Genomic DNA, 57,671 nt, shown 5'->3' with positions numbered 1-57,671 from the left:
TTGATGCAGTCAGCATCGAGCGGTGTTGGCCGACGCGGCCTGTGCCAGCAGCCCGCTCGGCCATCCCGGAGGGACGAGCAGGACCGCGCAGGCCTGGCGCGTACCGACATCGGCAAACGTGGAACGGCGGGCAACTTCGATAGTCCAGCCCTTGTGCCCCACGCCGGCCACCAGAAGACGGCTCCGCCGCATCGCCCGCTGCACCGTGTAGGCGATGTCGTTCTCATTGATGAGTAGTCGCTCAACCTCGACGTCAGGCCACCGTGTACCGCCCACGGCGAGTACGTCAGCGAGTCGACGTTCGGCCGCGCCTCGGCCGCTGTCACGCGCTTGACCGGGGTGGCCAGCGGTCCACACGTGCACGGCCACCAAAGGGGACGTCGTTCGGGCGGCGAAGTCGTAGGCCAGTTCCATAGTCGCGGTATGACGGCCGGATGCCGCCAGTACGACCGGCCCCCGCGACGTGGCTCGGCCTTGATGGACGAGCAGCGGGCAGGAACTGTGATGCGCCAGGTATGTCGCGGTCGGGCCCCATCCAAGCCGGCGTCCGGCAGTGTCCCGGTGACCGATCACGAGCAGCGAAGCCTGCCCCGAGCGCTCGAGCAACGCTTTGGCGCCGCTGTCGTCGGTCAGTTCTGCCCGGACCGGCAGGCCGGGATGGGCATGCTCGGCGCGCTGGACAGCGAGGTCGAGTAGATGCCGTCCATCCTTGCGGTCCGCAGCTACCGCCCGATAGCGGGTACCGCGGTGCCATCCGGGCCAGGCATGCACGATCACCAGGGGCACACCCCGGCGTACCGCCTCATCGGCGGCAATATCCACACTGTGCAGGGCGGTCGGCAGGTCATCCACGCCGACCACCACGGACAGCTTCTCTGTGACCGACGCGATCGTCTGCATACTCGCACGCTAAGCCGCTCATCCATGAGACCGGCACGGCCGGTTGGCATCGGAGGACGGAGCCGAAAGGCCTGCTACGCCCCGTTCGCTCAGACAATCCGTGGGCTCTGTCGGCGAGTCGACGACGGGGCCGAGTCTGAACGCAGAGGCGCATACCTGCCGGGGGCCCAAGCCTCCCGTTGGAGACAGGGCCGCCGGCGGGTACGCCGCCCGCGGCGGATGCTGGCCGGCTGGTGATTCCACGCCGCGCACAGGACTACCGACTCTGTTGCCAGCGCCCTGCCGAGGCCCACGCTGGATGGGACGGCGCCCCGCCGGAAGGGCTGCGGTGACGATGAGCCACATCGAGACATCCCAAACCACGGTCGGTGGACTGTCGAGCGCGGAGGCGGCCGCACGTCTTGCCGCCCACGGCGCGAACACGACCGCCGTGCCACCGCCGCGGAGCATCGCCAGACGGGCCAGACGGCAACTGGCGGACCCCCTGGTGGCATTACTCCTTGCAGCCGGGGCGGTGACCGCGGTCCTTCGTGACCTTCCCGACACGCTGATCATCGTCCTCGTGGTCGCCGTGAACACGACGATCGGAGTGATCCAGGAGGTCCGCGCGGACGCGGCGGTCGCCGCCCTGAACCAGCTTGCTGCACCCGTCGCCCGGGTCGTCCGAGACGGCCGCGACCAGATCGTGCCGGCCGCTGACCTCGTACCTGGTGATCACGTGCGTCTCGAAGCCGGGGACATCGTGCCCGCAGACCTGGAGCTCACCGAGGCGCAGCGGACCGCGTTCGACGAGTCGTCGCTGACCGGCGAGTCCGTCCCGATGCACCGGCAGGTGGCGGACATCGCAAGCGGGGGCACCGTCCTGATCAGCGGGCGTGCTGCCGGCACGGCCTTACGCACCGGAGCGGACAGCGCGCTAGGGCGCATCGCCGACCTCGTCGCCAACACCAGATCCGGGCCGACCCCGTTGCAGCGTCGCCTGGTCGCCCTCGGCCGGATGCTCGGTGTAACCGCAGTCGCGGTGTCCGCGCTGGTGTTCTTCCTCGGCATGCTTGCCGGTCGGCCGGTGGCGCAGATGGCGATCACCGCCGTCAGTCTGGTCGTCGCGGCAGTCCCCGAGAGCCTGCCTGCTGTCGTCACCCTCGCCTTGGCGCTCGGCGCGCGGCGGATGGCCCGCATCCGGGCGATCCCCCGCCGGTTGCACGCGGTGGAAACGCTCGGGTCGGTCACTGTGATCGCCTCCGACAAGACCGGAACGCTCACCGAAAACCGAATGATGGTGCAGCAGGCGGTCACCGCGAACGGTGCCCGGTACACGATCTCCGGAACCGGGTACGTGCCGGACGGCACGGTCACCGGCCCCGACGGAGCCACAGCGATCCCGGCGGACCTGGTGGAGTTGGCGCGTAGCGCGGCGCTCTGCAACGACGCAAGCCTGCTGGCACCGGACGATGAACGTGCGCAGTGGGCGGCAGCCGGTGATCCGATGGAGGCCGCGCTGCTCACGTTCGCCGCCCGCTGCGACCTGGACCCGAATGCTGAACGGGCCACCACGCCGCGGGTAGCCGAGCAGCCGTTCGAGCAGGCCCGCCGCCAGATGACAACAGCACACGAGCTGCCTGACGGAGGCTATCTGCTGGTGCGCAAGGGTGCCCCGGAATACATCCTCGAGACCGACAACGACGCCGTGCTGCTGGCGGCCGCGGCACAACTGGCCGCGGACGGGCTGCGGGTGCTGGCCGTGGCCACCGCCACCACCCGCGGCCGGCCCGACCCGGCCAGTCCGCCGCCGATGCGTCCGGCCGGGCTGGTCGGGATCGGTGACCCCCTACGGGCCACCGCCCAGCAGACCGCAACGGCGTTCGAACGTGCCGGCGTACGGCTGCTGCTGATCACCGGTGACCACCCGGGAACCGCGGCCGCGATCGGCGCCCGGCTCGGCATCCTCGCCGCGGGCGACGCTGTCGTCAGCGGTGACCGCGGCCCGCTGACCGACGCGGACATCACCAGGGTGCGCGTGTTCGCGCGCACGCAGCCAGAGCAGAAGCTCGACATCATCGCCGCCCTGCAGCGCCGGGGCGAGGTGGTCGCGATGACCGGTGACGGCGTGAACGACGCGCCCGCGCTGCGCCACGCTGACATCGGCGTCGCCATGGGCGACGGTACCGAGGTCGCACGGCAAGCCGCCGACCTCGTCCTGGTCGACGACAACCTCGGCACGGTGGTGGCTGCGATCGGCGAAGGCCGCCGAATCTACGACAACATCCGCCGGTTCCTGCGTTACGCCCTTGCTGGCGGAGTGGCCGAGTTGCTGGTCATGCTCGCCGGACCGTTCCTGGGAATGCCACTGGCATTGCTGCCCGCCCAGCTGCTGTGGATCAACCTGCTCACCCACGGCGTGCCCGGGGTCGCGCTCGGTGCCGAGCCCACCGAAGCCGACGTGCTGCAGCGACCGCCCCGCTCACCGCAGGAGTCGGTCCTCGGCGCCGGCCTGTTACGCGGCGTCCTAACCGGTGCAGGTCTGCTAGCGGGCGTGACTCTCACGGCCGGTATGCTCGCTGGCCAGCTCTGCCTGCCGTGGCAGTCGGTGATGTTCCTCGTGCTCGGGCTCGCCCAACTCGGCGTCGCCCTTGCCGTGCGGGCCACGGCCGTCTCCGGCACCGCCCGGAACTGGTCGCTGATCGCCGCCGTAGCCGTATGCGCGCTCCTGCAGGTCGCCGGAGTCGCCGCCGCACCGTTGCGGGGCCTGCTCGGCACCGAACCACTCACCGCCGCCACGATCCTCGCCTGCACCGCCGTTGCTGCTGTCCCCGGTCTGCTGTTGCGGGTCGCGGGACAGCGGCGGGTCGCCCGGCCATCGCAATGACGTGCCTACCGGACACCACTCGGATCACCAGGCTCCTGCAGCTTCCGAACGCGTGCAACAATCCCGACGGCGACCTTGTGAATCAAGCAGGCCCACGGGCGCACCGTCAGCGGATCCGGCTGCTCGCCGACGCCTCCTATACTCGCGAGGCCGTTGCGGTCATCAGTGTGTTCAGGGGGCGCGGAGCTGCATGGCCGACGAGATCAAGTACGACTACGAGACCAAACAGGCAATCCGGGGCACCGAAGGCCGGGCCATCGCCAGGATGCAGAACGACGGCTGGGAACTCGTGGAACAGAGCCAGGGCACCCTGCGTTCGACCCTCAAGTTCCGCCGGCCGAAGAAGCCGGTGCCGTGGCTGCTGATCGGGGCGGGAGCGGCCGTCCTCGCGGTCCTGGCCGTCGTCGGCGGCATCACCTCTGCCTTGAGCAGCCCAGGCAAGCAGAAGCCCGTACGACAGCCGGTACGACCTCCTCCTCGGACCTGGCAACAAGGGCCCGAAAACGACAGAAGGTCCGGCTTTCAAGTACGAGGACGTCAACGTCGGTGACCTGAACCTGGCCGGCGACACGATCCCCTCCGCCGTAGGCGAAGGCGACAAGTTCCGTTTCGTCGCCAAGGTGGTCGAGTTCAACCCCGTCCAGTGCCTCTTCTACCTGCAGCCGGTCTCAACCGTAGTCCGGTAGCCGAGACGCCCCGGGACTAGGTCGCTGCCGGCTGGCTGCCCGCACCTCTCCGCAGACCAACCTTGCCGGTTGGGTGCCCGCGACGAGCACGACGACGACCAGCACGACAGCAGCCGGGCGGATCAACGGGCCACCAACCGAGCTACCTGAGTCGCGCCGCGTCCGCCATGGCGGCCCGATATTCCTCCTGCCCGATGTCGCCGGATAACAACCGGTCAAGCAGAACCCGTTCCAAGTCAAGCGCGGTTGCCGGAGAGCGCACGAGACCGGCCGATGAACACGGATCGCCGGAACTGGCCGGTGGTCCTGCTGGTCCCGGCTGCCGTAATGCGAGGAACTGTGCGACTAAATCGGCGCTGCGGATGAACAGCAGGAGGAGGACCACCACCAGCAGGGCTTCCATGATTCCTCCTGCTCTTCACCGCACGCAGCGTCAACCCACCAGGAACACCGGGCACAGCGCCTTCTGGGGCAGCACGCGAGCCGCCATCTCCAGCAGCGGTGCGGACAGCCCGTGCTGAGCAATCACCATCGCCGCTGCGGCGTCGGACGCCTCCACCAACGCGTTCACGGGATCCCCGCCTAGGATCCGGTGACGGACGGTCACGCCACCCAAAATCTCGTGACGGCGGGCCAGGTCCGTTCCGGAACCGATCAGGTGCAGGAGGGTGACGTCGCAGCCGCGGACCCGTGCTTCGTCGAGCGCGAACTGGACACTCTTGCGCGACGCCGGGGACCCGTCGACAGCCACCATCAGCGGCCGGGCCCCGAACTCGGCCGGCCAGCCCGGCATCCGGACGATCAGGAGCGGACGGGTGTGGTTGCGGGCGACACGGCCGGCGACGCTGAGCCCGACAACGCTCGCCGCAGCACCCTGGTGATGGCCAACGACCACGAGGTCGGCGTCGCCCGCCTCCGCGAGCAGTGCCTCGGAGGTGTCCGAGCCGACGGCGATCCGGGCGACGGCGGCGACTTCCGGTGCGCTGGCCTGGACTCGGGCCAGAAGCCGCCGCAGCAGCGCCACCCCGGCCTCGTCGCTGGCGCTACGCCGAACGTTCACCAGGCGCAACGCCCAGCTGTGCAGCGCGGCCTCGATAGCCGCGTGGTCCACCGCGATGCAGCTGATCGCGCTGTCATCCACGCCCACCACGACCAGGCCGCTGGTTTGCTGACCGGTATCGGCCGGTGCCGTGCCGGCATGTTGCCCGACGGTGGCGTACGGGTCGGGGTAGCCGGTGGCGGCGAGGTACTGGTTGATCGCCTCCCCGAAACGGGTGGGTTGAAGAACCTGGCCGGCATGCCGGCGCGCCTCGGTCTCCCCCTGGAAGCCGTTGAGGTTGTTCATGGCGGCACCTCCGACAATCACACGCTGCCGTTCCCTATATCTCTATGGCACTCCTAGCCGGATCCCGACGGCAGAGTCTTTGGTCCCGGCTGGACCAGGCAGCATGGTCAGGACTGGTGGCGTGTCCTTCACCACCGGGGAACACCTCATACCGGGGCACTGATCGGAGTCGGGCGTGCCTGATGTCGATTGGGTGTCCGCATTCGACTGGCCCGCACGTCGATGCCGCACTGACCAGGCGCCGGCTCTCCAGGCCGGGGCGATCGTGCTGCTTTGCCGGAGGATTCCGAGCTGCTCGGACAGGGCGTCACCGAGAATCCTGTTCTCTTGGCCGCCGGGCGTGACCTCGACGGTAGGACATCGGCGTTCGCCTGTGGTTGTGTCGGCCGGTGACGCACGCCTCGGCCCATTCAGACGGGACTTCGTGCCCTACAGGACAGGTCCCGCGCGGGTTAACAACGAAGAGAGAGTGCCCGCAAAGCCGAGCGGAAGGCGGGAGAGATGTCCGGATACGTGTACGACTTTGCTGACGGCAACAAGGACCTCAAGGATCTGCTCGGCGGTAAGGGCGCCAATCTCGCCGAGATGACTCGGATGGGCCTTCCCGTACCGCCCGGATTCACCATCACCACCGAAGCGTGCCGTGCTTACTTGCACACCGGATCCATGCCCGACGGGCTGCTCGCTGAGATCCACGACCACTTGCGATTGGTCGAAGCGCGGATGAACAAAGCCTTCGGCGACCCGCGCGACCCGCTGTTGCTGTCGGTGCGTTCCGGGGCGAAGTTCTCCATGCCCGGCATGATGGAGACGATTCTCGACATCGGTTTGAACGACACCACCGTGATCGGTCTCGCGCAGCGCAGCGCCGACGATCACTTCGCCTGGGACTCCTACCGGCGTCTGATCCAGATGTTCGGCAAGACCGTCTTCGACATGCCGGCCGACGCGTTCGAGAACGAGCTCGCCGCCGCCCGCACCACAGCGGGGGTACGCACCGACGCGGAACTGAGCCCGACGCAGCTGAAGCAGCTCGTCTCCGCGTACCAGAAGGTCTTCAACGCGCACACCGGCCGCGACTTTCCGCAGGCGCCGCACGAGCAGCTGTTTCTCGCCGTCGGCGCGGTGTTCCGGTCGTGGAACGCCGACCGGGCGGTGCTCTACCGCCGGCAGGAACACATCCCGGCCGATCTGGGCACCGCGGTGAACGTGATGGCCATGGTCTTCGGCAACCGCGGTGACGACTCCGGCACCGGGGTGGCGTTCACCCGCGACCCGGCCACCGGCCGCCGCGGCGTCTACGGCGACTACCTGCGCAACGCCCAGGGCGAAGACGTCGTCGCCGGCATCCGCAACACCATGAGCCTGCACGAACTCGCCGACATCGACCCGGTCAGCTACCGCAAGCTGCTGCAGATCATGCAACGCCTCGAGCAGCGCTATCGGGACCTGTGCGACATCGAGTTCACCATCGAGAACGGCAAGCTGTGGATGCTGCAGACCCGGGTCGGCAAACGCACCCCGGCCGCCGCGTTCGTCATTGCCGCCCAACTCGTCGACGAGGGCACCATCGACCTCGACGAGGCGCTGCGGCGGGTGACCGGTGAGCAACTCGCCCGGCTGATGTTCCCCAGCTTCGACCTCGACGCCGCGCCGGAACCACTGACCACCGCCGTGGCGGCGTCGCCGGGTGCAGCGGTCGGTGCCGTCGTGTTCGACTCCGCGTCCGCTGCCGCCGCGACCGGCCCGGTCGTCCTGGTCCGCCGGGAGACTAACCCGGACGATCTGCCCGGCATGATCGCCGCCCAGGGCATCCTGACCGCGCGCGGCGGCAAGACCTCGCACGCCGCCGTGGTGGCCCGCGGCATGGGCAAGACCTGCGTCTGCGGCGCCGACGACATCCAGATCGGCGCGGATTCGTTCACCGTCGGCGGCCGTACCATCCGCGCGGGCGAGATCATCTCGATCGACGGCACCACCGGCCGCGTCTACGCCGGCGCGGTACCGGTCCGTCCCTCCCGCGTCGTGCGCTACTTCGAGGGTGAGTTGACCGCCCACGGCGACCCGCTGCTCGCCGCCGTGGAACGTCTGATCATCCACGCCGACCACCGCGCCCGGCTCGCCGTGCACGCCAACGCCGACACCACTGCCGACGTTGCCCGTGCCCGCCGGTTCGGTGCCGTCGGTGTCGGGCTGTGCCGCACCGAGCACATGTTCCTCGGCGAGCGGCGGATCCTGGTGGAACAGCTGATCCTCGCCGCCACTGACACCGAACGGACGGCCGCGCTCGCCGCACTGCTGCCGCTGCAACGCGCCGACTTCGAGCAGCTGTTCGCGGCGATGGATGGGCTGCCGGTCACGGTGCGCCTGATCGACCCGCCGCTGCACGAGTTCCTGCCGCCGCTGGAGGACCTGACCGCCCGTGTCGCCCGCGCTCAGGCGCTCGGCGAGGACTCGGGCCGCGATGGGATCCTGCTGGCGGCCGTACGTCGCATCCATGAGCAGAACCCGATGCTCGGTCTGCGCGGCGTACGTCTCGGTCTGGTCGTCCCGGGTTTGTTCGCGATGCAGGTCCGCGCGGTCGCCGAGGCTGCGGCGGCGCGGGTCGCCGTCGGCGGTGACCCGCGGCCGGAGATCATGGTTCCGCTGGTGGGCGCGGTGCAAGAGCTTGAAACGGTCCGCGCGGAGGCGCAGACGGTACTGGCCGGTGTGCCCGGCGCGCCGCCGATCCGGATCGGCACGATGATCGAGGTGCCGCGGGCCGCGCTCACCGCCGACCGGATCGCCACCGCCGCGGACTTCTTCTCCTTCGGTACCAACGATCTGACCCAGATGACGTGGGGATTCTCCCGCGACGACGTCGAGGGCGCGTTCTTCGGCCGCTACCTCGAGTTGGGGGTGTTCGCCGTGTCGCCGTTCGAGACGATCGACGTCGGCGGCGTCGGTGAGCTCGTGCGTGTCGCTGTCGAACGCGGCCGTGCCGCCCGCCCGCAGCTCATTGCCGGTGTCTGCGGCGAGCACGGCGGTGACCCCGCCTCCGTGCGGTTCTTCCACGAAGTGGGTCTCGACTACGTGTCCTGCTCACCGTTCCGCATTCCCATCGCCCGGCTCGAGGCCGGACGTGCCGCGGCCGGAGGCATCACCGCCGCGGAAAGCCGTTAGGAGGCGGCCATGCGCACCACCATTGATGATCACCGTCAGCCGACTCGGCCGCCGGAGGTCGTGCCTGTCCGCTGCGGTAACCGTGAGATCGGCGCCTACGTGACCGCGCCGGCGGGCACGCGGTTCGTGTCCGCCGTCGACGTAACCACCGTCACCGTGGCCGTTCTCGCCACCGTCGCGGTGGCCGCTGTCAGCGCGTCGATCGGCCTGGCTACCCGGCGCCGTCCCGCGATCGGCACGGTGACCATGGGACCCGGCGGATGGGTCAGCCTGAAACGCACCACCCGGCCGCCGCTGCGTCAGGCACGCCCCGGCCGGCCGTGGTGGGCTCATCTGCTTCGCGCCCAGCGGCTCGTCGTCGAACGCTGACACATGAACGGCAGCTTCCGAAGGTTGGTGTCGGCATACCAGCGTCGCCGCTATGCGCTGAACCGGCCGCGACGCGGTCGACGCCGAGCCGGGGACCACGCCGAAGTCCTGACCGCGTCAGCCGTTGAAGTCAGTCATCAGCCAGATCCGGTCGAAGGCGCGCTCGGCCAGATCCGCATGCTTGATCATGAAGTTGACCACAATCAGCGTCTCGCCGAACGCGTCACCCACCTGCCCCTCGTCCAGCCAGACGGTGGCTAGCACGATGTGCTCGTTTGCGTTGAGGATGGGGTTGTCCGCGCCGCCGGTGCTGGCGGCGCCGTAACCGCCGAGGGAGAACTCGTAATCGTTGTCCTCTAGGTACCACATAACCTCTTCGATCGCCTCCTCGACCTCGTCGTCCAAGCGAAGGTCGAACGGCACCTCGTGCTCGTGCTCCGGAAGGCTCCAGCCGGCACGAGCGTGCAGCAGAATCGGATCGAAGACCGGCACACCGGGGTGCGGATGCTCGGTTACCGGAGTGCCGGCCGGCACATGAACGATCCGGCAGTCGTTGGGCGTGAAGTCCGGCTCGACAAAGAACAGCAGCGACCCGTCGGCCGGCAGGTCAAGGTCGTGCCCGTGCGAGGGGATCGCGGCGAGGTCGAGCGTCAACACGAGACACTGCCCGGCAGGCCACGGTTCGCCCGCCGGCAACGCCGCGAGACCGCCGAACCGACCGGCCACAGGCAGGCGGTCGCCCTCCGGAACCAGCTCGGTCTGTGGTCGGGCGAGCCGCACCCAACGCTCGATCTGCTCCACCGGCACACCCACTTCTCGGGCCGCGCCGCGGAACTGCTGTCGTACATCCATGGCCGGGCATTGTGCCTGAAGGGTCCGACAAACATCAGAAGGCCGGTTCGCAGCAGGCTCCGAGGCGCAGGCACCAGGCGCAACGGTGCAGGTGAGACCGGTCAAGCTGCCGTCGGGGACGTTGCGCAGCTGGTCGACAAGCTGGAACCACGCGACAAGTCGACGCACTACGAAACACGGCCTAGTCGGGCAGGCAGGATGGTTCCTGGCCGGCATCGCCGAGTCGGCCTCGAAGTCAGCGCCTGACTCGGTCGAAACTGATCAACACCGTCGTGAACCTTTTGCCAGCACCCGGTCTTTCCCAGACCCGACAAAACGATCCAGCGAGGACCTACAGCGGCTTGGCTCCGTGGCCGTTCAAGACATCTTCCAGCGCGTTGATCTCCGACTGCTGGCCGGCCTTCATCGCTCCAGCGAGCCAGCGCACGTCCTCGTCGTCGCAGCGCTGTAGTGCCGCCTCGGCCATCTCGATACCGCCGAGATGATGCCGCAACATCAGTTGCGCCCACAGCACTTCGAAGTCACGGCCGGAGGCGGCCCGCAGCCGGTCGAGTTCCTCCCGGCTGGCCATGCCGGGCATCAGGCCGCTCGACGAATGCGGGGTGTGACTCATCCACGCCATCGCGGGCTGCTCACCGGTGGGCTGCAGCCCCCACTCGCGCAACCACGCCTGCATGGTCCCGATCTGCCCATGCTGCGTCAGGGCGATGTCCCCACCCAGCACGCCCAGCTTCGTCTGCGGCGACCGGGCATGCGCCAGCATCCCCAACTCCACCGCCTGCGAATGATGCGTCGACATGTCGCGGGCGAATCCCGCCTCCACCGACGCATCGCCATACCGCTGATCCCGGGAGAACCACCATCCCGCCACCGCGCCGACCCCGCTGAACAGGACCGTTGCTGTCACCACGATCGCCAGCGCGGTACGCACCAGCACTACCCGCCCACCCATACCGGACACATCCTCGAATCCGCGGCTCACACAATGCAGCCATTCCCGACATCGGCAAGACTCGACGAGACGGTCGAACAAGGCCGCACCTTACCGCCCAATATTCACCTGTTTCCGCCAGATCGCGGCAGGGCCGAAGGTCCCGTCAAAGCGAACCGCTGGCCCCACCCGCGAAGGCGAGGCAGCCTCCGATGACTGCCGACGACGACGCCGCTGCCGCTTGCGCTCGATCCTGACGGACCGGGCCACGGACAGACAGCGCGTCACCGCGGAGACAAGCCTTGACGGTGCCCGCCTACGGATCTCGAGCCAGCAAGGATCTGCGCGTCGATCAGCTTGGTAACGGTGTCGTTATTGACGGCTTGACCTGCGATATGCATCCTGTCCGGTTCAGAACTCCTTCGCGGCGGACGCCGCTATCCGGCGACGGCTCCCATGCGTGGGTGCAGCTGGTTGCGGTCGTCGTACTGGTAGTCGAGCTTGTTGACGACCTCGACGACCCCGGGGATGAGCCGGGTGAGCCGGTCCGCGATGTCCGCGGTCGACCAGCGGTCGACCTGCCCGGTAAATGTGACGACGCCGGCGTCAACTACCGTCCGTACGGCGATGCCGCCGTCAAGGATGATCGGCTTCAGCACGGACGCCTGCACGTCGGCGTGGATGTCTTCGTCCGAGCGCAGATGCACCTTTAACAGGTCACTGCGGGACACGATGCCGATCAGACGGCCGAGATCATCGACCACCGGCAGCCTCTTGACCTTCTCCTGATCCATTCGGCGCGCCGCAGCCGCGATCGTCGTGCCCCGCATCGCCTCGACGACCGGAGCGGTCATCAGGTCCGCAGCGGTCTGGGCGGACGCTTTGATCCGCTCACCGCGGCGCCGCCGGCCTTCGAACGGGCGCGGCTCGTCCGCACCCGCATACTCGATTTTGCGGAGCAGGTCCGCCTCGGAGACCATGCCGATCACGCGGCCGAAGTAGTCGACGACCGGGACTGCGCTGCACCGGTGCCGGGTCAGCAGATCCACGATCTCCCGGTAAGGCGCGCTCTCGGCAACCGAGATCACCTCAGTAGTCATCACATCGTCCACACGCCAGGTCTTCATTGCCGGCCTCCTTCCACGCCGAGAGTAGGCAGCGGTTCGGTCGGCGGGTCAGGGCCGAAATACCTCCTCAGCCGGGACGGTCGGAACGCGTGCCCGACCCCGTAGGAGCTGGTAGCGCCGTTTCCGGGCCTCGTTTGCGGCCCTTCCTCGAGAGCGGTGCCGTAGGGCCGGGGACCTGAACGGCCGGGACGTTCTACCCTGCCACGAAGGCATCGACCGGCATGACGATGAGAGGAGACAACGAAGTCGAGGGAGGAGCCATGAGCGAGCGTCCGATCATCGTCGGCGTCGACGGCACCGACACGAGTACCGCGGCGCTGCGGTGGGCAGCCCGGGAGGCTGAACATCGGGGTGTGCCGCTGCGCATCGTCCACGTCCTGGACTGGGACTGGAACAGCAACCGTTACGACTTCGGCGGCACGCGGTTCGAGACCGCTCGCCGGCTCGCCGAACGTGTGCCAGCGTCCGCTGCGCGCACGGCCCTCGACGTCGCGCCGGGCATCGGGATCGAAACGGATGTGTTGATCGGCAACCCGGCGGCCCGGCTGATCGACATCGAGGACGCGGACCTGCTGGTGGTCGGCCATCGGGGACGCGGCGGATTCGCCGGGCTGCTGCTGGGCTCCGTCAGCCAACGGGCAGCCACCCACGCCTCCTGCCCGGTCGTCGTAGTCCGCGGCCGCGCTGACGTGGCCGAGGGACCGATCGTGGCCGGTGTCGACGACTCGGACTCCGCCGATGCAGTCCTGGAGACCGCCTTCGACGCGGCGGCCACGGCCGGATGCGGCCTGACCGTGATCCGAACCTACCTGCCGGCGGCCGCGCTGTACCTCGCGCCCATCGCGGCGACGCAGGTGCACAGCCCAGAACAGGATGCCGAGGAACGGGACCGGCTACTGGCTCAGGTGGCGCCGTGGCGCGACAAGTACCCCGGCGTGCCGGTCGAAACGCTGCTGTCGCACGACAGCGCTGCCGCAGTCCTGACCGGGGTGTCGCACAGCGCCCGGTTGGTCATCGTCGGCAGCCATGGGCATGGCGCGCTTGCCGGCACGCTGCTCGGCTCCACCGGTCTGCAACTGCTGCACCACGCCGACTGCCCGGTCCACATCGTTCGTCGCCGACGCCAACGGTAACGACAGAGCGGGTTCGATCGGGGCTCGGCCGTGCTACCGGTCCTACCAGAGGCCGCCCTCACAGAGAGCCGAGGCCGGCCTCACCGCGGAACTCGCCGGCCCCAGCAGAGCAGTTGCGATCGGCGGTCCGCCGTGTTCCGGCGCTCGAGTCGGAACCGGCACTGCATCGGCTTGACGGGTTGACGGCATCGCAGAGGAGTACGCCATGAACGCCAAGAAGATCGTTGTTGGTTATGACCACTCGGACGACGCCCGCGCCGCCACCGTGTGGGCGTTCGACGAGGCCGCCCGTACCGGCGTACCGGTCGAGATCGTGTACGCCCACGAACTGCCCGGCTGGCTCCCGTCGGACTACGTGAAGACGGCACCGGACGTATGGCCCGGCGGGGACTGGGAGCGAACGGTCGCCACCGCGCTCGACACGTTGCTGACGCAGGCCAAGCAGACCCATCCGACGGTGCCTGCCGAGGTCGTCACCCTGCACGCCCATCCGGCGCAGGCACTGCTCGACCGATCCTCCGACGCCGGGCTGGTCGTGGTCGGCAGTCGCGGACACAGTGCAGTGGCTGGGTTGCTCGGCTCGGTCAGCGTCGCGATCAGCGCCCACGCCCGCTGCCCTGTCGTCGTGGTCCGCGGCTCCACCACCGCAACCGCACCGGTAGTCGCCGGCGCAGACGACTCAGCAGACGCGTGGCCGGTGGTGCGTTTCGCCGCGCAGCAAGCCGCGTCCCGTGAGGCGCCGCTGCGGATAATCCGGGCCTGGCGCCCCGTGACCGGCCTGTGGGAGGACACGCCCCTGGTGACCCGTGCCGTCACCGACGAGGAACGGCGCCCGTTCGACGAACTCGTCGACCAGTGCCGCACCGAGTTCACCGCGCTGCATATTCAGTCGGAGGCCGTCGTCGCGCACCCCGCGGCCGTCCTGACAACGGCCAGCACCACCGCGCAGCTGCTGGTCGTCGGCAGCCGCGGACGCGGCGCCCTGCGCAGCCTGCTGCTCGGCTCGGTCAGCCAGCACCTGCTGCGCCACAGCGCCTGCACCGTGGCCGTCGTACACGCCGCCCAACCGTGAATCCGATCGGGCCACGCCGGTAGTAAGTCCTGGTAACCAGGCCAGCGGCGTTTCCTCACCGCGGTCCACGGCGCCGGCCCGGTGCCTCATCACCGATGGCAGCCGCCGACCTGTGCAGGCCCCTGTCCACCCGGGTGGACAGGGGCCTGCACAGGTGGGCGACCCGGCTCGCCGGACCGGGGTGTCGATCGCCGCCGTTACCACATCACTCGGCGCGCTGCTGATCGCTCGGCACCACCAGCACCGGCGAGTGAGCATGGTGCAACGTCGCCATCGCCACACTGCCGAGAGCCTTGGTTCCACCGAGCCCGCGGGATCCGACCAGCACCAGGTCCGGATGGAACTTGGCGGCCAGTTCAGCGAACCTCAGCCCATCCCCGCCGTAGGTGCGTTCCACCAGCGGCTCAGCCGTCCACCCGGCGGCCTGCGCCAGCGTCACACCCATCGCGGCGATCCGGTCCGCCTCCGCCGCTCCCTCACGTTCGGTCGCCTCGACGAACTCGTTGACCCCACCGGCCCCCTTCCACAGCCGGCGGCGCAGCGCCTCGTCCGCCATCGGCGGCGCCCACAGGTGCGTGATCCAGGCCCGCCCGGCCGGTAGCAACGCCGCGCCCACCTCAATCGCCGCGCCGGCCGGCACCGACCCGTCGTAGCCGACCATCGCCCGGGCCACTCCAGTGCCATCCATGACCGACACCTCCTTCTGCTCCGTGGTCTGGCCACCGTCACACCGCAACCAGCGGGATAGACGTCGGCGCGCAGACCGGCACGCGATCTCGCAGCCGCCGGCGATCACAAGGATCGGCCGAATACAGGCCGCCCACGTAGCGTTCACAAGTGAATCTCTGGCATTCATGTCACCACCTGCGTCACCAGCGCCACCAGGGCTGATGGGCCTGACGGACGTGCCAGTGCGCCCCAGGCCAGCAAGCAAGAATGAACCGTTCGCGGCATCCGCCCGGCAGGCCGCTGATTCCGTGGCTTCGCGCTCGACTCACCACATCCACTACGGGACACCGCGCAGCATTCGGCCTTGCCGCGCCAGACGCAGCTTTACGCGCCCCCGGTCACGCTCGGCCGATCCGCCGACGACAGGCCTTTCGGCCCTAACCACTGAACCGAGCTCCAGGCACCGTGAAGAGAAGCATTCGCAGACCGACGGGCCGGCCCGACCGCCCAAATCATCAACCTCAGGGCGTACCGGTCACTCGGACGCCCCGGCACGGGACTGCACGCCGACGCGACCAGACCCCGATATACGCCGCAACCCACCGCCACGGCCGGACCAGCCCGGCCACCGACCACCAGCAGGCGCAGCCCCGCATCCGGTTGCCGGCCCCGCTGAAGGGAGTACGAGCATGAACGGCTATGACGACACCGACCTGCTCCGAGCCGCTTCGGCGGGTGTCCGCGCCCCGTCGATGCACAACAGCCAGCCGTGGCGGTTCCGGCTCAACAGCGGCGCCATCGAGATCCTCGCCGACCCGTCACGCCAACTGCAGGTCGCCGACTCCGGCGGGTGGGCCATGCGGCTGGCATGCGGCGCGGCAACCTACAACGCACGTCTGGCACTGACCGCCGCAGGCCGCCCCGCCGACGTGCTGATGGCCCCGGACTCGGAACGGCCCGACCTGATCGCCCGTCTCACCCCCGGCCACGAACGGCCACCCACCTACACCGAACGGGACCTGTTCGCCGCCATCGAGCGCCGGCACAGTCACCGGGCACCGTTCTGGCCGGATCCGGTACCTGCCGACGTGCGGGTCCGCCTGATCGAAGCCGCCCGCAGCGAACACGCCTGGCTGGACCTGCTCGTCGGGATGACCGCGCTGGCCGGGTTCTCGCAAATCGCCCACAGCGCCGACCGGGTCCTGCGACGCGACCTGAACTACCAGGCCGAAATGATCACGTGGACTGACGCGGACGCCGCCCCGGACGGTATCCCGTCACACGCCGGCGCACCCGTCACCGAACCTCAGGATCTGCTCCCGCAACGCGCTTTCGCCGATCGGCACCGCGCTCCTGGCCGTGACTACGAGCCCGAACCCCTGGTCGGCATCCTCGGCGTCCCGAGCGATCGGCGCCTCGACCAGATCGTCGCCGGCCAGGCCCTGCAGAAGGTCCTACTCACCGCCACCGACGCCGGCCTGTCAGCGTCGATGATCTCCCAGCCGATCGAGGTGCCAGCCGCCCGCGACCAGCTACGCCGTTCCCTGGGCCGCACAGGGTATCCGCAGATCGCCCTACGCATCGGTTACGGGCAGACGACCCGGCCGACGGCCCGCCGTGACGTCACCGAGGCCCTGGATAGGGCCGTCGACTACCAGTCCTGCTGAATCCGTCCGGCACCGCCCCTGATCCGCGCCAGTCACCACGGCGCGGGCAGGGGCGATGCATTCCCCCGCTCCTGCCCGGACGCCTCGGTTGGAGGGTGGACACAACCCGACCTCGGCTTCGGTAGCGAGTGCCATCCACGACGCCTACCGGGCATCCAGCAGCACCGTGTCGGCACCCATTCCGACTACCGGCGTCATGCCCGCCGTAGCAAGCGGTATCGGTTTCGGGCGACGGGCGATCCGCAAGCGCTTGGGACGGCGTTCTCACCGCAGGGAGCGATGCGGCCCTCGCGCGGCACCGGGTCGCGCGCAGCACACCCGCGTCGTCCGCTGGGCCGCCATGTCCGTGTGACACCGCCAGCAGTTCGAGCTCCACCGCGAGATGCCGGCTCCCGCTCATCACAGCCCGCCGGAATCGGTGGGCCGTGGCCGTCACCGTCTCCAGATCGAAGGGACTTTGGTCCCGCCGCGACAGGCGATTGAGCACGGGCGCCGTCGCCAGCGTAAGCGCAATCTAGAACTGTAGGTATCGATGAAGGAGGCAGTGATGACAACCGTCGGCCGGAACCCTGTGGTTCACCCCGAAACCGTCGAGGCGCCCGGCCCTATGATCACTAAGAGTGCCGCGAAGGCTCTCGCCGTGCTGCGCATTAGCACCGGGTTCGTGTTCCTGTGGGCGTTCTTCGACAAGATGTTCGGGCTCGGATACGCCACCCCGACCGAACGGGCATGGATCAACGGCGGCTCTCCCACCAAGGGCTTCCTTTCCTCGGTGGAGATGGGCCCGTTCCAGGACTTCTTCCACTCGATCGCCGGGCAGACCTGGACGAACTGGCTGTTCATGCTCGGCCTGCTCGGCATCGGCCTGGCCCTGATCCTCGGCATCGGCCTGCGGATCGCAGCCGTCGCGGCAATGCTGATGATGGCCATGATGTGGCTCGCTGAACTGCCGCTGGCTCAGACCACCGCCTCCGGCGAACCGAGCGGCTCGACCAACCCGCTCGTCGACTACCACGTCGTCTACGCACTTGCCGCCATCACCGCCGCTTTTACCTACGCCGGCCACGTCTGGGGTCTCGGCCGCTGGTGGAGCAGCCTGCCTGTCGTGCGCAAGAACCGCTGGCTCATCTGAACAGCCATGCGGAGCAAGCCGGGTCGCCGATCGGCGACCCGGCCGCTCGTACAGCTGACCGCCCTGACGGAACCCGCTGTGCGGAACCGACCCGCTCGAACAGTCGCGCAGCTGCCCAGCCCCATCAAGCGAACGGCCGACGACCAAACACCCGCCAGACGCGCTATCTGTCGCCCTCGCCGGGATGCGCCTACCGCGGCCTTGATGAGCGTGGCCCGGGTTCGAGCCGCTCCGAACAGTGACGCGGCATACCCCCCGACAACGAGCCGAGCCCTCTGTCGGCCCGCTAAAGCTTCTGTAAACAGTGCTGCGCGGCCGGACTGTCGCCGACCGCGCAGCTTCGAACCATTCACGCACCGTGGCCGGTGGCTCTTGGGTCACTGGGCAGACCGATCGACGCCTGCCCTCCGCTGGTCAGGAATCACGAAGCTCGAGATCGGAGACCTTGTGCCGGACGACGGCGCATGTGACGCAGACGCGAGCGCAGCCGCTCTTGCAGCAGGTCAGTGGCTTCCTGCATCGTCTCGCCGACAGCGTGAACGTGGATACCGACTCCGTTGACATCGGCGTGTACGTCGATGCGGGGTCCGGGCGCCGCAGCGTCCAGGTTCAGCCGGATTCGCAGCAACGGAGCCGGGGCGTGGTGCAACGCCGATATCACCTTCTCTCGGGCGTAGTCCTCGGCTTCCGGCGTGACGTCGCCGTGAGTGTGCACCTGCGGCTCGATGACCAGATCGCTGACGGTCATGGTCGCCTCCTCGAGGTCGTCGTCCGTTTCCGATTCGACGGGCGTACCTCCAATATGATCGGAAGCAGCGCCGAGCAGTAGGGGCCGATGGCCCTGGTAGGTGCTGGTATCGGCACCTCGGTCCACGGCCGGCGAGGAGCCCGGTCGCTGACGGTGACGAGCGGCTCACAGTTGATCTCCTAGCCGCGATTCTGGGGCGGCCCGACAGGCGAAGAGCATGCAGGCGCGGCACCGCCGCGCTGGCTCAAGGGCCGTCAGGCGAAACGCCGCAAGCCTGCCTAAGCGATCGCGTCGATCCGATGACATCGCCCTGCCGCAGGAGCCAGCGACGGCGTGTGCCTCGGTGAGCAGGCTTTACACATGCTCATGTAACAGGCAGATCACGAGGTTCTTGAACTGACCTTTAGTTGATCATGAGCGTCTGTCAAGCTCCCGCACGGCCGCCGAATAGTGCACGAGCCGCGCTCGACCGCCACCGTTACCGGTCCACAGCGCGGAGTGATCTTGGCTGACCCATCCGGTTGAATGACTTCCCGGCCGGGCTTCGGACTGGGGCCCGCCACCAACAGTCCAACCAGACCAGTCCATGGAGCCACCTGTGACAACCCCTCAGCACGACCAGTTCCCGCCGACCGGTCCGAACGGCCCTGCGGCCCCCCAATACGTGGTGATGCAAGCCCCGCCGCCCAAGAAGAAGAAGAAGTGGCCGTGGATCGTGGGCGGCATCTTCCTCGTCATGGTCCTCGGATGTGTCGGCATTTTCGCCGCCCTCGGAACCGCGGCGAATGAGGTAGTGGAAACCCTCGATGAGAACGCCGCCGGCAAGAACGCCGTCCCGGGCGAGATGGGCAAGCCCGCCCGCGACGGCAAGTTCGAGTTCACCGTCACGAAGCTGGACTGCTCCAAGTCCAGCGTCGGCAAGTCGGCCCTCGCCCAGAAGGCTCAGGGCACCTACTGCATCGTTAGCCTCACGGTGAAGAACATCGGCGAGGAGGCCCAGACGTTCGACGGCACCAGCCAGAAGGCCTACGACGCGGCGGGCACGCAGTACTCCAACGACAGCGCAGCCGAGTTGGCACTCGCCGGTGACGCGAGCACTTTCCTGGAGCAGATCAATCCCGGGAACCAGGTCAAGGGCCAGCTTGTCTACGACGTACCCAAGGGCACCGAGCTCACCGCGATCGAACTGCACGACTCGTTCCTGTCGGGCGGAGTCAAGATTCCGCTGAGCTGAGGTTCATCACACACGGCGATGCCGCCCAAGGCGAGCAGTGCCTCCGGGCGGCATCGCTACACGCCAAGGCCCTTGCTACCGGTCGCCGGCGAGCACCCGCTGGGCTACGCGCCGATTCTTGGCACGTCATCCAGGCGGTAGCAGAACACGGCTGCGGTGATCGGTCGCCGCGCCGCCGCGCTCACGCACCGGCTGGTGTTTGATCAGCCTGCGGCGCCGTACGCGGCGAGGACACGATTGACGACACTCTCGGCATAGGCGGCATCGACCACAGCCCCGGAGATCGCTCTGCGGTGGAACAGGGGGCCGGCGAGCATGTCCAGGACCTCGGCCGGGTCGGTGCCGGCGGGTAGTTCCCCTCGTGCGATGCCGCGTCGGATGACCGCGACGATCACACTGTGTCGGGTGTCGGCTTCCCGGCGGTGCAGGGCGGCGAACGCGGGGTCGCGTTCGGCGGCGTCGATGAGCGCGAACATCAGGCCGGCGGCGGGCCCGGTGGACAACGATCGGGCGAGGCCGGTGAGTAGCTCCATCAGGTCGCCGTACAGGGAGCCGGTGTCTGGGTCGGAGGGGGTTTGCAGGATGCTGCCGAACGCGTCCAGGACCAGGGCGGGCTGACTATCCCATTGGCGGTAGATGGTGGTCTTCGCGACTCCGGACTGTTCGGCGATCGCCTCTATGGTCGTGGCCGCGATGCCGCGCTCGGCGAGCAGCCGCAGCGTCGTGTTCAGCAATGTGGCGCGGCTACGCAGCACCCGTGGGTCCGTACGCCCGGTCACCATGCCCTCCTCGAGCTATCGCGGCGGCCACGATTTCCGGTGGTCGCTCACATACTGTGCCAGGGTCCTCGGCGCCCGGCCGAGCAACCGCGCCAGGGCCGGATCGACGCGTTCTGCCTGCCCGCGACGCAGGCCGGTGTGCAGGACGGTCTGCACCAGGCATTGAGCGATCGGCAGCCGCTGCCGGCGAAGATGCCGCAGGTAGCCCGCGATCGTGGCCGGCTGATAGCTGATAGTGCGGCCGAGGGTCCCGGTCAGCAACCCCGCCACCGTGTCGAAATCGACGGCCTCCGGACCGGTCAACGTGTATGCGGCACTCCGGTGAGCGTCGGGCGCGGCGAAGATCACCGCGGTTGCGGCGCCGATGTCGCGGGTGTCGACGAAGGCGACCTTCCCGTGCCCCGCCGGCAGGTAGATCCGGTCCTCCGTGCGGATGTCGTCGGCGTACGCGTCAGCAAGGTTCTGGGCGAAGAAACCGGGTCGTAGGATCGTCCAGGGAAGGCCGCAGGCGCGCAGATGCTTCTCCACCCGGTGATGCGGGACGATCCGGTTGGTGTCCGCCCCGGCGACCGATACGAACACCACGTGCACACGGGAACGGCGGGCGGCGGCATCGAGCAGCGCATTGAGCGTGGGACCGACCCGTGAGATCGCCGGTGGACGGACGAGAAACAAGCCGCTGGTACCTGCCACCGCGGCATCGAACGTCTGCGCGTCGAAGAAGTCGAGGCGTACCGTCTCGGCGCCGGGGAACCGTTCGCGGAGCCCCTCCACGTTGGTGCCGGCCACACGAACAGGTAGGCCGGCGGCCAGCAGCGACCGAGCGGCTCCACCGCCGACGTTGCCGGTCGCGCCGGTGACCAGGATCGGACCGGTCATCGCGGGCCGTCTACGGTGAGATAGATCAGCGAGAGACCGTCGCGGCGAGCGGCCTCCTCCAGCTCGGCGAGCGTCGGGAGACGAGGCACGTTGATCCGGATGCCCAGGCGGCGGCCAGCCTTCTCGTGGCCCACCTCTTCGATGAGGTACAGGTATGTGGAGGCGACCGTCTGCGGGTCCTCCACCAGGTTGGCCCGCGCCTGGCGGCGCTCGCCAAACATGGTGACGCCGACGTTAGTGCCGCCGCGCAGGTTGGCACGCCAGCCGGAGCTGGTCAGCACCAGCAGGCGACCGTCGGCGATGGCGCGGTAGGCCACCGGCAGGATGAATCGACGGCCGCTCTTACGGCCGACGACGTGCAATAGCAGCAGGTGCCGGCCGACGCCCTGAGCACGTCGCGGCGAGGACAACAACCACCGCATGACGCGATTGACAACACGGTACGGAGCCTTGGGTGGCTGGACGCGCTCGACGGCCGGCCTCGACGTAGTGGTCACCGCTCGAGACTACGCTACGCTTCCGTAGCGAAACTACGGTCGTTGGTCACGCCAATGCTCTCGGCCATAGCCGCAGTCGCCTGCTCCCCGCCGCCCGTTCTCAACTCGCCAGACGGGGGACACCGCGCAGCCCTCAGGAGGGACGAAAAGACGGCGCCCGCCGATTGCCGGGCGCCGTCTGATGGACTCAGCAAAGCGCAGATGCTCGGTGTCAGGCTGCCGCCTCCAGTGCTGCAGCGAGGCTGCGAGCGAGCAGGAACTGGGCGTAGCCGATCAGGGCGATGACGACCCCGAGCCCCATCGCCATGGCGGCGATACCGAAGGAGACCACCGACGTGAAAAGCGAGGCTCGCAGGAAGGAGCCGTTCATCACGGTCTGCCGGGCCGGGTCCTCACGGTCGAGTTCGGCGTACGTCTTGCCGCCGCTGGACTCCAGCGCGTGCTTCTCGATGATCTGCGCCTCCGCATACGCGGTAAGCGGGCCATCGATCTTCTCCCCGGCGAACCAGTCCGCGTCCTCGGAGACGGTGATTCGCTCGTCGGCAAGCTGAGATTGCACGGTGAACCACGTGGTGGCTCCGGCAACCACCATGACCAGGCCGGCGAGCATCAGCAGTATGGCGATCACACGGACGGGCTTGGCCGGACCAATCCGGTTGACCTTGGCGGCCGCGGTGCTCATCTGTACTCCTCTGTGGCAGGGATTCGAGCCTCTTAAGAAGGGCTTCGACCAGCGCCCGGCTTACCCCCAATCGGTGAGCACAATCCTCACCGGCTTGGAATCGACCGTTCACTTGCTTACTAAGCGTGCCCGCCTACGGACCTTGCGGATAGGGCCGACAAGGCCGGGTCGAAAGTCCCGTACATGCATCCCTGGACGGGGCCGAATGGCCCTGCACGGCTGAGGTGCCGGCGTCGCACCATGACGGATGAGCTCAGTAGCGGGCGGTCGCACAGGGCAATGCCGCTGCCGGCCGAGAGGAGGACGACATGAGGCCACTGATTGTCGGCGTCATCCTGCTTCTACTGGCGGTCCTGATGGTTGCCGGACCTCTCTTGGAGAGCTTGCTCGACCGCATCCTGCTCCGGCATGCGCATGACGGCCCACGCCAGGGTCATCGGCACGCGGTCCGGCAGCGCCAGCGGTAACGACACCGGGGGCCTCTTGGCCTGGGCACGCCCGACCGCGATGGTGTCCGAGATGCTTCGCGAAGCCTTCACAGTGTCGCCCCGGACTTCGACGCCGGCCCGGATTCCGCGTAGGGCCACGACTCTCCGGTGGCGAAACCCTGGCCGGTGTCGTGTCTCGAGCAGAGTTCAGTCGCGTAGCTCGATTACCTGCTCAGCAGGCAGACGAGGGGTCCTGCCGGGACCGCCGGACTCCGGGTTGGGAGTGCCCAGACGCATGACGAGGTACGGCAGACCGATTTCGCCGAGCATGCGATCCAGCTGATGGCGGGTGAACGACACCTCGATCGGGCTGCTCATCGGCAGTAGAGCGGCACCGAGCTCGGTGGCGGTCAGCCACACCGCGCTGAGGGCTTCGCCGGCACGGAGCCAGTCGATCGGTTCGTCGCCTGTTCCGTAGAGCACCGCGTAGCTGGCGGCGTTGTCATGCCCTGAGCCGGGCGCGAGGGTGCCCGCAGTGCCGAAATCGCGTTCCGCGACCGTGGTCTGAGGCATCGTCGCCGGCAGGTTCGCGTCGGGAATGCCGGCGCCGTCAGCCCGCTCACCACCGACCCAGACCGCCGTCTCGCCCCGCAGCCGTTCGTCGGCGCTCTCTGTCTTCTGGGCACGTTCCACCAAGACAGCGAGGTCGATTTCCTGGTCCCGGGTCAGCAGATGCAACCGGACGCCGACTCCTTCAGCGGCCGCGATCAGCGCATCCAGAACGGCGGGAGCGACCGGTTCGTCGCTGACCGTCCGCCGATCCGTGTGCCGCACCGGCAACTGCTCCAGCAGCCGGATCGCTGCCGGATCGGCAACAGTCCGCCCCTCGATGCGGACCACGGCCAGCGGGCCAGGAACGGTCTTGTCGACCACGCACTGCCAGCCGCCGGCGCTCAACGCAACTTGCGCGTGATGCAGGGCGGTTCCGCAGCTGATCAACAGCATCTGCCCGTCACGGTCCTGGAACTGCAACTGCCGGCGGTGCACCGGGTGCAGTTCCATCCGGTCGGCGTGAACGACCCACCGCCAGGGCTGGGTGTTGTGGATCGACGGCGCAAACCGGGCTGCATGGGCTGCGTTCAGCAGCACCTGACGGGTGTCCACATCTTCCTTCATCAGGTGTCCTCCCGTACAAGCGACAGCGTCGCGGGCCCCTGCCGGCTCCGAGCTGGCAGATACTGGCACGTCCAACCGGTCCCGGCGCGTCAGCGCAGGAGAGCCTTCGCGGCGCACCACCGTGATCACGAGTGCCCTGTAGGACGGCGGCAAAACCGGCAGATATTCCGACGGCATTGTCCGCTCGGCAAGACGCCTGCCGGTGTAACCGGCGCCAGCCGGTCGGACAGCGCTGTTCGGACGCACACCATGTCACCTAAGCAGGTTTCAGACCGGCAGGAGCGCTGATCGTGACTAACGGCCCGACCAGCGTTGACAGGCTCCCCGTACCCCGTAGGCGCCTTCCTGCGATGTCACAACCGACAGCTCTGATCACAACGCAACCACGTCGCTCGACCGGCGGGCGAGGAGCCGACGCAGACCATCTCCGGTAATCGTTGCGGTGGTAGCTGCCATCAGCAGACCGCCTACGATTCCGATCAGGGTGATCACGGCGACGGATTGTCCCGGGCGCCACAACAGCGTCGTGAAGCCGAGGAACACGCCGAGGCCCACCGTCCAGGCGACCGCGGTGATCACGATCCAACTCGCCGACCGGCGTACCACCCGCCTCAGCACAAACCACTGCCCGAACCCGATCGACGCCAGAAGCACGGTTCCGAGTACGGCCACGGCAACGGCCAGCAGCCCTGGCGGCACCTGCGACAGGCGGCCGGCGAGCATGCTGGGCAGCATCCCGATCGCGTACGCGACGACCGCAGCGGCCGCCGTCACGCCGACCCACCGCCGCGAGCTGATACCGGATATCGCTCGGCGCAACACGATCGCGTGCGACCCGCCCAGCAGCGCACCCTCCACCGCACCTGCTGCCAACACGGCGGGCAGCATCACCGCCGCAGATGCCCGCGCGGTGAAAGCTCCGACCATGGCCGAAACCGCAAAGCCGACGAACTCGCCGACGGTTACAACAGCGATCCACCGGCGCTGTAGCCGGGTACCCCGCAGCGGCACCGGATCAGGTGGCGGGCTGAATGAAGCGCAACTCCACCAGAACCCACGTACCGTCCGGACGCGCGCGGGAAAAACGCCGCCGATACACATCGAAAGCCGCAGCAGAGTCCTTCACCTGACCGATCGCAGGGTGCCAGGTGCCAGACAGCCACACCTGCACTTGCGCCGGCCGACGGAAGTGCCGCCACCACCGCTTCGTTGACGCCTGCCCGACGGCCACCACGAAAGTGAGACCGTGAGGTGTCGTAGCGGCAGCCTGGACCGGCAGCGTGATCAGCGCCCCGGCCGACGACGTGTAGCGCAACACCACCAGCCCATCCGGCAGCAGCCCACTGAACGGCGACATCAACAGGCGTGGGATCAGACCGACACCCGCGGGCCGGGCCGGGTCCCGTGGCACTCCACCGGTATTGGTCATGCTGCGAGCATCACTGCTCGCATCGCTGGGTAGAAGAGCAACCACTACTCGATACCGGGACTTTCGTCCCGGTCGGACAACGCAGATCGCTGCAGCAGCGACCTCGTCAAGGCCGCACGCCAGCGGGGCGCTGCTCGGCCGCTCCGAGTCCTCAGCCAGCCGGGATCGTTCCCTTCGAGCGGAAACGACCCACGGTCTATCCGCCGACTTGGAGCTCCACTCCGCCGAACGCTGCCAGCCTCCGGTTGTACAAGACGGCCACCCGAGAGAACCCCCCGACTCTCCGGGTGACCGTCTTGTACGCCGGCATGACTGGCTCTCCGGCTGACGCCGATCAGAGCGCAACCATGGGGTTCGCGAGGAGCCACCCGACGTTCAACCACAACAGCGTCGCATAGCAACAGCGAATCCGGGGGACGTCCAGCGGACTCGGCGGTCGCTGTCCGCCCTGCGGCCGCCGAACTCAACGACATGATCTACAGGTCCCGGATTACGGGTCCATCGGCCCTGACCGGCTGGGACACGCCGGACGACGATGGATACGCAAGCGCAAGGAAGGAGCACATCATGCGTGCCGCCGTGGTCACCGCGTTCAACCAGCCTCTGGAGATCAAGGAGGTGCCCATCCCGGAGCCGGGACCCGGCAAGATCCGTGTGCGGCTCGAAGCAAGCGGCCTGTGCCACACCGACATCCACGCCGCCCGCGGTGACTGGCCGGTCAAGCCGGCTCTGCCGTTCACCCCCGGCCACGAAGGTGTGGGCATAGTCGAGAGGGCCGGCGAAGGTGTCGCCGCACCGGCCGTCGGAGACCGAGTCGCCGTGCCCTGGCTCGGCTTCGCGTGCGGAACTTGCGAGTACTGCATCACCGGCTGGGAGACGCTGTGCGAGGCACAGCTCAACACCGGCTACGCGATCGACGGCGGACACGCCGAATACCTGGTCGCCGATGCCCGCTACGTCGTCCGGGTACCCGACGGCATCGCCCCCGCCGAAGCCGCGCCGCTGACCTGCGCAGGCGTGACCACCTACAAAGCGGTCAAGGTCGGCGGGGTCACCCCCGGCGACCGGGTCGCGATCTTCGGCATCGGTGGACTCGGCCACCTTGCCCAGCAGTACGCGCAGATCTTCGGCGGGGAAACCATCGCCGTGGACGTCACGGAGGAGAAACTCGCCCTCGCCCGGCAGCTCGGCGCCGCGCACACCGTGAACGCCGCCGACACCGACCCGGTCGCGGCGATCGAAGCGCTCGGCGGCGCTGACGTCGCAGTCGTCCTCGCCGCCGACCCGCGGGTTATCGAACAGGCCCACGCGTCGCTGCGCCGCGGTGGCCGACTCATTCTGGTGTCGCTGCCCAAGGACAACGCGATGTCGCTGCCGATCTTCGAAACCGTGCTCAAGGGCATCCGGGTGATCGGCTCGATCGTCGGCACCCGCGCCGACCTGGCCGAGGTGTTCCGGCTGCAAGCCGCTGGCCGGACCGAGGTGCTGTACGAGACCCGCAAGCTTGAGGACATCAACTCCTCGATCGAGGACGTACTGGCCAGCCGCGTCCCTGCCCGCCTGGTGCTGCTCCCCTAAGCGCGAGCCCAGGCGGCCCCGGTGTGCCGAACCCAAACCCCCAGGTGTCCGGCACACCACCCCCTACGCGGGCCCTTCCCTTAGTGGCCCCTCGGCGGGCCCGCGTAGGTGCGGCTAAAACGTCCCGCAACCCCGGATCAGTTGGCATAGCACCGCGCAACGTTATCCACAGCTGCACGCAGCCGGAGGGGGCCGGTGTGCGGGCATGCCGGGTTCGCCACAACGAACAACACCGGTCATCCCGCTCGGCACGGGAGTTGAGTCGTTCTTCGATCTTCCGCACCTGTCGAGGCGCCACAGCGGAGTCGGATACCGCTGCCAAAGTGAAGACCGGGCACTCTACGGCTTTCGATCAACGGCATCAGCCGTGTCAGCCGTCGTTGACGAGGAGCGATCCGATGGATCTGGTCTGGTAGCGGAGGTGAGGGTGAAAATGAAAGTCTTCATCGTCGCCACAACGGTGTCCGCATTGCTGTTGGCCGGTTGCGCGACGGCCGACGATCCCGTGACCGCATCGAACGCCGTACCCTCAACCGCAACCGCAACCGCAACCGCAACCTCAGCGAGCGGACAGGCCGATGCACTTCTCGCGACCCACGGCCTTGCAGGCAAGAACACCGTCGAACTTATCGACCACCTCGACCGGCTGAGCGTCGCGGAACGGCCGACCGCGCTGAAAGCCTCAGTTCGACCCCACGAACTGGTGATCTCCAGCGGGGCACAGGAATACCAACTCGACATACCCGATGGCCAGTTCTACCTGTCCGTGGCGCCGTACGCGAACCAGACGCACCAATGCTTCTACCACTCCCTCACCACTTGCAAGGGCGAACTCGCCGACCAAGACGTGCAGGTGAAGATCGTCGACGAGACGAACAGCAAAGTACTGGTTGACGAGGTCCGGACCACCTTCGACAACGGGTTCGTCGGGCTCTGGCTACCCCAGGGCATCACAGCCACGCTGCGGATCACCCATGACGGCAAAACCGGGCAGACGAAAATCGCCACCGGCGAGCAGGCGCCGACCTGCCTGACCACACTCCGACTCACGTAAGCGGCAACAAGACCCCTCGATACGCCGCCATCGCCGGTCATCGACTCGCTATGGACCCGAGCTGACGCTTTCCCGCTTGCTCTCTTTCCGAGAACGACGACGAGTGACGCCATAACACAGGAGACGCGTCAACCCGGCCGAGGCGCTAACCAAACGCTCGAGCCCAACACCGATTGATCCGGGCCGCGTTGCTCTGCTCGGTCATGCGCCGTCCAAGTGCTTGCACACATCGCCGGCCGCACGTTCACCGCTGACCACACACGCCGGGATGCCGACCCCGTCGAACGCTGCCCCGGCCAGCGCCAGCCCCGGCGGCAGCCCGGCCCGGACCTGCAAGATCCGGTCCCCGTGGCCGGGGGCGTATTGCGGCAGGGCGCCGCCCCAGCGCCGGAGCCAGAACTCGGCCGGCGCCGGCAGCTTGACACCGACCAGCTCGCACAACTCCGCGTGAGTCTGGAGGAAGAGCGTCTCGTCGTCGTGTTGGAGACGCTGTTCCTCACCGGCGTGGCCCAGTGAGGCCCGCACGATCACCGGTCCGTCCGGGTCGGTGAGATGCGGCCATTTACGAGTGAAGAACGTCGCGGCTTTGACTAGTGTGCCCTCGCCCGGCGGCACCAGGAAACCTGACAGGTCCGGCAAGGCGGTCCCGGGTGGCAGGGCCATCGCCATCAGCGCGACACTCGCGTACTGCAGCGCGCCGACCGCCTGCGCGGTCTCCGGCGCGGCCTCGGCCAGCAACCGGGCGGCCGGCTTCGCCGGCACCGCCAGAATCACGGCATCCACGTCGTCGGTCTGCGGAGCCGGCGCAGGCCCGAACGTCAGACGCCAACCCTTCGGGGTACGCGTGAGCTCACGCACCGGCTGCCCGAGGCAGATCCGGGCGTCACTGGCCGACGCGGCGGCCGCCACCAGACGGCTCATCCCTCCCCGGACAGCGGCGAAGACCGGCCTGCCTGGCGTTCGTTTGGACTGCGCCTGAGCGGCCCGGACGGCGTCGCGAAGGGTGTGTTCGGCTTCCGCGGTGCGGGCGAGCTGCGGCATCGTGACCCGCAGGGACAGCCGGTCGGCGCGCCCGGCGTACACCCCGCCGAGCATCGGGTCGACCAGCCGGTCCACCACCTGGTCACCGTACCGGGCGCGGACCAGCTCGCCGACCGTGATGTCCTCGCCCGGGGCGAGCAGCGGGCGGCCGGTGTCGCGGTCCGCGTCGGCCTCCGGCGACGCCGTCCGGTCCAGCGTTGCCAGGTCGCCGGGGATACCGAACATGGTCCCGGGCGGAATCGGGGTCAGTCGGCCGCCGATCGCCAGGGCGGCCGGGCGCGGCGCTGGATGCACCAGGTCGTCGCCGAGTCCGAGTCGCCGGGTCAGGGACACCGCCGCGGACTCGGCGCCGTCCGGGGCGCTGAACAGGAACGACTCGGCGCCCTGCTCGACCGCCAGTCCGGCCAGCTCACCGGTACGGAGTTTGCCGCCCAGGGCAGCGTCTCGCTCGTACAGAATGATCTCGGTGTCCGCCGGCGCTCGCTGCTGCAGCCGCACGGTGGCCGCCAGGCCGGCGATGCCGCCGCCGATGACCGCGATCCGCTTCCCCACGTAGATCACCCTCCCAGCTCGCCGCCGCGCCGTCCCACCGGGGTCCAGGTCTGTGACGCCGACCCAAGGACACCGGCCTGTGAAACGGCGCCGGCTCGCGCCTACCGCGCCGGGCTGTTTTGCTTGGCATAGCCGGCCTAGCCGGTGGCGGAGCCAGTGCTGGCGCTGACGCTGCGCCAGGTTCCGTCGAACAGCATCAGCCCCGCCGCCAGGCTGGTGATTTGCTCAGCGAGGTGAACTGCGCGGTGCGCGTGTCAGCGATGGTTTGCAGCGTGAAGGTTCTTCACTTGCACCTCCACACCCTGCCCGTTCAGCCGGGTACACGCGTGCACGACAGCGCCGACACCGGCGGAGTCACAGACACCCACACCAGTCAGGTCGACGACGACCTGGGCGGCGCCCTGCGCCGCGTGGACGATGACGTCGTGCAGGTGGTCTGCAGCGGATTCGTCGATGTCCCCGGCGACAGCCAGGCGTACGACGCCATCGTTGACCACATGACTGCTGATCTCCAACTGTTTCCTCCCGGAGCGTGTCGGGTTGCAGTCGATCATCGCGCGTAAAGATCCGTTAGTCGCCTCGACCGCAAGAAGACGGCTCGCGGTTTCGCCAGCAGCGAGCACACTGAATCCCACTCGCCTGTGGCGCTACGAAGTCCCAGCGACGTCGCTTTGCCGATTCCCCGGCTTCACCAGGCGGAGTACTCGATGATCGACCTATGGACTGGCGAAACCGAGCCATCTTGAACGAGGCCGTTCAGGCAAGCTGGCGTGGTCGACGCCCAAGTCAACGACCGTCGAACAGCAGATCACCTACAGCCGCAAGATCGGCCGCATCGTGACCGACGCAGCCTTCGGTCGCGGCCATTCGCCGTTGGCGCCAGCGCCGTCGCCCGTATCGCTGACCACAGCGTTGGCGGTGCCCACGAAGCCCACCGCGCCGCCGCGGCGCTCGCTGACGTGGCGCACCGCCGCAGCCGCAACTATCGGGTATGACCACCCCGGTCGAACTCCCCCGCGAGGCCAAGATGCGACCGTCACCGCCGTCGGCGAACCGCAACGACGTACAAGACCTGGTCAATCGTCTGCTTGCCGCTGCCCTACAAGCCAGCGCGGCTGTCGATGCCTCCGTTCACGCCGCCGAGGTCATTACAAGCCGCGCTTCTGATGCAGCACCGGACATGGCCGCCACCATCACCGCCCTGGCTGCTGTCCGTGACAGTCTCCTGCACGCCGCAAACCAACTCAGCGCCGCCTCACCCGACGGCCCCGGTGAGTCACCGGCATGACTGCCGGCATGCCCCTGGGCGAACCGCGCCCGTTCCCTGTGCACCCACCGGGAGCGCATCTGGCATCCAGCACGCCTGTGCTGTGTGCATCGTTTTGGCTGGCCAGAGCAAGGGCATGTCCGACGAGCTGCGACAACGGCATCTGCTTGAGGCTCGAGTACGCCGCTGCCCGGTCGGTGTGGTTGCCCGCAGGGTTGGGTCTCGTCGCAGGTTCACGAAGACGGCGGCTCTATACGTCGCATCCTGTCACGCCGAGACCGCCCGTGTTGGCGCCGCCGTACGACGCCGTACGCGGTGGCAGGCCACCGGACGGCCGACTGGCGACGCTGATCGTCCCCGCGCCGTCAACAGGCCGCCAGCGCTCGTGTTCGCCCGGCGGCGGTCCGACAATGCATCTTCGAGCAACCTCACCTCTCTGCGACGGTCTCTCGCGCGGCCTCTGCGCCGCGTATGGGACGTCAGATACCGGACCAGTCCCGATGCGTTGCCGGTCCCGGCCGGGCCCGCCTGCGCGGATTCGGCGTTGCTCTTGTCTGCCTGCCCTTGCCGCGTCCGCTGTCGGCAACGATCGGGTTGGGCGGTTCGGGACGTAGGTCCTGTCCGCACCGCAAGAACTCACGTCCGGGCGCGGGTGAGCGATGGTGCACCGTGTCACGGCGATACGCGCTGCGGCCCGGCGAAACGGACAACATGATGGTCACCATGCAGCAATACATCATCGCCTCGACCGGCGACGGCGGGGAGAGGGATGCCGGATTGCAGCCATGGAGTTCGGTGGCTGCGTCGAGCCCGCTGCATTCGGTACAGCGACTGGCTGCTGCCTCCCGATTCGCCGGAGCCGGAGCGGCCCTCGCCGCAGACTTCCACACCCTCGCGAAGGCGGTTGCCGGCGCGCTCGAGGTGAAGGCCGTCGCTGTCAATCTGGTTCTGTCGGCCAGGGTATGGATCGTAGGCTCGTATGGCCTGCCAAGTCGGTTGGCCAAGGCCGGCAGCCTGCCGACGGCTTGGGCTCCCTGTACCCGGGTCGTTCTGCAGAACGGCGCGGTGGTCTTCGAGGACCTGCGGGATGCCTACCGCGGCCAGGCCAATCCGGTGGTGTCCGAACACGGCATGCGGTTCTACATCGGCGTGCCGCTACGATTCCGCAGCGACGTGATCGGCACCTTGTGCGTCCTGGACGACCGGCCGGCCGCGCTGTCCGCGGAAGCGGTCACCGTGCTCGCGGCGATAGGCGACGAGGTAATGAGGGCGTTGCTCGAACAGGAACCGCACGGTGAAGGCGCCATTGATGTGCTGGGCGCCACGCCGCCGCACTGAGAATCGTCCCGGCTCGCCAGGGTGCGCGCACCCGAGCCGACTTTCCCGAGTTGCCTCGATGCGAACTCAGCCGTCGAACCCGCGCTTGCGGACCGGCGTTGGCCATGCCGTCGAAGCAATGGCTCTGGCGGAGTGGCGTCGAACGCTGCCGCCACCGGCGGCCTCTACGATCGCTACCGAATAGAGCTCACGCCATCGGATGGTCGATCATGGTGGCGTCCGACGCGCAGTAAGGATGACCGACATGACAGCCGACACGTTGTCCGCGACGCTGCGGGTGCTGGTGGTCGAAGATGATCTCGGGGACGTGGCGCTGGTCGAGAGCGCCTTCGCCGGGCATCGGATCGCCACCGACTTGCATCATGTCGCGGACGGTGCTGAGGCTTTGGCGTTCCTGCGGGCTGAAGGGTCGTATGCCGGTGCGCTGCGGCCTGATCTGATTCTGCTGGATCTGAACATGCCACGCCTCGACGGCCGGCAGCTCCTGCAGGTGATCAAGACCGATGCGCTGTTGAAGGCGATCCCGGTGGTGGTGTTCACGACGTCATCGACGCCGGCTGACATCACGGCCAGCTACCGGGCGCACGCGAACGCGTACGTCACCAAGCCGATCGGTCTCGACGACTTCGATCGGGTGGTGGCCGCGATCCGCAACTTCTACGGCCACACCGTCACCCTGCCCCGCCGGACACCCGATGCCACCCGCCATGACGGATCCGCTGGTGAGCTGAGCAACTGACGGGTGATCAGCTTGTCAGCAGTCGGGCATCTTCCGATTGTCTCGGCGTGTGGGCTCGTTGGCCGGGCGGCTATGGAAGCTTCGCGACGGTCAGCAGGACAACGGCGTCCGTGAGCGCGGACAGGGTGTGCCGGGCATCGGGCACGACGAGCAGGTCCCCGGTGTCACCGTCCCAAGAGGTTTCCTGCGTGGCCAGGCGAACTCGTCCGGACAGGACGTGGACGGTGGCCTCGCCAGGATTCTCGTGTTCGTCGAGGGTTTGACCGCCGCGTAGTGCGATCAACGTCTGGCGCAGCGTGCGGGTGTGCCCACCGACGACGGTGTGGGCGCTACGGCCGCTCGATGAGGTCCGAGCCGCCTCGAGATGCTCGGCGGCGAGGGACGGCAGCGATGACGTAGACACGATCCGGGCTCCTTTCAATCGGTCTTGGGCCGCCCGACCGTGCCCATCTTGACGGCGGTGTAGACGGCGGCGGCCAGAGCGACGTCGGACAGCAGCATCAGGCCGATCGAGTACGAGTTTTCGACGCCGTACACCCATCCCATGATCAGCGGTGGGACGAACCCACCAAGGCCGCCGGCAGCGCCGACCACACCGGTAACGGTGCCGACCTTGTCGGCCGGGGCGACCTTGCCGACGAGGGCGAACACGGCGCCGCTGGCCGCGCCGAGCAGCGCGGACATGCCGAGGAAGGCGATGGTGGCGACCGGCATCAGCGGCGGTTGGAAGGCCTGGATGACGGCGAACACGGCAGTGCCGCTGAAGCACCAGACGAGCACCGGAACCGGGTGGAAGCGGTCGGACAGCCAGCCGCCGGTGGGCCGGGCGATCACTGCCAGGATGACGAACCCGGCGGTGCGCAGGGCGGCGTCGTTGGCGGACAGTTCGTAGGCGGTGCGCAGGTAGGCGGGCAGGTAGACGCTGAACGCGACGAACCCGCCGAACCCGACCGCGTACAGCAGGCACAGTTGCCAGGTGACCGGGAGCCGGCCGACGTCGGCGGTGCGCTGCCACGCGGAGCCGGCGGGGCGTTGCCGGTTCGGCGCATCGCGGATGAGTAGGAACGCGACCACGGCGTAGGCCGCCAGGATTGCGGCGACCAGCAGGAACGGGGTTTTCTGCCCGTAGGTGTCGGCGAGTTTGACGGTGGTGAAGTTGGAGATGGCGGTGCCGCCCATGCCTGCGCCGAAGACGCCGATCGCGAAGCCGCGCTTGGCGGGCGGGTACCAGCCGGAGACCAGGGGTACGCCGACGGCGAAGGCGGTGCCGCCGATGCCGAGGAACAGCCCGGTGATGATCAGCGCCGGATACGACGACACGAACGCCAATGTCAGGACGGGCACGATGGTGGCCACCGACACGACAGGGAACATGATGCGGGCGCCGAACCGGTCGGTGAGCGCGCCGACCGGGATCCGGCCGATCGAGCCGACCACCACCGGCACCGCGACCAGCAGCGACTGGGCGGCGAAACTGAGGCCGAGGCGTTCCTTGACGCCGGGGCCGAGCGGGCCGAGCAGCGCCCACGCCCAGAAGTTGACGGTGAATCCGATGGTGGCCAGGGCCAGGTTCCGGCCGGCGCCGGCCGGTACGGCGTTCGCGGGCACCGGGGTGCTGGCCGGCCCGGCGGCGGCACTGCGTGTACTCATCAGCTGCTACCTCGCAAACGGCATCGAACCGGAGCACCGGCAGGACGGTCTCATCCTGCGGTGCGGCCAAGCGGTGACCAGAAAGATGTCAACGGCGGCGGCCAGGCGGGCTGGTCGGCAGCTTCGGTGGGCCTTCCCAGCCGGGACGAGTCGGGCGCAGGCCGGGACGGGGGTCGCGGTACCGGTAGACGACGTACGGTCGGGTGAGGTAGCCGACCGGGGCGCTGAACGCGTGCACGAGCCGGGTGAACGGCCAGAACGCGAACAGGGTGAACGCGGCCAGGATGTGGATCTGGAAGCTGGTCGGCACGGCGGCCATGATTGCCGGGTCGGGGCTGAGGTAGAACAGCGACCGGAACCATGGTGAGATCGTTTCGCGGTAGTCGTAGCCGCCGCCGGCGATGTTGGCTTTCACGGTCGCCCACAGGCCGAGCACGATGACCGCGGCGAGCACGACGTACATGGCTTTGTCGTTCTTGGTGGTCGCGGCGAACACCGGCCCGGTCAGCCGGCGGCGGGCGATCAGCAGTGCCATGCCGATCAGGGTGCACAGCCCGGCGACGGTGCCGACGAACACGGCCATCAGGTGGTAGGTGTGTTCGGTGATCCCGACGGCTTCGGTCCACGATTTCGGGATGAGCAGGCCGCCGATGTGCCCGACCAGAACCATGAGGACCCCGAAGTGGAACATCGGGCTGGCCCAGCGCAGCAGAGTGGTTTCGTACAGCTGGGAGGAGCGGGTGGTCCAGCCGAACTTGTCGTAGCGGTAACGCCAGACGAGTCCGCCGATCAGGATCACGATCGACAGGTACGGGAAGACCGCCCACAGCAGGACGTCAACGGTGTTCACCTGCGGCCTCCGGTCACATCGGCGAGTCCGAACGGTTCCAGGCCGACCTGTTCGACGGGTGGGCCGGTACGGGCCAGCCGGGCGACGGCGGCCAGGTCGGCGGGCTGGGCGGCCGGCAGCATCCGCCGGACAGCTTCGGCGGCGTGCCGGTAGACCGAGCCGTCCTTGCCGAGCGATTCGGTGAGCAGGTCCAGCCCGATACGGTTGTCGCGCAGCAGCCCCCAGCCGGCGTCGTCGACGGCGGCGAGGTCGAGCACTGCGGGCAGGTAGTCGGGCAGCTCGCCGTCGACCAGTTCCAGGCCGGCGTGTTTATAGGTGGCGGCGAAATCGGCGAGGGCTTCGCCGCGTTTGCGGGTGTCGCCGCAGGTGTAGTAGGTCAGGTGCAGGCAGCTGCGGCGGCGGAAGTCGAACAGCTCCACGTAGTCCGCGCGCAGCTGACCCGGGTCAGTGGCCGCCCGGTGCCCGACGACCATGCGCAACGGGTCGGCGACCTCCGGCGGCATCTCCAGCAAGGCGACGTCGATCAGCGGCAGCGCGTCCATGACGGTGTCGTCCGGGTAGCGCAGCAGCAGGGAGGCGGCGCGCGCGGCGACCGCCCGCCAGGTCGGCGCGGTGCTCATCGTGGTCCTTCCTCGGTGTCGATCACGCCCGGGCCACTGGTGGCCCCGCCGTTGGCGCCGGGATCGCGGCGGGGAGGGAACAGTCCCTCGGGACGGCCGTTGCCGTCCCAGTTGAGCAGGTTCACCCGCCGCGGCTCGTCTCCGGCGTCGGTGAACCCGTCCGAGGTCTGCCGGTCGCGCAGCATGTGGAAGGTCTCCACCTGGACCGGGACCGGGGTGCCGGACGCTTCGCCGAACGGGCCGGTCTGGTACATGCCCGGCCCGCCGTCGTATTCCAGTGAGCATTCGGTGCCGAGCTGTTCGAGGCGGTGCGCGTCCTCGGCGTGCGCGGCCGGGATGACGTAGCGCTGCTCGTACTTGGCGATCGCCAGGAGCCGGTACATCTCGTTCATCTCGTCCGGTGTCATGCCAACCGCGGCCGGGATCGAGTCGTCGGGTGTCTCGCCGAGGTTGATGCGCCGCTGGTAAGAGCGCATCGCGGCGAGCCGGTTCAGCGTCGCCCGGACCGGTTCCGGGTCGCCGGCGGTGAACAGTCCGGCCAGGTATTCGATCGGGATGCGCAGCGCGTCGACCGCGCCGAACAGGTTGTGCGGGTCCTCGCCGTCGTGGCCGGTCTCGCGCAGCACGTCCACGACCGGGGACAGCGGCGGGATGTACCAGACCATCGGCATGGTGCGGTACTCCGGGTGCAGCGGTAGCGCCACCTCGTACTTCATGATCAGGTCCCAGATCGGGGACCGTTTCGCCGCGTCGATCCAGTCGGCGGGGATCCCCGCCCGTTCCGCCGCCGCAGCCACCGCCGGATCATTCGGGTCCAGGAAGACCGAGCGCTGCGCGTCGTACAGATCATGTTCGTCCTTGACCGCGGCGGCTTTGGCGACCTTGTCGGCGTCGTAGAGCATCAGGCCGATGTAGCGCAGCCGGCCGACGCAGGTCTCGGAGCAGATGGTGGGCTGGCCGATCTCGATGCGAGGGAAGCAGAAGGTGCACTTCTCGGCCTTGCCGGTGCGGTGGTTGAAATAGATCTTCTTGTACGGGCAGCCGGTCACGCACATCCGCCAGCCCCGGCACCGGTCCTGGTCGACGAGCACGATGCCGTCCTCGGCCCGCTTGTAGATCGCCCCGGACGGGCACGACGCGGCACACGACGGGTTGAGGCAGTGCTCGCAGATCCGGGGCAGGAAGAACAGGAACGCCTTCTCGTAGTCCTGGCGTACCTGGTCGGACACCTTCTGCAGGATCGGGTCACCTTGGAGGACCTCGTTGCCGCCGCCGAGCGAGTCGTCCCAGTTCGCCGACCAGGTGACTTTCGTGTCCTGTCCGGTCAGCAGGCTCTTGGGCCGGGCCACCGGGAAGTCGTTGCCGGCCGGTGCGGTCAGCAGGTGCTCGTAGTCGTAGGTCCACGGCTCGTAGTAGTCCTGCATCGACGGCAGTTTCGGGTTGGCGAAGATGCTGAACAGCTTCTTCACCCGGCCGCCGGCGCGCGGCTTGAGCCGCCCGGTCCGGGTACGCACCCAGCCGCCCTGCCATTTCTCCTGGTCCTGGTAGGTGCGCGGGTACCCCTGCCCGGGCCTCGACTCGACGTTGTTGAACCAGACGTACTCGACGCCGGAGCGGTTGGTCCACGCCTGCTTGCAGGTGACCGAGCAGGTGTGGCAGCCGATGCACTTGTCGAGGTTCATCACCATCGCCACTTGGGCCATCACGCGCATGTCAGTACTCCACGTCCTGTGAGCGGCGGCGGATGACGGTGACCTCGTCACGTTGGTTGCCGGTCGGGCCGAGGTAGTTGAACGCGAACGACAGCTGCGCGTACCCGCCGATGATGTGGGTGGGTTTGACCAGCAGCCGGGTCAGTGAGTTGTGGATGCCGCCGCGCCGGCCGTTGACCTCGGCTTTCGGCACGTCGATGACGCGTTCCTGGGCGTGGTACATGTACACCGTGCCCTCGGGCATCTTGTGGCTGACGATGGCCCGGCAGACCACTACGCCGTTGCGGTTGACCGCCTCGATCCAGTCGTTGTCCCGCACTTTGATCTTGGCGGCGTCCTGCTCACTGAGCCACATGGTCGGCCCGCCCCGGGACAGGGTCAGCATGATCAGGTTGTCCTGGTACTCGGAGTGGATCGACCACTTCGAGTGCGGCGTCAGGTACCGCAGGGTGATCTCCAGCTCGCCCTTCGGGCCGAGCCGTGGCTCGCCGAACAGCTTGTGCATATCGAGGGGTGGCCGGAAGATCGGCAGCGCCTCACCGGCCTCGTGCATCCAGTCGTGGTCCAGGAAGAAATGCTGCCGCCCGGTCAGCGTGTGCCACGGCTTGAGCCGCTCCACATTGATGGTGAACGGCGAATAGCGGCGCCCGCCGGTCTCACTGCCGGACCACTCCGGGCTGGTGATCACCGGAACCGGCCGGGCCTGGGTGTCGGCGAAGGTGATCTGCTTGCCCTCGTGCTCGGCGGCCAGGTCGGCCAGCTTCACCCCGGTCCGCTTCTCCACGTCGTGGAAACCCTCGGTGGCCACCCGCCCGTTCGTGGTGCCCGACAGCGCCAGGATCGCCTCACAGCACTGGATATCCTTCGCGAGCGACGGCCGGCCGTCGGCGACCCCGCCGCGGACCGTCCCGTTCTTGTGCCGCAGGTACTCGATCTCCGGGTTGACGTCGACCGAGTAGCCCTTGACCGTGGTGCCGAGCGTGTCCAAGGCCGGGCCCAGGGCGGCGAGTTTCTGGTCGATCACTCCGTAGTCGCGTTCCACCACCACGATCTTCGGCATCGTCTTGCCCGGCACCGGCACCTCACCGGTGGCCTGCCAGTCGCGGACCCGCCCGTACGGGGTGGCCATCGCGTCCGGGGTGTCGTGCAACAAGGGTGCCGCAACCAGATCCTTGCGAACCCCGAGATGGGTTTTCGCCATGGCCGAGAAGCTGCGGGCGATGCCGTGGAACGCGTCGAAGTCAGTCCGGGTCTGCCACGGCGGGCTGATCGCCGGGGTGAACGCGTGCACGAACGGATGCATGTCGGTGGTGTTCAGGTCGTGCTTCTCGTACCAGGTAGCGGCGGGCAGCACCACGTCGGAGAGCAGCGTCGTCGAGGTCATCCGGAAGTCCAGGCTGAGCAGCAGGTCCAGCTTGCCCTCGGGCGCCTGCTCCGGCCACGCCACATCCTCCGGGCGCTGGTCCGGTCCGGCTTCGGTGGCCCGGAGGTTGCTGTCGGTGCCGAGCAGATGCCGCAGGAAGTACTCGTTGCCTTTCGCCGATGAGCCGAGCAGGTTGGCCCGCCACACGGTCAGCACCCGCGGCCAGTTCTGCGGCGCATCCGGGTCGGTAACCGCGAACTTCAGCCGCTTCTCATGCAACGCCTGCGCGACGTAGGAACCGGGATCCGCGCCAGCCTCGTCGGCTAGGTCCAGGGGATTGCGGTCGAACGTCGGCATCGACGGCATCCAGCCGGCACGTACCGACTGGGCGTACAGGTCCATGGTGTGCTTACCGGCGAACAACCCGTCCCCGGTCGGCGACGCGACCGTGTCCGCGGAGTAGGTGTCGTAGCGCCACTGGTCAGTGTGGGTGTACCAGAACGCGGTGCCAATCATCTGCCGCGGCGGTCGCACCCAGTCCAGCCCGAACGCCAGCTGCTGCCAGCCGGTCACCGGCCGGCACTTCTCCTGCCCGACATAGTGCGCCCACCCGCCGCCGTTGACCCCCTGACAGCCGGTCAGCGTGACCAGCGCCAGGATCGCCCGGTACGTCGTGTCGGAGTGGAACCAGTGGTTGGTGCCGGCCCCGAGCAGGATCATCGACCGGCCGCCCGAGCGCTCGGCGTTGTCGGCGAACTCCCGCGCCACCCGCGCCACCTGCACGGCTGGCACACCGGTGATCGGCTCCTGCCACGCTGGCGTGTACGGCGAGGCGACATCGTCATAGCCGGACGGCCACTCGCCGGGCAGCCCGTCGCGGGACACCCCGTACTGCGCCAGCATCAGATCGAACACACTGGTGACCAGCTTCCCGGCAACCGTCCGAGTCGGTACCCCACGGCGCAGCACTCCCGGGGCATCGCCGTCGAAGCGCGGCAGCAGCACCTCCACCGGAGAGCTGCCTCCACAGGTGAGAGCGGGTTCGATGTCGCCAAGGTCGAGATTCCAGTGCCCGGCCTCGGAACCCCAGCGGTGCCCGAGCGAGCCCCGCGGAACCGTTGGCGCGTCGGCGACCGAGTCCCACAGCACCGGCTTGAACGCGCCGTTCTCCGCGGCTTCGCCGAGATCCTCGGCGCTGAGGAACTTGCCCGGCCGATAGCCGCCTTCGAACGGCTCCAGGGTGATCAGATACGGCAGGTCGGTGTACTTGCGGACGTAGTCGACGAAGCGTGGGGTGCGCCGCTCGACGAAGAACTCCTTGAGGATCACGTGACCCATCGCCATGGCGAGGGCGCCGTCCGTGCCCGGCTGGGCCGGCATCCACTCGTCGGCGAACTTCACGTTGTCGGCGAAGTCCGGGCTGACCACGATGACCTTCTGCCCCCGGTAGCGGGCCTCGGCCATCCAATGCGCGTCCGGCGTCCGGGTCACCGGCACGTTCGAACCCCACATCATCAGGTAGGACGCGTCCCACCAGTCGCCGGACTCGGGCACGTCGGTCTGGTCGCCGAACACCTGCGGCGAGGCGACCGGCAGGTCCGCGTACCAGTCGTAGAACGACAGCATCGTGCCGCCGAGCAAGCTCATGAACCGGGCGCCGATCGCGTGCGACACCATCGACATGGCCGGGATCGGGGAGAACCCGGCCACCCGGTCCGGACCGTACTTCTTGATCGCGTGCACGTGCGCGGCCGCGACCATCTCCTGGGCCTCGTCCCAGGACACCCGGACAAGGCCGCCCTTGCCGCGGGCCTGCTGATAGGCGCGCCGCCGCAACGGATCGTCCTGAATGTCGGCCCAGGCGGCCACCGGATCGCCCAGGCGCTTCTTGGCCTCACGGAACAGTTCGAGAAGAACACCACGGGCGTACGGGTACCGCACCCGGGTCGGGGAGTAGGTGTACCAGGAGAACGCCGCTCCACGCGGGCAGCCGCGCGGCTCGTACTCCGGCTTGTCCGGCCCGACGCTCGGGTAGTCGGTCTGCTGCTGCTCCCAGGTGATGATCCCGTCGCGGACATACACCTTCCACGAACACGACCCGGTGCAGTTCACCCCATGTGTCGAACGCACCACCTTGTCGTACGACCACCGGTCCCGGTAGAACGAGTCCGCCTCCCGGCCGCCGATCTGGTAAAGGCTCCGGCCGTCACCGGACACCTCAGCCCGGCGTACCAGCCCACCGATCTTCAAGAGCGCCTGCCCCGCACTGTCGGTCCCGCGCGCCATCCGCCTCAATCCCTCAGTTGGTGACCTTGATGACCACGCTCGTCCCTACCCGGGCCCGACGCAACCCGAACACGAGATTTGACGCCTTCAAACCGCTGCCACACAGGATTTCGGAGATTTCCGACATCATCGGGTTGCCGCCTGCCGGGGCTTCCGGGGCATCGGAGAGCGACACGAAGCCTTCTCATCTGCTCATGAGGCTGATCTGCTCGGCTCGCACGCCCTCGCTGAGCGAGCGCCGGAACTGTCGGCCAGGTTGCGGCGCCTGGCATGGCCAGCACGACGAATCTACGGCCCGCACTGGACGCCCGTCTGCCGTTCGCGTCCACGACATTTCTTCGTTGAGCAAGCTCAGGTTGCGCGCATGCCGAAGCGTCGACCCAAGCTCCCTTCTACGCTGGCTGTTGAGTCTGGCCGTCACGAGCTGAGCCGGCGAAGGGAGCCGAGGATGTGCGGGTCGGTATCAGCTATCAGCTTGAACGAACAGGAACGACAGTGGTGGCCGCTGCTGCGGGAGCGCCTGCGTGTACCCGGCCATCTCATGGCGTTCATGCGCGGCGTCCTCGGCGACGTGGAGATCGTCGCCGTTACGGCGGTCACGCCGCACGGAGCCGTCACACCGGTGGCAGTACTGGCAACACCTGACGAGATCGCCCAGGAGATACACCTGATCGACGACGTGAGACAGGGCGAACACCAGCCGGCCGATGTTCGACACGCCGAGATCGGCGGCTATGACGCCCCGGTACTCACAATCCAGGAACCCGACGGACAGGTACGCCCGATCGCCGTATTCATCACACCCTGGATCGAGCAACACCTGCTGCTGTTCGCCCGCACCTTATGGCGACGTTACTGATCTTCGGGACTTCGGCACACCGGAAGCCGCGCGCATGGCTCACCTCCGCCGGCGATGGCCCGGCATGGCGCGTTCTACACCGGTCGCCAGTCAGCACTTCACGACGCCGAGGGAAGCCCACCAGGCAACGCGCCGACAGCGATCAGGGACAGCGGCATGGCCGACACCGCACCGTGATCACGTTGCTGAGGTTGCCGATCTCGGATCGGACCTTCCCGCTCAGGACAAGCTGGCCGGCCTCACCCCGGTGGCAGCGCCGCAGCGGGCAGTAGCGCCATTCGGCGACCGGTGGTCCACCCTTGCCGGCCTCGGACGATTCGGATCGGGGCCGCTCGCCGCTGGCCCGCTGCTGCTTGCTGTGACAGAAGGCCAACCTTCGGTCAGGTGAACAACTGGGAGCCGTATTTGGTTACTACGAGCAAAGCGAGCAGGAGCAGCCAGATGGTCACTGCGATGGCGTCCAGGTCGGCCTCGATCGCGGACTTGAGCGTCGAGCGCAGCCGGACCGGGACCGGTAGGTTGCCGTCGCGAATATTGACGTGCGTCAGGGTAGCGAACACCAGGGTGGTCGAGACCGTGACCAGCAGGCACCACGGGCAGAGCGCCCCGATATTGACCATCGACTGGTAGAACAGCCAGTAGGCGAAGATCACGCCGAGGGTGTAGACGACCTGCGCGGCGAACATGAACCACCGTGGGAATCGCACTCCGCCGAGGCTGGCGACGGCGATGGTGATCACGACCGGCTCGGCGACCAAGCCGAGGAACGCGTTCGGGAAGCCGAACAGTTCTGCCTGCCAGGAGGTCGCGACGGTGCCGCAACTGATCACCGAGTTGATGTTGCACGACAGCGCTGTGTCCGGGTCCGCGGCGAGGCGGACTGCGTCGATCGACAGGACGAACGAGGCGAGCAGGCTCACACACGCGGAGAACAGCATCGTGCCGAAGATCCAGGCGTTGGAGTGCCGGATCCGCCGCAGCCCGGCCAGGGAAACGCTCATTCCTGACCCTTCGCCGCGGTGACCGCCTGGGTCAGCGGCCCGGCGGTGTAGAGGTCACCCTTGAAGACCTCTCCGTTGATCTTCACAGTGGGGGTGCCGGTGATACCGGCGTCGAACACCGCCTCGGTGGATTTCGCGATCCACGGCTCGAAGATGCGGTCGTCGAACACGTCGATGACGTCCTGGGCTATGCCGGCCTGACCGGCCAGTTCCGCGATCCGGGCATCCGACAGACCCTCCGTGCCTTCCTGCGGCTGGTTGTCGAACAACGCCTCGTTGAAGGCCGTCACCTTCTCCGGGGCCCGGTCGGCCACGGTGACGACCGCGTTCGCCGCCCGGGTGGAATACCGCGACCCCTCGGACATGCGGTCCAGGAACGCCAGCGGATACAGCTCCAGCCGCACCGTGCCATCATCGATCAGCTTGTCGATCTCGTCGCTGTTGGCCTGTTCGAACCGGCCGCAGAACGGGCACATGTAGTCCAGGTACACCTCCAGCTTCACCGGCGCGGCGGCCTGGCCGACCACCAGCGCACCGCCCGCCGTAGCACCCTTCGGAGCCACCAGCGCACCGGAACCGCCGGTGTCACGATCGCCGACCGCGTTGACCACGGCGGCCACGATCGCGATCACGAGCACCGCGATGATCACGACTCCGCCCACCACCAGCGGCCGGCGTTTGCCCCGTTGCTCGGCGATCGCCGCCTGTGCCTTGCGCAGCTCCCTGGACCGATCCCGTGCCTGCTTTCCCACAGCGCGCCACCCCTCCACTCACCAGCCGCGGCCGGATCACCGCACCATTCGTGACGCCCGTTCCAGGCGAGGTGGCGGCCCCTTTACGGTCCGTTCTTCTCCGTTCAGACTGCCCGACACCCCCATGGTCAACAAGGCAAAAGGTCCATATCTGGCGGGACCATTGGCTGTCGAGCAAACAGGGCTGAGGCGCCGCTATGCCGGCCCAGGCAGTGGTCTTGAGGGCGGCGCCTCGACCGGCGCCTCCAGCAGATGCCGCACGGTCGCGCCGATCGGCGCCCGCGCCCATGCCCATGCCCAGCCGATGGAGCCGGATGCGCCTGCCCGGTCGCCTTAGCCCAGTGCCAGCCGGGGTACGACCTGAACTCTCCGGGGCAGCCGCGATCCCATGGGATGCCCGACGACGCACGAAGGACGCCCAGAGCCGCTCGGCGGCAATCCAGGACAAACCCATGCCGAGCTCCGACAGACGGCTCCCGCACCCTGCCTGGCCGGCATCCCAGGCCTGCCGAGGATCACGCCAGCTCCGCTCGGCTTATGGCATTTCTTCGGCGGTATTCTCGAAGCTTCGGTTCAGACGGACGGCCCAACAATGACGGACAGGCCGTCTCGCCGCCATCAACAGGCCAGGCCGATCAAATAATCCCCCGCCGAGTGATCACGATCGGTTCATTTCCCGCCCCGGCCACATTTTGATGTGCTCGATGGCTGCGGCCGCCACGGAATCGAACAAGTGAACGACGGCACGGACAAGCTGCACCCAGCCCTTCCGGATGCCGCTGCGGCACGACACCGGACCGGACACACCAGCCGCGGCAGAACGCGTGCGGATCGAGGCGGCGGCCAGCTCCGCGCCGTGCTTGGCCTCCATCAGGGTTCCATGCCATGGGCATGACAACGCCATGGGCACGCCAGGGTCGATACCCTTCCCGGCACGGCCGCCCGGCGACTCGCGCGCGGGAAAGACCTGTGGGTCGAGGTCGTCGGATGCAAACAGCACGGCCAGGATCTACCAAGCGCCTCGACCATCGGCGTGGTTATCACCTCCACGGCGACTCCCGCCGAAGATGGTTTGCCGCACGCCCGGCAATCCGGCCGAATGGAAGGCTCCGCCCGCGGCGCAGCCGCACGATCAGCCCCGCCTGCGGCGCAACCGCTCTGGTGACGACAGCGGCGGCCACACCAGGTCAAACCGCAGTACCGCCCACACCACCTTGCCGCCCGCGCCTTGCCAGCAACCCCATCGATCAGCAATACGGTCGACGATCATCAGTCCACGCCTACCACCGCGGCGATCCGGACCGCCCGCGGTCAAGGGCGCCGGCAGTGCCGGGATCACCGGGCTGCCGTCACACACTTCGATCCGAAGTTGTCCGCGATCGCGTATCACCCGTAGATTCATCATCGTCCGCGCATGCATCACCGCGTTGGTGACCAGCTCGGTGGCCACCAGACTGGCCGGGCCGAGCAGTTGCGCTAACTCCCACCCCAGACACGCCTCGGTGACGACGTCGCGTGCCCGCCGCGCAGCCCCGGTGATGGGCAGCAACACGACACCTACCGACGGCAGACCTTCTCCCTGCAAGTAACCCATTTCCACCGCCGAGAATCCGTCCGAGGCCGGCACCGCATCACAACAGTGGACTTCCCACCCTCGCAGGCAATAGTCCATCGGTCTGGCACATGCACACGACGCGCCGACGAATACTCTGCAGGACCGGTTGACATATAGTGCCGGCACACGGTCGGCGGGGACGCCTGACCCAACCACGACGTGCCCTGGCTGCTCACGAGCCTGCTCCATTCACACCAACCGTGAAGCCGCCTCAGGTGAGAAGCAGCCAACAGCCGAACACCCCGTTCGTCTCTGCTGCATAGGTCGGCCCGAGGCGGCCCGTCACAATACCGAGGGCTCTGATCGGCGCTACGAAATCGGCTTCCGCCTGCGCGGACGCCGGTTTTCCACCGCTGTCCCCTTCGGCGTGAGCGCAACAGCTCCGGCGGCCACAGCCCCCAGCAGCAGCTCGGGCCCCTCTCGGCATGCTGTCATCGGTGTCGCGCATTGACTGATCTCGTACAGGGGGTACGGGAGAATGACCGGCATGTTGGTGGCTGGGGCGGCGTGGTCGGCGAAGGCGGACAGTCCGGAGGACACAGGGCGGCAGCCACTCGCGGTGGAGGCGGTGACGGCAACTCACGCATCCGAGCTCGTGCCGGCGGTAATCACTACGACGCCGCACGCGCGTTATCTTTCACTGCATGCGCGGGTCGCCGTCGAAGCGAACCGACGCGGGTGGTCCCGCGGTGACGGGCCTGCCTTCCGGCGGCTGCTGCGCCGGTGCGAAGTGGTCCTGGCGGCCGTCTCGTTGCACCACGAGGCCACCGATCGGGACGGGCACCGGCGCCGCGCAGGATGGCGGCGGCCGCACGGTGTAAACACCATCATCCAAGTCTTGGACGGCTCCGGCGCTGTACATCTCGATCAGCTGTCACGGGATTACAGCACGGTCGCTGACGGCTTCTTCGGCACTTACGGCGGTATCGAGGCCGCGCTGGGATTGATCACGCCTGGTGTGATCCCGCAGCCGGGCCCGGCCGCGGACCCCCAAGCGCTGACCGCCCTGGATCAAGTTGTCGAGCTCGCACAGGGCAAGGAGGTTTTGAGCGTGGCTGACCTGGACGAGGCTGTCGGTCTCTGCCTGTGCCAGGCGAGCGCGATGCCGGACGGCGAGAACCTGCGGCAGGCGTACTTCGGTACCGACGCACCCGATCCGGAACTGGCCGCCGTGCACCGTGCCAGCGCAGCAGTTTTGGCCGCAGCTGTGCGGGGATGCCCGGTCGACAGCAATATCGACCTGCTGATGGACCGTTTGTGCTGCTACACCCCGGACCTGGTGCAGTTTCTGGGCAGCTCAGACCTGGAGGAACACGCCTTGCGCTGGCGTGGGGCGTTATTGCGCAACTGGTCGGTTTGGGCGTGGCGGATGCTGTGGGCAAGACTCGTCGCCCCGCTCACCAGGCCGGGCACGCGTGAAGAGGCTGCCGGCAGTTTCGTCGACACCCTACCGGCCATCCTGGTGCGGCAAGCGCTGCGCGAGGACCTCCCGCCAACCATGGATTCCAATGGTGTGCTGCAGCCGGCAGAACACGACCTCAACGATGAGGTTGACCGCGACGGCGGTGACTGGCCTGTGCTGCAACTGCTGCGGCTGCTTGCCGTGGGTGCCCAGCGAGCCGGCGAGCTCGACGGCGCCAGCCGGGAAGCGTTCCTCCGCTACGACCAGGCCGGCATGGGACCAGAATGGTTCCGTAGCTGGATCGACGACCACGCCGACATGCCGCTGCCGGACGCGACGCGGGCACTGGCGTTCGGGTTGTTCAACCGGGCGGAGAAAGTGAGCCGGGACAAGATGCAATGGACCCGCACGGGACTGCGGATGCCCACACGGCTGCGCGTGGTCGGCGACCGACTGCGACTGGAAGGACGCGAGGGCAGTGCACCGGCATCACTTCGCCTGGACACCTTCGCCAGTGTGTTACTCCAGCTCGGCGTCCTCGAACTCACCGACAACGGCACCGCCTGGGAACGGGGACCGTACAGCATCGAGTCGGCCAACCACGCATGAACAACGACCTGACCGGAGCGCCGCCGCCGCGGCTCCTGCACGAGTTACCGATCACAGACCCCGAGGAAATCCTCGTCCTCACCTACACCAGCGACCTGCCGTTCTTCGAAGACGTGTGCGTGCGACAGGCCCGCGCCCGCGGCGCGCGCGTCACCATCGTCTACGACGCCGGGTACGTCGAGCCGGGACTCGCCGCAGGAGGTGGACCGATCACCGACTACGTGCCCGTGCCGGTGGTCTGCCGGTCCGGCGGCGCATTCCATCCCAAGCTGCTGGTGGCCGCGTCCGCCACCGAAGCGCTGATCTCGATCGGTTCCGGGAACGCGACCTCAGCGGGATGGCACCACAACGCCGAAGTCTGGACCCACCTGCGTATCGACGGCCCGACCGTCCCCGTCCTGGTTGACGACCTGGCTGCCTGGCTTCGTCGGCTGCCCGACCAGCTGTGGATGGAGCCGCTCGGCAAGCAGCGGCTGTACCGCGTCGCCGACCTGCTCACCACCCGCCCCAGCCAGCGGGAACCGAACGAACCCCGTCTGCTTACCAACGACCGTGCACCGATCGTGGATCAACTACCCTCACCGGAGGGCCGCGTTGACCGGCTGGGGGTCGCCTCGCCGTTCTTCGACCCGCCCGCCGACGCACTGACCGCGCTGCTCACCAAGCTGCAGCCCGGCATGCTCGACGTCCTGCTGACTCGTGATGCCCAGGTTGACGCTGGCCGCTTGCGGCGGGTGTTGGACCGGGTGGGCACCGTACGCGTCATCCAGCCCACAACGTCGCGCTATCACCACGGCAAGGTGCTCGAGTGGTGGTCCGGTACCGGCGGTGTTCTGATCACTGGCAGCGCAAACTGCACCCGAGCCGCACTTCTGCGGTCGATGCACGACGATCGTGGCAACTGCGAGCTGGCGCTGCTCCAGCAGATCACCGAGTCGGTGCTAGACGCGGTCGAGGCGAAGGAGACGGACCTCGACGAACTGCCCTTACGCACACCGGAGCGAGACTCGGATGCCGCCCCGGCCGTCCGAGTGCTGACTGCGCAGATTCTCACCGAACCCGACCGGATCGAGATCACCGTTCTGGTGAACGCGGGCCCGGTGCCCGACACCCTGATCATCGACGTGGCAGGAGAACTACACACCGCAGCGCGCACTGCGACGAGCGAAGCCATTCACACCTATCGGCTCGACGGCGACCCACGCTCGCTGTCACGGACGGTGACCATACGGAGCAGCGACGGCATCCTGCTCGGAACCGCGCTCGTCACCGACGTGCACAGCGCGTTGTCGCGGGTGCGACATCCATCGCCGCTGGAACAGCAGTCACTTCCCGAACTACTCGGTGACGACGTACAGATGCAGGCGTTACTCGACGCACTGCGCAAACTCGCCGAAGTTGTACCGCCTCGACCCGACGATGAAGAAACACAGCTTCCCCGCCGGCGACGCCGCGCCCGGGTAGAAGAGGACATCCGCCGCATGGTCGGGTCCGCACTGTTGAACCTGGCCCTGGGCCGCGACCGCAAGACCACACCACCGGGCGGCCAGGACGACGGCGAACTCAAAGGCGACGACAACCCCGTCGACCGCACGGCCCGGCAACAACCGACCGCCAAGAACGCGACGCCCTCACTGAGCGCGGCAGCTGCGATCCAAGCCCAGACCGAGAATCAGCGCAGAAGGGCACGCGCCTGGTTCCACCGGCTCGTCGAGGAATCGAACGGCTGGCCGTTGGCGGCGCAGCTGGCGTCGTACCGCAGTCTGTTGATCGCTGTCGGGGGCGGCCTCTGGCCGCACCCGCAGGACTGGGCCTGGCTTGTTCACGACGGGTTGAATCACCTTTGGACCACCGAAGAGGAAGAAGCCCTGGCCGAGGAGCACGCCGCTCTGGCCGCCGTCGGACTGCTGGCGCTCCGCCACGGAGTGCTTTCCCAGCCGGACGACCCGGAGCTGTTCGCCGGATTCGAGGACTGCCTCGCCGACTTCCGAGGGTGGAAGGAGTGGGCGCTCGCGGCGACGCAGGAATCGATCGAAAAGTACGCGTACCAGCTCAGCGGCTACACCCTCGGACCACGATTCACCGCAGTCAACATCCGAGCCGACCTGGCGTGGCTGCTGGATCACGACGCGATCGACGACGCCCTCGACCGCCTCGATGACATCGCCGACGCGGTTTACCGAACCGCCGACGGCACCGTGGTGATCCAAGCCAGGAAGGACCCGAAACGGACCGTCATCGACGCGCTCGACCGGTTACGCGACTTCCCGGACACCCACGTCGTCGCCTACTCCAACGGTGAGGCCCACGGCTGGTGGAACGGTCGACGCCTACTGCTGGCCTGGCCGACCCGTACCGGATTGCTAGCCTCGGTATGGCGCAACCTGTTCCTCGGTGTCGCCGGCTACGCCGGCAACCGGCCATTGCCGGCCCCTACAGGAACCGCCCTCGTCAGCAGCCCCGACGAAGCATGGATCAAGCTCGGCTCCGCGTGAGGCTCACACGGTGCACCACGAACCGGTCGACCCCGGTCACCATCCGGACAACGGGCTACCACGTCCGGCGCGCGCCGCCCGCATAGACATCCACGTCACGCCGACGGTGTTCTGGCCCGATCCGGCGACAGGGCTGCAGGTAGCTTCCGAGACCTAACCTGAGGCATGCCCGGTCGGCAGCGATCCGGCTCACAAGGCGAGCGACCAGCGGGCCCGGTAGCAATCCGGTCCGTTCCCACTCGGACCCCGCCGGCCACCCCGCCGGACCGAACACGGCTACCATCAAACGTATGTTCGATAGCCTGCGGTAATGGAGCTCCCCGCCGACTTCACTGACCGCGTTCGGGCACTACGCGACCCGGAGCGTTTCCGGCGAGAAGTGCTCGACATGCTGCACCACCAAGAGCAGATCGACGCACGCCAGCCTGCCGTCGAGAAGCAACGACGGGCGTGGGCCGCATTGGAGCCCGAACTGGCGCGCCGATACGCCGACGCGATCGCCGCCCCCTGGGCTCAACTGCTAGCCCTTGCCCGGCCGACTCCGCAGCTGCTCGCTGAAGCCGCGGCCGCCCGCGAACGTCTCCAGCGCCGGATGGGCGGCGCTCCTGACGCGTTGGAGATTCGAGCACTGGTCCGGGTCGACCGGCAACGCAACGCCGATCGCATCGCCAGCACCCGTGAGCGGGAGAAGATTGCCATCCGGAACCGTCTTGCTGCGGCCGGCCTGCCGTTCCTGCCAGACCTCTTCCTTCCTGTAGACCGGCCAGCCGAGGAAGCGGCTGTTGACCCAGGACGAGAGACTCCACCTGGTGCGCGTCGGGATCGCGGCAGGTGATTCCCTGTCGGGCCACGAACGCGGGCACTCCAGGACCCGCGTGTAGGTGGACGCCCAGCACCCACTCGTGAGGCGACCGGCCGGAAACAGCACCCCGAATGCGAGGATCGTGGCATGGTCACTTCGCTGGCGGATCATGTTGTGGACACCGGCTACGGAAGGCTGTGGGCGGTACAGCTGGACGACGGCCGGCTCGGGTTCACCGGCCAGGTGACCGTCGCTCCCGGCGAGTCACCCGCCGAAGTGACGGTCTCGGTCGACGTCCTGGTCGTCTGCGCCGACGACCTTGCCGACATCCGCCCTGCGGGCGGCGCCGGCGTCCACGTGCGGGACGCGGCTACCCTGCCCGAGGAGATCAGCGCCGCGGTCCGGACCGCCGTCGTCGCGTACCTGCACTCAGCACCGGCCAACGAACTGCTGCTCGATCACCTACGCAACATCCTGGACGACGTCAACACACTGATCGCCCGACACGGCGACGACCGGTCCGGGCACGCCCGGGCGTACCGCGGCGAGGCGATGTACCGGGCCGCCAGTCTGCTCACCGCCAACCCCGAGGTCCTCGAAGTCGTCGACCGCATGGCTAACGAATGGCAACGCTCCCCGGAGGAGCTCATCGAATCAGCGCAGCAGATCCTCCACCGGCAAGGTTTCCAGCAGGGATATCAGGAAGCTGCAGCCAGCTACGCAATCGCCCTGCTCACCGACAGATACGGCAACGCCGACCCCGAACTCGTCGACGCGCTGCGCCAACACACCATCGAGCAGATCACCGCCCTGATCGGCAACGCGGCAAACGCAGAGGAACTCGCCGCCGCACTCTGACAACGTCTACGCACCTCGTGCGGCCGGTACAGCGGTGAAAGCCGCGTACAGCCAGCGCTGGCTACATTGAGGCGGCACCCGCCGCCGAACCCGAAAGTGAACAGCTACGAGCTACCCGGACGACGCGAGACGACGAGGCGGACCGGCCTGCACCGAATACGAGCCTTCAACCACCGCAGATTTCATCGCCACAGTGCGGTGAAATCGTCCCGCCAAATCCGCGCGGTGCGACAGCTCAGTACACTCCACGAACCAAGAATCACCCCGGTCGTGTAACGACGCGCACCCCCGTACCAGGAGCACCAGTGCGAACGCTCGCCCGCCCCGCTGCCCTCGGCGCCCTGCTGCTCACTCTGTCCGGTTGCGGCAGCCCCGAACCCGCGAACCCGCAACCGGCCGGTTCGACCACGGCCGCCGCAACGACAGCTGCCGCTGGATTCGGAACCGCATCCGCCGACGCGGAAGCCGCCGAATCGAAAACAGGCAAGATCCACCTCAAAGCCGGCGAGAAGGCCGAAGCGGCCGCCGAAGGCACCGCTATCGAGGTCACCGTCGCCGACCCGAAGGCCATCAAAGCGCCGGACGGCTGGGGTGACGGCAACATCATCATCGCGACCGTCACGTACAACCTGCTCGACGGGCAGGTGGAGTACGACGAGACCGCGTTCACGCTTGTGCTTGCCGACGGCGAACGGATCGACGCCAGCACCGTCGCCAGCGATACCGGACTGCCCGGCCGGGCACTTGGCTCCGGCCCGCTGACCGCACCCGACAAGGCCAAAGGCCTCATCACCTTCGATCACGACACGAAGTCCCTCGACGGGTTGCGAATCCAATGGACCGCGAGCCCGGCCGGGTTCACCTGGACCCTCAACTGACCCAAGGCCGGCAAGACAAACCGCAGAGTGGCGGCCATCAGCCGGTGGTCGCCGGCGGCGCGTCCCAGCGCTCGCAAGTCGTGCATCATCTTGGAGGCGCCCCGGGAGTCGGTCTGCGAAGGCTGCGGACACGGCCAGATCCGGGTGGTCGACGACGAGGTGCCCACCGACACACGACCCAGTGCACCGGCCGGCAGCACCGCCGCATCGGCGTCAAGTGCAGCCGCAAACCGTGCGGAGCATCCTTGTCGGTGAGCCGCCGGGGCGGTACGGGCGGCCGTCACTCGATCACACCGCCTGCTCCGGCGCACCGACGCCGCGGCCAAACGACGCCGGAGCTGGACGCCGTCCGACCTGGCACCACAGCAACCCGATGTCCAGCATGAGGTGATCCTGATCGTCACCGGGGCTGTGCGCTGCCCTGTCGGGCATACAGCATCGCGGTGATTGCCTCGGCAGGTTGCGGACGGGCGTGCCAGTACCCCTGCTGGACGGTGAAGCCGAGTTCGTCGAGCAGGCGGCTGGCGTGTTCGTCTTCGACGCCTTCAGCAACGCTGTCGATGCCAAGGCGGGCGGCGAGGTTGGCCACGGTCGCCACGATCGCGGCGACTTTGGGTTGGGCCAGCGCCGCGATGAACTGCCGGTCGAGTTTCAGTTCGTCGACGGGCAGGCCTGCCAGAAGGGCGAGGCTGGTATGGCCGGTACCGAAGTCATCAATGCTGACCCGTGCGCCGCAGTCACGGACCGCGTGTAGCAGCCGGGACGCCTGCTGCGGCTGGGCTACCACCGCCGTTTCGGTGATCTCGACCGTAAGCAGCTGCGCGGGCAGGTCCCAGCGCAGTAAATGCTGCGCGATCCGGTCCGGTAACGCGTCGTCGGTCAGGCACCGTGCGGACACGTTCACGCTGACCGTCAGCGGCACGCCTGCGGACGACCAGACGCTCCCCTGCCGGATGGCCTCCTGCATGACGTGGTCGGTGATGTCGCTGATGATCGGGCTGTGCTCCGCCGCCGGCATGAATGCCGCCGGGCTCAGCAGCCCACGACGGGGATGGCGCCACCGCACCAGCGCCTCGACTCCGATGATGTGATGGGTGTGCCGGGCCACCTGCGGCTGGAAGAACACGACCAGTTCACCGTTGTCCAGACCGGCCCGCAGCTCCGCCTGCAGGTTCAGGTCTTCGCTGCGGGCGTCGTCCAACGCCGGGGACCAAAGCTGGAAAGGCCGGCCGTCGCGTTTCGCGGCAGCCAATGCCGTCGCCGCCCGGCGCAGCAGCAGCGGCGGCGCGCTGCCGTCCGCCGCGGCGATCCCGGCGGTGAACGTGACATCCACCTGGGCACCGCCCAACCGGTACGGGCCGTGCCGGCCAGCGAGGCGCCGGAGAATGATGTCCGGCAACTCGGCGCTGGCCGGCTGTGCAAGCCAGACGGCGAACACGTCTCCGGCAATACGCGCCAGCGGTGCCCGTGGCCACACCTGCTGCAATGCGCCGGCCACCTCACGTAACAACTCGTCGCCCTGGTCCCGGCCGAGTGCGGCGTTGACGTGAGCGAATCGGTTGATGTCACACATCACCAGCGTTCCGGCCCCAGACGGGTCTGCCGCGAGGGCGGCCCGCAGTCCCTGCTCGTTCAACAGGCCGGTCAACGGGTCGTGCGTCGCCGCGTACCACACCTGCCGGACCAGACGGGCCAGCAGCACGCTCGACGTGGTCATCGCAACCGCCAGCACGGTCACGAAAAAGCCGTTCTCCCGGTTCCCCGGGTCGGTGACCGTCAACGCGGCGCCGGAGATCAGCAGGCTCCAGGCCAGATGGGCGATGAACGCCGGACGGTTGAAGAACATGGCCGCATAGGCGGTCACGAACACCGGCAGAAACGCGAACGCCGCACTGTCGACACCACCGCGGCCAACTACGGTCAAGCAGCCCGCCAGCAGGGACATCGAGCCCGCCACGCCATGCGCGACGCCCTGCCGGATACCGGGTATCAGGGCGAGAATCACGGCGGCCACGCTGGCTACCACTGCGGCAGCCACCAGCGCGGGCTCGGTCACCAGCCAGCCCGGCATCAGCGCCAGCCAGCACACCATCGCGAACACGCCGGACAGGCAGGCGAGCACGAACCGGGCATCGCCCAGACGCCCGGAAGCCACTGCCGCCAAGCCGCCGAAGCGGTTCACCGCCACGCGGGCCGGCCGCCGTGACACTCCCGTTCCTGCCTTCAACCGCGCGACCTACCTCAATCCCACGCACACACCGGCACCGGACCGCCCGCGACTATGATCGGCTTCTCGTCGGCTCGGCTGAGCAGCAACACGCCCCGCGCTCGCGGCGGCACCCCAGCAGCCGTCTCGCCAGCACCCGAAGCGGCCGACTTCTCTAGGGCGACGGCCGAGCCGACGGCGCCGAAGGCGGCTACGAGCGGGCAGTGTCCGGCCAGCGCCGCAACCAGCAGGCCAGCGCCTCATGACCGGCGCAGCTCACCGGCATTGCCTCGAACGGAGGTCTTCCGGTCTGCGTCATCATCCGGCGGACCGTACATGCGTCGCCCGCCGCTGGCGCGATGAGCAGAAGCAGGGTCGTCTTGCCTGAAGCCGGACCTCCAGGACGCGGGCAAGGATCCGCGAGCGCTGCTACGCAGGTCCAGATTGATGCACGGCTTGCGGACGGTTCAGCCATCGATTCGTAAGGGACCGCACTGCCCGGGCGCGCGCCGCCCGACTTTCTGCTGCTGCGCCCAGGTCGTGGCCGAAGTACGCGCCGTATGCCGACGTGAGAACACCGCCCGCGGTGATGCAGGTTCCGACGACGCCCGCGATACCGAGAACCGACTCGTTCACGTTGGGCTGCACGACGTCGTGCACCGATATACCGCCGACGGCCGACAACGCTGCCCTGCCATGCGAAGCGACAGAGGCGGACCGACGCAGGTCCGGCCGATCAGGGAAAACGGTCGCAACCAACTGGCTTACGTCGACATCGCGTGCCGTCGCCGACCCGTCGTCGGTGAAACACAACCGCGGTGGCTCGCCGACGGTCTTGATCCCGGCCTCAGCCATCCGGTCGAGCAGCGTGGTCACACGATCGTTCGCGTCGCGCAGGAGATCTGCCGCGACCTTGCGGCTGACCGGCAGCATCCGCGTAACGTTCTCCCGCAGCGCGGCCTCGTCGAGCAGCAGGGCCACGCCACGCAGCAGCCGCAGGTCGGCATCGATGCCGGGCTCGAGAACATGCGCGACGGTGGCAGCTGCTTCGCACGTCGCCTGGCTCAGCGCAGCGTGCGCGGCCAGCGGTATGGTGTCGGGCGCCTCCAGCAGCCGCTGCGCAGCTTGCAGGTGACCGAGGGCGCTCCCGGTCGTCTCGTCCATGAATACCAGCACGTCGTGCCACAGACGACCTCGTTGCCCGGCCGGGTCGTTCGGTGTCACCCGCCGCCAGCGGTCATCGTCGGCCAGGAAGGGCGATCCCGGTTGAGGTGCACGCCGGTACTGCTCGGCTTCGTCCTGTGAAGCAACACGTTCACGTTCCAGCACCCGGACGATGCGGCGCACCACCAACGGCGTCGAGGAATCGGGCGTTTCGACGTCCCGGAACAATCGGTCGAGCGGGATTCCCAGCGCCCCGGCGAGCAAAAACAGCGTCCGGATCGACGGGATCTTCTTCGCATGCTCGACATCGATCAGGTACCGGCGCGAAAGTCCGCTGCGTTCGGCGATCTCGTCGAGGGTCATTCCTGTCGCACGGCGCGCGGCCGCGAAGGCATGCCCGAAAGCCTCCTTCGGGAAGGGAGGCGGCTGACGGATCACCACGTAAGACAATCCGGGCAAACTCTGCGTGTCAGTGATCTGCAGAGCACCGAAGTTGCGCATACTGCTGCCTGTCGGCAGCTTCCAACGGTTCAGTCAGGTTCTGATCATTACGCCCGCATCGTCAACGACCCGGCGAACTGAGTCATCGGCCGCCGACGGACACGACATTCCTTCATCGCCGCGCGGCCGGGGCTGGCTGCGCGTCCCGGAGATCACCGCAGACACTCGTCAACACGTCAGGAGAGAGCATGGAATCCTGCACGGACACCATCCGGTTCAACGGGGAACGGTTCCGCAGCATCCGCCAAGCTCAGTGGGGCGCTTTCTTCGACCACCTACATGTCCTCTACATCTATGGCGTGGTCAGCTATCACCTGCCAGCAGGCCTGGTGTACACACCCCATTTCTGGCTCGTCGGCCAGCGACTCTGGTTTCAAGTCGGGGAAGAGGACCGCCACGACGACGACTTCGGCAGGTGGCGCACGTTCGCGTCCGCGATCCGGTCACGGCCGTACGGAGTCAAGGTCACCTACGCACCCGGCGCCAACGGCCACGACGACCCCTCCGTAATCCTCGACAAGGACTGGCGGCCGCTGGAGAGCCTCTACAGCATCGGCGGCATCCCCGACCCGGCGACGATGACAGCAACCGGACCCTCGCCGGCTTCAGCGTCGATGCAGACCTTAGGAGTCGGCGGCTATCAGTGGACGATCTGCCCGACGTGCACAAAACTCGACGCCGACCGCAACGGTCGCACGAACCATCTGCGGTGCGGA

The 57,671-nt window shown here is 68.0% G+C and carries 51 protein-coding genes and 1 pseudogene (1 of these 52 only partly in view); 22 read left to right on the top strand and 30 right to left on the bottom strand.

The window, feature by feature from the left end; genetic code table 11:
* Positions 1–9: 9 nt before the first annotated feature.
* On the bottom strand, positions 10–900 hold the full coding sequence (locus tag OHA21_RS44535) for a universal stress protein (RefSeq protein WP_328465814.1): 891 nt from the start codon (positions 898–900) through the stop codon (positions 10–12).
* Positions 901–1,198: 298 nt separating this feature from the next.
* Here OHA21_RS44535 and OHA21_RS44530 point away from each other — a divergent pair, with 298 nt between their 5' ends.
* The 3 genes and pseudogenes from OHA21_RS44530 to OHA21_RS52855 form a co-directional block, all read left to right on the top strand.
* Positions 1,199–3,766 (top strand): cation-translocating P-type ATPase, encoded by a 2,568-nt coding sequence (locus OHA21_RS44530; RefSeq protein WP_442875011.1) that lies wholly within the window; start codon positions 1,199–1,201, stop codon positions 3,764–3,766.
* Between the two features lie 190 nt (positions 3,767–3,956).
* Positions 3,957–4,316, top strand: a complete 360-nt coding sequence (locus OHA21_RS44525) for a hypothetical protein (protein ID WP_328465810.1) — start codon at positions 3,957–3,959, stop codon at positions 4,314–4,316.
* Positions 4,276–4,452, top strand: a pseudogene (locus tag OHA21_RS52855) (DUF4839 domain-containing protein); the annotation flags it as partial. The gene OHA21_RS44525 and the pseudogene OHA21_RS52855, both read left to right, overlap by 41 nt.
* A gap of 142 nt (positions 4,453–4,594) precedes the next feature.
* On the opposite strand, the gene OHA21_RS44520 reads toward OHA21_RS52855, so the two are convergent.
* The gene (locus OHA21_RS44520) at positions 4,595–4,855 is read right to left on the bottom strand and encodes a hypothetical protein (RefSeq protein ID WP_328465808.1); all 261 of its coding nucleotides are present in this window, start codon (positions 4,853–4,855) and stop codon (positions 4,595–4,597) included.
* Positions 4,856–4,885: 30 nt separating this feature from the next.
* The gene (locus OHA21_RS44515; protein WP_328465806.1) at positions 4,886–5,797 is read right to left on the bottom strand and encodes a universal stress protein; all 912 of its coding nucleotides are present in this window, start codon (positions 5,795–5,797) and stop codon (positions 4,886–4,888) included.
* A gap of 501 nt (positions 5,798–6,298) precedes the next feature.
* On the opposite strand from OHA21_RS44515, the gene ppdK reads away from it, so the two are divergent.
* Complete coding sequence (gene ppdK / locus OHA21_RS44510; RefSeq protein WP_328465804.1) at positions 6,299–8,959, top strand: pyruvate, phosphate dikinase; 2,661 nt, start codon at positions 6,299–6,301, stop codon at positions 8,957–8,959.
* A 9-nt stretch (positions 8,960–8,968) separates the two neighbouring features.
* The gene (locus OHA21_RS44505; RefSeq protein WP_328465802.1) at positions 8,969–9,328 is read left to right on the top strand and encodes a hypothetical protein; all 360 of its coding nucleotides are present in this window, start codon (positions 8,969–8,971) and stop codon (positions 9,326–9,328) included.
* Between the two features lie 117 nt (positions 9,329–9,445).
* Here OHA21_RS44505 and OHA21_RS44500 read toward each other — a convergent pair whose 3' ends face one another.
* The 3 genes from OHA21_RS44500 to OHA21_RS44490 form a co-directional block, all read right to left on the bottom strand.
* Positions 9,446–10,180 carry a DUF1963 domain-containing protein gene (locus OHA21_RS44500; protein WP_328465801.1) on the bottom strand — a complete coding sequence of 245 codons (735 nt, stop codon included), beginning with the start codon at positions 10,178–10,180 and terminating at the stop codon, positions 9,446–9,448.
* 331 nt (positions 10,181–10,511) lie between these two features.
* Positions 10,512–11,213: a DUF305 domain-containing protein gene (locus OHA21_RS44495; RefSeq protein WP_328465799.1), complete on the bottom strand. Its 702-nt coding sequence runs from the start codon at positions 11,211–11,213 to the stop codon at positions 10,512–10,514.
* Between the two features lie 335 nt (positions 11,214–11,548).
* Positions 11,549–12,238, bottom strand: a complete 690-nt coding sequence (locus OHA21_RS44490; protein WP_328465797.1) for a CBS domain-containing protein — start codon at positions 12,236–12,238, stop codon at positions 11,549–11,551.
* A gap of 260 nt (positions 12,239–12,498) precedes the next feature.
* Here OHA21_RS44490 and OHA21_RS44485 point away from each other — a divergent pair, with 260 nt between their 5' ends.
* Both OHA21_RS44485 and OHA21_RS44480 read left to right on the top strand, forming a co-directional pair.
* Positions 12,499–13,371 carry a universal stress protein gene (locus tag OHA21_RS44485; RefSeq protein ID WP_328465795.1) on the top strand — a complete coding sequence of 291 codons (873 nt, stop codon included), beginning with the start codon at positions 12,499–12,501 and terminating at the stop codon, positions 13,369–13,371.
* 205 nt (positions 13,372–13,576) lie between these two features.
* Entirely contained in the window at positions 13,577–14,443 is an 867-nt protein-coding gene (locus OHA21_RS44480) for a universal stress protein (RefSeq protein ID WP_328465793.1), read from the top strand.
* Between the two features lie 205 nt (positions 14,444–14,648).
* Here OHA21_RS44480 and OHA21_RS44475 read toward each other — a convergent pair whose 3' ends face one another.
* The gene (locus tag OHA21_RS44475) at positions 14,649–15,131 is read right to left on the bottom strand and encodes a universal stress protein (protein ID WP_328465791.1); all 483 of its coding nucleotides are present in this window, start codon (positions 15,129–15,131) and stop codon (positions 14,649–14,651) included.
* Positions 15,132–15,801: 670 nt separating this feature from the next.
* Here OHA21_RS44475 and OHA21_RS44470 point away from each other — a divergent pair.
* Both OHA21_RS44470 and OHA21_RS44465 read left to right on the top strand, forming a co-directional pair.
* Positions 15,802–16,779 carry an Acg family FMN-binding oxidoreductase gene (locus OHA21_RS44470; RefSeq protein WP_328465789.1) on the top strand — a complete coding sequence of 326 codons (978 nt, stop codon included), beginning with the start codon at positions 15,802–15,804 and terminating at the stop codon, positions 16,777–16,779.
* Between the two features lie 547 nt (positions 16,780–17,326).
* Complete coding sequence (locus OHA21_RS44465) at positions 17,327–17,911, top strand: DoxX family membrane protein (protein WP_328465787.1); 585 nt, start codon at positions 17,327–17,329, stop codon at positions 17,909–17,911.
* Between the two features lie 421 nt (positions 17,912–18,332).
* Here OHA21_RS44465 and OHA21_RS44460 read toward each other — a convergent pair whose 3' ends face one another.
* The gene (locus tag OHA21_RS44460; protein WP_328465785.1) at positions 18,333–18,659 is read right to left on the bottom strand and encodes an HPF/RaiA family ribosome-associated protein; all 327 of its coding nucleotides are present in this window, start codon (positions 18,657–18,659) and stop codon (positions 18,333–18,335) included.
* A 598-nt stretch (positions 18,660–19,257) separates the two neighbouring features.
* On the opposite strand from OHA21_RS44460, the gene OHA21_RS44455 reads away from it, so the two are divergent.
* Positions 19,258–19,893, top strand: coding sequence for a DUF4352 domain-containing protein (locus OHA21_RS44455; RefSeq protein WP_328465783.1), 636 nt, complete (start codon positions 19,258–19,260; stop codon positions 19,891–19,893).
* Positions 19,894–20,096: 203 nt separating this feature from the next.
* Here OHA21_RS44455 and OHA21_RS44450 read toward each other — a convergent pair whose 3' ends face one another.
* The 7 genes from OHA21_RS44450 to OHA21_RS44420 form a co-directional block, all read right to left on the bottom strand.
* Complete coding sequence (locus OHA21_RS44450) at positions 20,097–20,648, bottom strand: TetR/AcrR family transcriptional regulator (RefSeq protein ID WP_328465781.1); 552 nt, start codon at positions 20,646–20,648, stop codon at positions 20,097–20,099.
* A gap of 39 nt (positions 20,649–20,687) precedes the next feature.
* A complete protein-coding gene (locus OHA21_RS44445; protein ID WP_328465779.1) occupies positions 20,688–21,551 on the bottom strand; it encodes an SDR family oxidoreductase in 864 nt (287 codons plus the stop codon).
* The gene (locus OHA21_RS44440) at positions 21,548–22,048 is read right to left on the bottom strand and encodes a nitroreductase/quinone reductase family protein (RefSeq protein ID WP_328465777.1); all 501 of its coding nucleotides are present in this window, start codon (positions 22,046–22,048) and stop codon (positions 21,548–21,550) included. Before OHA21_RS44440 ends, OHA21_RS44445 begins: the two co-directional genes overlap by 4 nt.
* A 211-nt stretch (positions 22,049–22,259) precedes the next feature.
* The gene (locus tag OHA21_RS44435) at positions 22,260–22,730 is read right to left on the bottom strand and encodes an aromatic ring-opening dioxygenase LigA (RefSeq protein WP_328465775.1); all 471 of its coding nucleotides are present in this window, start codon (positions 22,728–22,730) and stop codon (positions 22,260–22,262) included.
* Positions 22,731–23,365: 635 nt separating this feature from the next.
* Positions 23,366–24,463 (bottom strand): Acg family FMN-binding oxidoreductase, encoded by a 1,098-nt coding sequence (locus tag OHA21_RS44430; RefSeq protein WP_328465773.1) that lies wholly within the window; start codon positions 24,461–24,463, stop codon positions 23,366–23,368.
* A gap of 243 nt (positions 24,464–24,706) precedes the next feature.
* Complete coding sequence (locus OHA21_RS44425; RefSeq protein WP_328465771.1) at positions 24,707–25,225, bottom strand: hypothetical protein; 519 nt, start codon at positions 25,223–25,225, stop codon at positions 24,707–24,709.
* A 124-nt stretch (positions 25,226–25,349) separates the two neighbouring features.
* Positions 25,350–25,763, bottom strand: coding sequence for a hypothetical protein (locus OHA21_RS44420; protein WP_328465769.1), 414 nt, complete (start codon positions 25,761–25,763; stop codon positions 25,350–25,352).
* A gap of 567 nt (positions 25,764–26,330) precedes the next feature.
* On the opposite strand from OHA21_RS44420, the gene OHA21_RS44415 reads away from it, so the two are divergent.
* Together OHA21_RS44415 and OHA21_RS44410 are read left to right on the top strand one after the other, a co-directional pair.
* Complete coding sequence (locus OHA21_RS44415) at positions 26,331–27,341, top strand: zinc-dependent alcohol dehydrogenase (protein WP_328465767.1); 1,011 nt, start codon at positions 26,331–26,333, stop codon at positions 27,339–27,341.
* Positions 27,342–27,774: 433 nt separating this feature from the next.
* Positions 27,775–28,395 (top strand): CueP family metal-binding protein, encoded by a 621-nt coding sequence (locus OHA21_RS44410; RefSeq protein ID WP_328465765.1) that lies wholly within the window; start codon positions 27,775–27,777, stop codon positions 28,393–28,395.
* 201 nt (positions 28,396–28,596) lie between these two features.
* Here the strand turns inward: OHA21_RS44410 and hemG are convergent, their stop codons facing one another.
* Entirely contained in the window at positions 28,597–29,988 is a 1,392-nt protein-coding gene (gene hemG / locus OHA21_RS44405; protein WP_442875205.1) for a protoporphyrinogen oxidase, read from the bottom strand.
* A 254-nt stretch (positions 29,989–30,242) separates the two neighbouring features.
* Positions 30,243–30,611, bottom strand: coding sequence for an STAS domain-containing protein (locus OHA21_RS44400; protein WP_328465761.1), 369 nt, complete (start codon positions 30,609–30,611; stop codon positions 30,243–30,245).
* 368 nt (positions 30,612–30,979) lie between these two features.
* Between OHA21_RS44400 and OHA21_RS44395 the strand changes: the two genes are divergently transcribed.
* From OHA21_RS44395 to OHA21_RS44385, 3 genes are all read left to right on the top strand, one after another.
* A complete protein-coding gene (locus tag OHA21_RS44395; RefSeq protein WP_328465759.1) occupies positions 30,980–31,276 on the top strand; it encodes a hypothetical protein in 297 nt (98 codons plus the stop codon).
* 648 nt (positions 31,277–31,924) lie between these two features.
* Positions 31,925–32,593, top strand: a complete 669-nt coding sequence (locus OHA21_RS44390) for a GAF domain-containing protein (protein ID WP_328465757.1) — start codon at positions 31,925–31,927, stop codon at positions 32,591–32,593.
* A gap of 244 nt (positions 32,594–32,837) precedes the next feature.
* The gene (locus tag OHA21_RS44385; protein ID WP_328465754.1) at positions 32,838–33,332 is read left to right on the top strand and encodes a response regulator; all 495 of its coding nucleotides are present in this window, start codon (positions 32,838–32,840) and stop codon (positions 33,330–33,332) included.
* 70 nt (positions 33,333–33,402) lie between these two features.
* Here OHA21_RS44385 and OHA21_RS44380 read toward each other — a convergent pair whose 3' ends face one another.
* The 7 genes from OHA21_RS44380 to OHA21_RS44350 all read right to left on the bottom strand — a co-directional run bounded on the left by OHA21_RS44380 (position 33,403) and on the right by OHA21_RS44350 (position 41,988).
* Complete coding sequence (locus tag OHA21_RS44380; protein ID WP_328465752.1) at positions 33,403–33,735, bottom strand: cupin domain-containing protein; 333 nt, start codon at positions 33,733–33,735, stop codon at positions 33,403–33,405.
* A gap of 14 nt (positions 33,736–33,749) precedes the next feature.
* Complete coding sequence (locus tag OHA21_RS44375; RefSeq protein ID WP_442875204.1) at positions 33,750–34,985, bottom strand: MFS transporter; 1,236 nt, start codon at positions 34,983–34,985, stop codon at positions 33,750–33,752.
* Between the two features lie 85 nt (positions 34,986–35,070).
* Positions 35,071–35,832, bottom strand: coding sequence for a respiratory nitrate reductase subunit gamma (narI, locus tag OHA21_RS44370; protein WP_328465748.1), 762 nt, complete (start codon positions 35,830–35,832; stop codon positions 35,071–35,073).
* Positions 35,829–36,452: a nitrate reductase molybdenum cofactor assembly chaperone gene (narJ, locus tag OHA21_RS44365; protein WP_328465746.1), complete on the bottom strand. Its 624-nt coding sequence runs from the start codon at positions 36,450–36,452 to the stop codon at positions 35,829–35,831. The genes narI and narJ overlap by 4 nt, the downstream gene beginning before the upstream one ends.
* A complete protein-coding gene (narH, locus tag OHA21_RS44360; protein WP_328465744.1) occupies positions 36,449–38,164 on the bottom strand; it encodes a nitrate reductase subunit beta in 1,716 nt (571 codons plus the stop codon). The genes narJ and narH overlap by 4 nt, the downstream gene beginning before the upstream one ends.
* A 1-nt stretch (position 38,165) precedes the next feature.
* Positions 38,166–41,813, bottom strand: a complete 3,648-nt coding sequence (locus OHA21_RS44355) for a nitrate reductase subunit alpha (RefSeq protein ID WP_328465742.1) — start codon at positions 41,811–41,813, stop codon at positions 38,166–38,168.
* Between the two features lie 13 nt (positions 41,814–41,826).
* The gene (locus OHA21_RS44350) at positions 41,827–41,988 is read right to left on the bottom strand and encodes a hypothetical protein (RefSeq protein WP_328465740.1); all 162 of its coding nucleotides are present in this window, start codon (positions 41,986–41,988) and stop codon (positions 41,827–41,829) included.
* A gap of 300 nt (positions 41,989–42,288) precedes the next feature.
* Here OHA21_RS44350 and OHA21_RS44345 point away from each other — a divergent pair, with 300 nt between their 5' ends.
* The gene (locus OHA21_RS44345) at positions 42,289–42,672 is read left to right on the top strand and encodes a hypothetical protein (protein WP_328465738.1); all 384 of its coding nucleotides are present in this window, start codon (positions 42,289–42,291) and stop codon (positions 42,670–42,672) included.
* Between the two features lie 380 nt (positions 42,673–43,052).
* Here the strand turns inward: OHA21_RS44345 and OHA21_RS44340 are convergent, their stop codons facing one another.
* The 4 genes from OHA21_RS44340 to OHA21_RS44325 all read right to left on the bottom strand — a co-directional run bounded on the left by OHA21_RS44340 (position 43,053) and on the right by OHA21_RS44325 (position 46,052).
* On the bottom strand, positions 43,053–43,673 hold the full coding sequence (locus OHA21_RS44340) for a vitamin K epoxide reductase family protein (RefSeq protein ID WP_328465736.1): 621 nt from the start codon (positions 43,671–43,673) through the stop codon (positions 43,053–43,055).
* A complete protein-coding gene (locus tag OHA21_RS44335) occupies positions 43,670–44,425 on the bottom strand; it encodes a DsbA family protein (RefSeq protein ID WP_328465734.1) in 756 nt (251 codons plus the stop codon). The genes OHA21_RS44340 and OHA21_RS44335 overlap by 4 nt, the downstream gene beginning before the upstream one ends.
* 658 nt (positions 44,426–45,083) lie before the next feature.
* Positions 45,084–45,425: a hypothetical protein gene (locus tag OHA21_RS44330; RefSeq protein ID WP_328465732.1), complete on the bottom strand. Its 342-nt coding sequence runs from the start codon at positions 45,423–45,425 to the stop codon at positions 45,084–45,086.
* Between the two features lie 132 nt (positions 45,426–45,557).
* Positions 45,558–46,052, bottom strand: a complete 495-nt coding sequence (locus tag OHA21_RS44325; RefSeq protein WP_328465730.1) for an ATP-binding protein — start codon at positions 46,050–46,052, stop codon at positions 45,558–45,560.
* Between the two features lie 466 nt (positions 46,053–46,518).
* Here OHA21_RS44325 and OHA21_RS44320 point away from each other — a divergent pair, with 466 nt between their 5' ends.
* The 5 genes from OHA21_RS44320 to OHA21_RS44300 all read left to right on the top strand — a co-directional run bounded on the left by OHA21_RS44320 (position 46,519) and on the right by OHA21_RS44300 (position 53,084).
* Complete coding sequence (locus tag OHA21_RS44320) at positions 46,519–48,051, top strand: hypothetical protein (RefSeq protein WP_328465728.1); 1,533 nt, start codon at positions 46,519–46,521, stop codon at positions 48,049–48,051.
* Positions 48,048–50,546 carry a hypothetical protein gene (locus OHA21_RS44315; RefSeq protein ID WP_328465726.1) on the top strand — a complete coding sequence of 833 codons (2,499 nt, stop codon included), beginning with the start codon at positions 48,048–48,050 and terminating at the stop codon, positions 50,544–50,546. The genes OHA21_RS44320 and OHA21_RS44315 overlap by 4 nt, the downstream gene beginning before the upstream one ends.
* Before the next feature lie 310 nt (positions 50,547–50,856).
* Entirely contained in the window at positions 50,857–51,381 is a 525-nt protein-coding gene (locus tag OHA21_RS44310; RefSeq protein ID WP_328465724.1) for a hypothetical protein, read from the top strand.
* A gap of 114 nt (positions 51,382–51,495) precedes the next feature.
* Positions 51,496–52,206: a hypothetical protein gene (locus tag OHA21_RS44305; RefSeq protein ID WP_328465722.1), complete on the top strand. Its 711-nt coding sequence runs from the start codon at positions 51,496–51,498 to the stop codon at positions 52,204–52,206.
* A 305-nt stretch (positions 52,207–52,511) separates the two neighbouring features.
* Positions 52,512–53,084 carry a hypothetical protein gene (locus OHA21_RS44300; protein ID WP_328465720.1) on the top strand — a complete coding sequence of 191 codons (573 nt, stop codon included), beginning with the start codon at positions 52,512–52,514 and terminating at the stop codon, positions 53,082–53,084.
* 400 nt (positions 53,085–53,484) lie between these two features.
* Here the strand turns inward: OHA21_RS44300 and OHA21_RS44295 are convergent, their stop codons facing one another.
* Together OHA21_RS44295 and OHA21_RS44290 are read right to left on the bottom strand one after the other, a co-directional pair.
* Entirely contained in the window at positions 53,485–55,272 is a 1,788-nt protein-coding gene (locus OHA21_RS44295; protein ID WP_328465718.1) for a putative bifunctional diguanylate cyclase/phosphodiesterase, read from the bottom strand.
* 447 nt (positions 55,273–55,719) lie between these two features.
* Positions 55,720–56,955 carry a helix-turn-helix domain-containing protein gene (locus tag OHA21_RS44290; RefSeq protein ID WP_328465716.1) on the bottom strand — a complete coding sequence of 412 codons (1,236 nt, stop codon included), beginning with the start codon at positions 56,953–56,955 and terminating at the stop codon, positions 55,720–55,722.
* A 188-nt stretch (positions 56,956–57,143) separates the two neighbouring features.
* Between OHA21_RS44290 and OHA21_RS44285 the strand changes: the two genes are divergently transcribed.
* Positions 57,144–57,671, top strand: partial view of a hypothetical protein gene (locus OHA21_RS44285; RefSeq protein ID WP_328465714.1) — the 5' portion only. 306 nt of this gene lie beyond the right edge of the window; 528 of the gene's 834 nt are visible here — the first part of the coding sequence; the start codon lies at positions 57,144–57,146; its stop codon lies beyond the right edge, outside the window.

It is taken from the genome of Actinoplanes sp. NBC_00393 (assembly GCF_036053395.1).
Taxonomy (GTDB): Bacteria; Actinomycetota; Actinomycetes; order Mycobacteriales; family Micromonosporaceae; genus Actinoplanes.
This window is presented reverse-complemented; position numbering and strand designations above follow the sequence as displayed.

Bases quoted from the DNA above. Each gene is read 5' to 3' on its own strand.
- OHA21_RS44535 (WP_328465814.1), bottom strand. From the start codon at position 900: ATGCAGACGATCGCGTCGGTCACAGAGAAGCTGTCCGTGGTGGTCGGC.
- OHA21_RS44530 (WP_442875011.1), top strand. From the start codon at position 1,199: ATGGGACGGCGCCCCGCCGGAAGGGCTGCGGTGACGATGAGCCACATC.
- OHA21_RS44525 (WP_328465810.1), top strand. From the start codon at position 3,957: ATGGCCGACGAGATCAAGTACGACTACGAGACCAAACAGGCAATCCGG.
- OHA21_RS44520 (WP_328465808.1), bottom strand. From the start codon at position 4,855: ATGGAAGCCCTGCTGGTGGTGGTCCTCCTCCTGCTGTTCATCCGCAGC.
- OHA21_RS44515 (WP_328465806.1), bottom strand. From the start codon at position 5,797: ATGAACAACCTCAACGGCTTCCAGGGGGAGACCGAGGCGCGCCGGCAT.
- ppdK (WP_328465804.1), top strand. From the start codon at position 6,299: ATGTCCGGATACGTGTACGACTTTGCTGACGGCAACAAGGACCTCAAG.
- OHA21_RS44505 (WP_328465802.1), top strand. From the start codon at position 8,969: ATGCGCACCACCATTGATGATCACCGTCAGCCGACTCGGCCGCCGGAG.
- OHA21_RS44500 (WP_328465801.1), bottom strand. From the start codon at position 10,180: ATGGATGTACGACAGCAGTTCCGCGGCGCGGCCCGAGAAGTGGGTGTG.
- OHA21_RS44490 (WP_328465797.1), bottom strand. From the start codon at position 12,238: ATGAAGACCTGGCGTGTGGACGATGTGATGACTACTGAGGTGATCTCG.
- OHA21_RS44485 (WP_328465795.1), top strand. From the start codon at position 12,499: ATGAGCGAGCGTCCGATCATCGTCGGCGTCGACGGCACCGACACGAGT.
- OHA21_RS44480 (WP_328465793.1), top strand. From the start codon at position 13,577: ATGAACGCCAAGAAGATCGTTGTTGGTTATGACCACTCGGACGACGCC.
- OHA21_RS44475 (WP_328465791.1), bottom strand. From the start codon at position 15,131: ATGGATGGCACTGGAGTGGCCCGGGCGATGGTCGGCTACGACGGGTCG.
- OHA21_RS44470 (WP_328465789.1), top strand. From the start codon at position 15,802: ATGAACGGCTATGACGACACCGACCTGCTCCGAGCCGCTTCGGCGGGT.
- OHA21_RS44465 (WP_328465787.1), top strand. From the start codon at position 17,327: ATGACAACCGTCGGCCGGAACCCTGTGGTTCACCCCGAAACCGTCGAG.
- OHA21_RS44460 (WP_328465785.1), bottom strand. From the start codon at position 18,659: ATGACCGTCAGCGATCTGGTCATCGAGCCGCAGGTGCACACTCACGGC.
- OHA21_RS44445 (WP_328465779.1), bottom strand. From the start codon at position 21,551: ATGACCGGTCCGATCCTGGTCACCGGCGCGACCGGCAACGTCGGCGGT.
- OHA21_RS44435 (WP_328465775.1), bottom strand. From the start codon at position 22,730: ATGAGCACCGCGGCCGCCAAGGTCAACCGGATTGGTCCGGCCAAGCCC.
- OHA21_RS44420 (WP_328465769.1), bottom strand. From the start codon at position 25,763: ATGACCAATACCGGTGGAGTGCCACGGGACCCGGCCCGGCCCGCGGGT.
- OHA21_RS44415 (WP_328465767.1), top strand. From the start codon at position 26,331: ATGCGTGCCGCCGTGGTCACCGCGTTCAACCAGCCTCTGGAGATCAAG.
- OHA21_RS44410 (WP_328465765.1), top strand. From the start codon at position 27,775: ATGAAAGTCTTCATCGTCGCCACAACGGTGTCCGCATTGCTGTTGGCC.
- OHA21_RS44395 (WP_328465759.1), top strand. From the start codon at position 30,980: ATGACCACCCCGGTCGAACTCCCCCGCGAGGCCAAGATGCGACCGTCA.
- OHA21_RS44385 (WP_328465754.1), top strand. From the start codon at position 32,838: ATGACAGCCGACACGTTGTCCGCGACGCTGCGGGTGCTGGTGGTCGAA.
- narJ (WP_328465746.1), bottom strand. From the start codon at position 36,452: ATGAGCACCGCGCCGACCTGGCGGGCGGTCGCCGCGCGCGCCGCCTCC.
- narH (WP_328465744.1), bottom strand. From the start codon at position 38,164: ATGCGCGTGATGGCCCAAGTGGCGATGGTGATGAACCTCGACAAGTGC.
- OHA21_RS44355 (WP_328465742.1), bottom strand. From the start codon at position 41,813: ATGGCGCGCGGGACCGACAGTGCGGGGCAGGCGCTCTTGAAGATCGGT.
- OHA21_RS44340 (WP_328465736.1), bottom strand. From the start codon at position 43,673: ATGAGCGTTTCCCTGGCCGGGCTGCGGCGGATCCGGCACTCCAACGCC.
- OHA21_RS44320 (WP_328465728.1), top strand. From the start codon at position 46,519: ATGACCGGCATGTTGGTGGCTGGGGCGGCGTGGTCGGCGAAGGCGGAC.
- OHA21_RS44315 (WP_328465726.1), top strand. From the start codon at position 48,048: ATGAACAACGACCTGACCGGAGCGCCGCCGCCGCGGCTCCTGCACGAG.
- OHA21_RS44310 (WP_328465724.1), top strand. From the start codon at position 50,857: ATGGAGCTCCCCGCCGACTTCACTGACCGCGTTCGGGCACTACGCGAC.
- OHA21_RS44305 (WP_328465722.1), top strand. From the start codon at position 51,496: ATGGTCACTTCGCTGGCGGATCATGTTGTGGACACCGGCTACGGAAGG.
- OHA21_RS44290 (WP_328465716.1), bottom strand. From the start codon at position 56,955: ATGCGCAACTTCGGTGCTCTGCAGATCACTGACACGCAGAGTTTGCCC.